We start from the raw sequence: 57,671 nt of genomic DNA, 5'->3' as shown, positions 1-57,671 counted from the left end.
CCGCCCGGCACGCCGCCGCCCGCACGCTCGGGCAGGCCGCGCGGGAACAGCTCTGGGCGAGCCTGGCCGAGTCGCGGGCCGCCACCGGAGCCGACTACCGGCGTCTCGATTCCCGGCTGCACCTGATGATCGGGGAACTGGCCGGTTCCCCCTCGCTCGTGCCGCTCCTCGCCGCGGTGCGGATGCGGGTCAACGAGCTCCTCGACGCCATCCCGCTCCTGGGCCCGAACATCGTGCATTCGGACCGGCAACACGAGGAGATCGTCGCGGCGATCCTGGCCGGACGGCCCGATGCGGCCGCGCAGGCGATGGCCGAGCACCTCGCCGGCACCGCTCTCCTGCTCCGCGGCTTCCTCGAGTAGCGCACAGCGCTGCTCGCTTCCGGACCGAGTGGATGCCGCGGTCGGGCCCCGACACTCGCCGCTCGTGCCGAGAATCGCCGGTGGAACGGCGACGGTCGGTGCAAACGGCGAGTGTCGGCGCAGGCGCCAGGTCAGAGGGCGATGGTGAAGGGCAGGAACGGCAGGAAGGCGAGCCCGAAGACCAGGCCGAGCACCAGCAGCAGGAACACCCCGGCGAGCATCACGGCATTGAGCACGATGCCCCACAGGGCCATCGTGCGGGCGTATGGTTCCCGGCCGAGGGCGAGCATGCCGGTGACGAGCCCGACGATCGGCGCCACGAAGGTCCAGCCGGCGAGGATCGAGACGAGGCCGAGCACGAGGCTCGTCAGCGCGAGCGGGCTCGAGGGCCGGACCGGCGCGGCCGGCGGGTAGTCGTACGCCGCCGGGGCCGGGTACGCAGCGGGCGGGGTCGTCTGGTCGGGATGCAGGGTGGACATTCTGGGCTCTCCTTGGGATGCGGCCGCGGTTCGCGGCTCTCTTCCAGAGTACGAAGCCGGCCAGACGTCGACCATGGGGCTATCCCCCGCATCCGCCCCAACCGATTCGACGGAGATTTTGGGATTCTGACCCGTGAGAGCGCGATCTAAGCGCATTCCGGGCAAGAACTCCGTCGAATTGGTGAGGGGGGTCAGCCGCCGATCAGGGTCTCGATCGGGCCGCGCACGAAGAAGACCAGGAAGCCGGCCGCGACGATCCAGAGCAGCGGGCTGATCTCGCGTGCCTTGCCGGAGAACGAGCGCACGACGACCCAGCTGATGAAGCCGGCGCCGATCCCGTTGGCGATCGAATAGGTCAGCGGCATCACGATGATGGTGAGGAACACGGGGAACACGATGGAGAATTCGCTGAAGTCGATGAACCGGATCTGCGAGACCATCATCGCGCCGACGATCACGAGCGCGGCCGCGGCGACCTCGAGGGGCACGATCTGGGTGAGCGGGGTGAAGAACATCGCGGCGAGGAACAGAAGGCCGGTGATGATGTTCGCGAAGCCGGTGCGGGCTCCCTCGCCGATGCCGGCGCCGGATTCGACGAAGACGGTGTTGGAGGAGCCCGACGTCGCGCCGCCGAGCACGGCGCCGACGCCCTCGACGATCAGGGCCGACTTCAGGCGGGGGAAGTTGCCCTTCTTGTCGGCGAGGCCCGCCTCGGTCGCGAGGCCGGTCATGGTGCCCATCGCGTCGAAGAAGTTCGTGAAGACGAGCGTGAAGACGAGCATGAGTGCCGCGAGGACGCCGATGCGGTCGAAGGCGCCGAAGCTGACGTGGCCGAGCAGGCTCAGGTCGGGCAGGGAGACTACGGTCGTCGGGAGCACCGGCGCGTTGAGGTTCCAGCCGAAGGTGTTGGTGCCCAGCGAGGGCCCGACCTTGAAGATCGCCTCGAGGATGACGGCGACGACCGTGGTCGCAACGATACCGATCAGGATGGCGGCCTTGACCTTGCGGGCGACGAGCACGCCGATCAGGAGCAGGCCGATCACGAACACGGTGGTCGGCAGCGTCACGATCGAGCCGTTGTCGCCGAGCTGCACGGGCGGGCTCGCGGTGCCGCTCGAGCGGACGAATCCGGAGTCGACGAGGCCGATGAACGCGATGAACAGGCCGATGCCGACGGTGATGGCGATCTTGAGCTGGTGCGGAACGGCGTTGAAGATCATCTCGCGGAGCCCGGTCGAGGCCAGGAGCACGATGATCAGTCCGTTGATGAGCACGAGGCCCATCGCCTCCGGCCAGGTGACCTGCCCGACGACGCTGACGGCGAGGTAGGAGTTGATGCCGAGGCCCGCGGCGAAGCCGAACGGCAGGCGGGCGATCACGCCGAAGAGGATCGTCATGACGCCGGCGGTGAGCGCGGTGACCGCGGCAACCTGGGCGTTCGGCAGCCAGCCGCCGACGACGTCGACAGAGGCCTGGTCAGCGCTGAAACCGCCAAGGATGAGGGGGTTGAGGATGACGATGTACGCCATGGTCACGAAGGTGACGAGGCCGCCGCGGACTTCACGGCCCCAGCTGGAACCGCGGGTCGTGATCTCGAAGTACCGGTCGAGACGCGCCTTCAGGCCGGTCGGGAGCGGTGTGGGCGTGTCGGTCTGTGTAACGGGAATGGGGTTCTCCAAGTTGCCGTCTCGGCTGATTTGCAGCTTCCAGCTTACGCTTGTCGCTCTCAGGCCCCTGCCTGTCCCGATCAGACGTGCGGGACGAAGGCTCCCCACGCCAGCCGCCGCTCGGCAAGCGGATCGGACTCGACCCGGTCCACCGCATCGATGATGAGGGTCGCCCGGCGCGCCTCGTCATAGAGCGGCCACGCGGCATCCGGTTCACCCGTCGTCGCGAAGCCGAGCCACCAGCGCTGCATGCGCGCCCCGATCGCCTTGAACTCGCGCCGGCCGCCGATGATCGTCATGCCCCGGCCGAACCAGCCGTCGAGCCGGTCGAAGAGCGGGAACAGTTCGAGGCCGTGGGTCGCGTCAAAGCCCATCCGCCGCACGAGGCGCGGAGCGAAGTCGAAGCGGTAGAAGTGCACGGGTGCGTAGCGGGAGTGGCGCTCGCCGACCTTCACGCTCGGGTACCAGAACGAGAAGTCGCCGCCGAAGTCGAGGGCCGGCCGCAGCGCCGGAATCCCCGGGTACTGCGCGGTGAGGGCCTTCCGCGCCTTCTTCTTCGTGTTGGCGAAGATCGCGCGGATGCGCTTGGGCGTCGACGCGAGGATGTCGATCCGTCCGTTGAAAAGGGAGCCCTCGCGTGCGTTGGTGCCGATGATCAGCGGGATCCGGGCGGCGCGGCCGTCCCGGAATGCGTCGAGCGGGCGTTCGGGCAGGAAGTCACCGTCGATGACGGGCGACAGCGGAATCGTGCCGGGGTACTGGTCGGGTGCCCGCACGGTGAGCTCCATCGTGGCGGCCGCGAGCCGGGCGGGTGACGCGCCGAGCAGCAACGCCCGGGACTGCTCGAGCGGATCCGGGTTCGCGTCCGGTCCGGCATTCTCCGTCGCGCGGGCGATCCCTTCCGGTGTCGCGCGTGCGGCGAGGATACTCACGAAGTCGCGCGCCCACTCCGCCGTGAGCGCAGGCGGGTACACCGCGTTCGGCGGTGCGCTCTGGGCGATCGCGCGCTGGAAGAGGCCGTGGGCGCTCGGCACGGTCATCAGGGTCGTCACGGCGTTGCCCCCTGCCGACTCGCCGAAGAGCGTCACGGCATCCGGGTCACCGCCGAAGAAGCGGATGTTATCCCGCACCCAGGTGAGGGCGGCGGTCTGGTCCCGCAGCCCGAGATTGCTCTCGAACGGGCGCTCCGGCGTCGAGTAGCTGCTGAAGTCGAGGTAGCCGAGCGCGCCGAGACGGTAGTTCAGGCTGACGTAGACGATGCCGCCTCGCCGGACGAGGCCCTCGCCCTGGGTGGGCACCTCGCGCGACGACCCGACGCTGTACGCGCCCCCGTGGATGAACACCATCACCGGGCGGAGCGCGGCCGGGTCGACCGGCGTGTCAGGGGCGATCACGTTGAGATTGAGGCAGTCCTCGCCCTGCGGGATGTCCGGGCGAGCCCCGTTGAACTGGCCCTTGTGGCTTTGCGGCGACACGGGTCCCCAGTCGGTCGCATCGCGGACACCCGGCCATGCCTCCGGCGGCCGCGGGGCTCGGAACCGGAGAGGCCCGACGGGCGCAGCGGCGTAGGGAATACCCCGCCAGGCGCGGACCCCCCGCACCCGGATGCCGCGCACCAGGCCGGTCCCGATCCGGACGGTCAGTGCCGCGTCAAGCGAGTCGTCGTGGGCGGGCTGAACGGTTCGAGTCACGGTCCGATCCTAATTCTTCACTACGATCGGAATACGTCCCACTACGAAACGAGCGACAATGGCACTGCCCTGGACCCTGCACGGCGACGGAAAAACGGTCGGGGTCGGGGACGTGGTCGGGCCGGGTGAGCGCCTGAACTGGCCCCTCACGATCGGTATCGGGGCCCAGCACGTCGTCGCGATGTTCGGCGCGACATTCCTCGTTCCCCTGCTCACCGGTTTCCCGCCGAGCACCACGCTCTTCTTCTCCGGTGTCGGCACCCTGCTCTTCCTGATCCTCACGAAGAACAAGCTCCCCAGCTACCTCGGCAGTTCGTTCGCCTTCATCGCGCCGATCACCGCCGCCGTCGCGACGGCCGGCATGGGGAGCGCCCTGTTCGGCATCCTCGCCGTCGGCGTCCTGCTCGCGGTCATCGGCGTCGTGGTGCAGGTCACCGGCACCGGCTGGATCGACGCGCTGATGCCGCCCGTCGTCTCCGGCGCGATCGTCGCCCTGATCGGGTTCAACCTCGCCCCGGTCGCCAAGGCGAACTTCGTCGTCGCTCCCCTGACCGCCGTGATCACCCTCGCCGCCGTCATCCTCTCCACGGTGCTGTTCCGCGGCATCCTCGGTCGGCTCTCGATCGTGATCGGTGTCGCGGTCGGCTACCTCGCCGCCGTCCTGTCCGGCCAGGTCGACTTCTCCAAGGTCAACGAGGCCGCCTGGATCGGCCTCCCGCCCTTCACGCTGCCGACGAACCCCTTCGAGAACGCCGCCGTGCTCGGCGTCCTCCCCGCATTCCTGCCGGTCGTGCTCGTGCTCGTGGCCGAGAACGTCGGCCACATCCGCGGCGTCGCCCAGATGACGGATGCGAAGGTGAACCGGTTCACCGGCCGCGCCCTGATGGCCGACGGGCTCGCGACGATGCTCGCCGGGTTCAGCGGCGGCTCCGGAACGACGACCTACGGCGAGAACATCGGCGTGATGGCCGCGACCCGGATCTACTCGACCGCCGCGTACTGGGTCGCCGGCCTCGTTGCCGTGCTGCTCGGCCTCTCCCCCAAGATCGGCGCGGTCATCAACACGATCCCCGCCGGTGTGCTCGGCGGAGTCACGACCGCCCTCTACGGCCTGATCGGCATCATCGGCGTCAAGATCTGGCTCGACAACAAGGTCGACTTCAGCCGCCCGGTCAACCAGTTCACCGCCGCGACCGCGCTGATCATCGGCATCGCCGACTACACCTTCACCGCGGGCACCCTGAGCTTCAACGGCATCGCGCTCGGCACGGTCGCCGCGATCGTGATCTACCACGTGATGACCGTGATCGGCCGGCTCCGCCGCACCGACCGCTGACCCGCTGGCCCGCGACGGGTCGTCCGACGCAACGTCGGAGTTTTTCGCAACACGCCGCATCCCCGGGCAGCGGATGCCGCCGGTCGCGAAATCCTCCGACATTGCAGCGCCCTTCAACGCGCAACGCCGCGACCCTTCACGCGGGAGCCTGCGCCCAGCATCCACCGACCGCCGGTCGCCGCGCGGCGCGTCGCCCGACGCAACGTCGGAGTTTTTCGCGACACGCCGCATCCCCGGGCGGCGGATGCCGCCGGTCGCGAAATCCTCCGACGTTGCAGCGCCTGAGCCCCGACCGGGGAGCCGCTCCGAGCACGCGCGACCGGTCACGCGGACCGTGCGTGCGACATCCGGTCAGCGGTGCAGGGCGGGCACGATCAGGTAGACGCCGTAGAGCACGGCCGCGACGCTGACCGAGAAGCAGGCATAGGCCCCGACGAGCGCGAGGCGCTTCTGGAACGCGGTCAGCGGGTTCGCCGTCGCTGATTTGCGCCGCCGCTTGGCCTCTTTCGCGGCCCGCTTGGGCGTGAGCACCGTGATCGCGCCGGTGAAGGACGCCGGATCCACGACGAGGGCCCGGCCGGCGCTGGTCAGCAGCCGGAGTCCGAGCGAGTACAGGCTCACGACGACGGTCGACGCCAGGAGCGAGGCCCCGGCCACGACGAAGAATGCTCCCCAGTCGATCACAGCGATACCTTCTTCCGGTCGCGGCGCGCGATGCGCCGCGGCGTCTTCTTGATCTTGACGACAAGGGCGGCGTCATCGATGTCGTGCAGGTTGTCGTGGGTGATGCGGGTGCGCCGCGACTGCCGGAACAACAGAGCGACGATGACCGAGCCGAGGACCAGGTCGATGACGAGTCCGATCGGCCCGAGCAGCGTGAAGCCGGCGGCGAACGCGCCCATGACCGCGGAGGCGGGCAGGGTCAGCAGCCAGCCGAGTGCGATCTGGCCGGCCATGCCCCAGCGCACGGTCGCCCCGCGGCGGCCGAGGCCGGACCCGATGACGGAGCCGGAGGCGACCTGAGTTGTCGAGAGCGCGAAGCCGAGGTGGCTGGACGCGAGGATGGTCGCGGCCGTGCTGGTCTCGGCGGCGAAGCCCTGGGCGGGCTTGACGTCGGTGAGGCCCCCTGCCCATTGTGAGGATGATCCGCCAGCCGCCGGTGTACGTCCCGATCGCGATCGCGAGCGCGCACGTGCAGATGACCCACCACTGCGGGCCGCTGCCGACGGCCTGGAATCCGCCGGCGATGAGGGTCAGGGTGATCACGCCCATGGTCTTCTGCGCGTCGTTGGTGCCGTGGGCGAGGGCGACGAGCGAGGACGAGAAGATCTGCGCGTAGCGGAAGCCGCCCCGGCCGTCCGCCTTGCCGGCGTCACGACGGGTGATGAAGTAGGCGAGCCGGGTCGCGATGAGCGCGACGACACCGACCGTGACCGGCGCGATCAGTGCGGGCAGGATCACCTTGGCGAAGACGACCCCGAAGTCGACGGACTGAACGCCGATCCCGATGATGGCCGCGCCGATCAGGCCGCCGAAGAGGGCGTGGCTCGAGCTCGAGGGCAGGCCGCGGAGCCAGGTGATCAGGTTCCAGACGATCGCGCCGATGAGGCCGGCGAAGATGATCTGCGGCGTGATCTGGACCCCGCCGTTGCCCTCTCGGATGATGCCGCCCGACACGGTCTTCGCGACCTCGGTGGAGAGGAAGGCGCCGACGAGGTTGAGCACCGCTGCGAGGCCGACGGCGACCTTGGGTCGCATCGCCCCGGTCGCGATCGGCGTCGCCATCGCGTTCGCGGTGTCGTGGAAGCCGTTGGTGAAGTCGAAGACGAGGGAGAGCGCAATGACGAGCGCGACGATCAGGGTGAGATCCACCGGAGGCTTTCTTGTTCGGCTCAACGGGGTGCAGCCGAATCCGCGCTGTTTCCCGGACGCCGGACGAGCAAGCGACCTTACGATCCTGACACTCCCGGGAGGTCAGGTCAATTCAACGGGCGGCAACCCCTGGTTCACCGGACGTTCACCCGCGGGCGACGACCGTCGCGAGGTCGGGCCCGAACGTGAAGGTCTCGCGTACCGGGACCCCCGCGAGAACGCCGGGCAGCCAGTGCCTGGCGTCGTCCCACATCTCGTCGAGGGGCAGCGCCGCGACGTCGAACCACACCGGGTTCAGTTCGTCCGATTCCCGGGGTGTGCCGCTCCAGTCACGGCACACGAAGACAGACGATTCCTGGCTCCACGCCTCCCGGTGCGGGAACAGGTAGGTCAGCACGCCGAGGGCGGTCAGGGCGGATGCCGCGACACGGAGTCCGGACTCCTCCTCGATTTCGCGCACCGCGGCATCCACCGCGGTTTCACCGGGTTCGAGCTTGCCGCCGAGGCCGACGATATTGCCGAGCCCGAGGCCCTTCTTCTTACGGCCGAGGAGAACCTGGGCGACGCCGGCGGGCGATTCGCGGGTGAGGTAGCACACGCACACCTGGGGCAGGGTCATGGTCCCAGCTTAACGGCGGGGTTTGTTAGGCTGCGCCTATGAATTTCGTTCCCGAGTCGGGCACCATCACCATGTTCACGACCAACTGGTGCGGCTATTGCTCCCGGTTGAAGTCCCAGCTCGACAAGGCCGGCGTCGGCTACACCGAGGTCAACGTCGAAGAGGTCGACGGCACGAGCGAACTCGTGATGAGCCTGAACGGCGGCAACCGCACCGTGCCGACCGTGCTGTTCCCGGACGGGTCGAGCGCGACGAACCCCTCGCTCGCGCAGGTGCAGGCCAAACTCGCCTGACCCTCTCCTCCCCGGTTCCACCAGCTGAGGGGTCGCAAATCGACCTTCTCACACGCTGAGGGGTCGCAATTCGACCTTCCCGTGTGCTGCGAAGGTCGATCTGCGACCCCTCAGGGATGCGATCGGGTGATGCTGCCGGCTTTAGCCGAAGAGGACGGCGGCCTCGTCGTAGCGTGCCTGCGGGACGGTCTTCAGGCCGATCGTGGCGTCGGCGATGCTGACGATCTCGATGTCGGTGCCCTTGAGCGAGACCATGGAGCCCCACTGGCCGGCGTGGATCGCGTCGACGGCGGCCATGCCCAGGCGGGTGGCGAGCACGCGGTCGTAGGCCGACGGGGAGCCGCCGCGCTGGGTGTGGCCGAGGACGGTCGCGCGGGTTTCGATGCCGGTGCGCTCTTCGACCATCGGGGCGATCATTTCGCTGATGCCGCCGAGGCGGGGGCGGTTGAACGCGTCGAGGCCCTTGGTGGAGAGTGCTTCCTCCATGCCGGCGAGCTTGAAGCCCTCCGAGACGACGAGGACCGGTGCGCGGCCGCGGTCGCGGACGCTGAGGACCCACTCGCAGATCTGCTCGATGGTCTGGCTCTGCTCGGGGATGAGGATGGCGTGTGCTCCGCCGGCCATTCCGGAGTGCAGGGCGATCCAGCCGACGTGGCGGCCCATGACCTCGACGATCATGCAACGCCCGTGCGACTCGGCGGTGGTGCGGAGGCGGTCGATGGCCTCGGTGGCGATCTCGACGGCGGTGTTGAAGCCGAACGAGTAGTCGGTGGCCTCGAGGTCGTTGTCGATGGTCTTCGGTACGCCGACGATGCGGATGCCTGCGTCGGTGAGGCGGCGGGCCGCGGTCAGCGTGCCCTCGCCACCGATCGCGATAATGGCGTCGATGCCCTCGGCATCCATCATCTTCTGGATGTTAACGGGCCCGCCGTTCTCGCCCTCGAACGGGTTGGTGCGCGAGCTGCCGAGAATGGTGCCGCCCTGGCGGGATAATCCACGCACGCTGTGGCGATCGAGGGTCATGAACTCCCCCTGCACCAGCCCGCGCCAGCCGTTGCGGATGCCGATGAATTCGTCATCGAGAACGCGAACACCTTTAAGGACGGAACCGCGAATAACCGCGTTCAGCCCGGGGCAGTCTCCACCGCTCGTGAGGATACCAATTTTCATCTGTGACTGCTCCTTCATGCTTAAGTACTCATGTCGGCGCTCTCACCAACCCCTAATGATGGTCCCGAATCGGGGCCAGACTCAAATCCGGCCCGGGGAACCCGGGCTACAGCTCCCCGTCGAGCGCCTGGGTGAGCAGGAAGACGAGTGCGCTGGCCTGGATCGAGTCCTCGGACGAGACCTCACCCTCGACGCCGTCGAGCGCGCGGGCCGCGAGACCCTGCTTACTGCCGATCAGTTCGGCGATGCGCGCGTCGATCGTGTGCGCGGCGATGATCCGCCACGCGGTGACCGGTTCCGACTGGCCGATGCGGTGCACCCGGTCGATGGCCTGGGTCTGCTCTGCGGCCGTCCAGCTGAGCTCGGCGAGCACGACGTTCGAGGCGGCCTGCAGATTGACCCCGACGCCGGCGGCGCTGAGCGAGCAGACGACGACGGCGACGCCCGGGTCGTTGTTGAAGGAGTCGATCGCGGCCTGGCGGGCGAGCGCGGTCTGGTCGCCCCTGAGGGAGACGGAACGCATGCCGCGCTTGGCGAAGATCTGTTCCGCGGTGTCCATGACGTCGATGTGCTTGGCGAAGAACACGACCTTGCCGACCGAGTGCGCGAGTTGCACGGCGTAGTCTGCGGCGAGTCCGGCCTTGGCCTGGCCGATCTTGCGCACCATCGTGAACACGTTCTCGCCGGTGGTCTGGCCCTTGGACTCCTCGAGCTCCGCGTGGGCGACCGCGCGGATGAACGCGGCGCGCTCTGCACCGTCGAGGGTCGGCGCCTTGCGGCCGGGATGACGCGCGGACACGAGACCGTGATACCGGGTGACGAGGCGGGCGGCGAGCTCCCGTTCGGCCTGGCGGATCGACCGGCCGAGGTCGTCGTCGAGTTCGACGGGCAGGTCGGCGATGCGCTTGGCGGGCAGGTCCGCCGCAACGTCGACCTTGCGGCGGCGCACGATGCCCATGTCGATGACCGCGGCCCTGGCCTCGGGTAGAAGCCGGCATCCGCCGGGGTGAGGCCGGTGGCCTCGAGGCGCGCCAGGAGTTTCGCGGTCGGCTTGTCGCCGTCGATCCAGCCGAGGAACTGCCAGATGGCGCGGAAGTCGTCGACGTCGTTGATCAGCGGGGTACCGGTCAGGGCCATCAGGAGCGGGTTGCCGCCGGGGGTGCGGCGGCGGATCTGCTCGGCGAGGGCGAGCACATGGCGGGAGCGCTGCGACTGCAGGTTCTTGATGAAGTGAGCCTCGTCGACGACCATGCCCTTGAAGCCGAGGGTGCCGAGCCAGGCCCGGTGCCGGTCGAGCACGTCGTAGTTCACGATGACGACGTCGGCGAAGGCGTCGAGGGTGTCGCCGTCGCCGTGGATGACGGTCGCCCGGCGCTGCGGCGTCCACATCTCGACCTCACGCACCCAGTTCATCTTGACGACGTTGGGCACGATGGCGAGGAGCGGGTACGCGCCGGCGACGGAGGCCGCGAGCAGGCTCTGGGCGGTCTTGCCGAGCCCCGGCTCGTCGGCGAGCAGGTAGCTGCGATGGCCGAGCCGCGCGCTCTCGATGAAGCGGGACTGGTGGCGCATGAGTTCCATGCCGGGCGGGGAGAGCCGGTCGATGACGGGCGCCTCCGGCAGGTCCATGCTCGCGGCCTGGCCGCCTGAGCCGTATTCGAAGGACTTGAAGAGCGGGCCGATGAGTTCCCAGTTGGCGAGGCGGCGACCCGAGATGACGGGGGCTGCCTGGACTGCGCTGAAATCGGGGGCGAGGAAGGGGTTGGCGAGCTGGCGCGCCCGCACGGACTGCGGGACGACCTGATTCTCCGGCTCCTCGGGCTTGACCTCAGGCTCGCGGGTGATGATCAGTTCGTCCGGGCTCAGTTCTGCCCCGGATTCGAGGAGCCAGTCGCGGCGGAAGCGCTGCGCGACGGTCGAGACGCCGGCGTCGGGTTCGAGGAGCGTGATCAGGCTCGTGTCGCGTGCTGCGGTCTTCGCGAGGATCTGGGCGATGCCGTCGAGGCGTTTGAGCAGCTCTGCCCGGTTCGCGTCGGTGAGCTCGCGGTCGCCCTTGACCCTGGCGCGTTCCTCGCGCATCAGGAGCGCGATGACCTGGTACTTCGTGCGGTTCGTGGGCCCGAGCTTGGTGCCCGACTGGGCCTTGGCCTCGACCTCGCGCACCTTGCGCGCGAGGATCGGGATGATCGGGGCGTCGTCGTCCCTGGAGCGTGCGCGCTGCCGGGCGCGGCCTCCGGCCGGGGCATGGTTGTTCGAGCCTGGGGCCTGGCGGGTGTATGCCATTCTTCTCCAACTTCACAGCGGCTGCGGCAGCGTGATCCACGCGCGACGTCGTGCGGCATCCGTGGACACCAGAGCGAGCAATCGTCGAACCGGGCCGAGCCAACGAAACGATTGTGCTGCAGACCGCTTCGGTAATACACCGGGGAGGTCGAGACGACGACCGGGTTTCGACGCACCTGTAGTCTACGCCCGCGCATCCGCCCGACGGCACACCCCACACGGCGCTCAGTGCACGGGAACCTTGACACGCACCCCGACGACGATGAAGAGCAGAGCCGCGAGATACTGGGCGCCCACCCAGCCCTGCCCGTGCAGGCTCGATCACGAAGATCGGGTTCCACAGCACGGCGATGGGGGCGAGGCCGATGAGCCACCACCACGCCGTCCCCTGCACGGCGAAGACGCACAGGATGAGGGCGAGGATGCTGACCGCGTAGCGGATGATGATGAAACTGTCGGCGTCGATCAGGGCAAGACCGGCGAGGAGGGCGATGGCGCCGAGCAGGCCGGGCGCGAGCGCGGACCTGGAGAAGGTGGGTGCGACCGGGGTGCCCATCAGACGCCCCCCCCCCGCCGCCGCCGCCTCCGCCACCGACGGACCCGCCACCGCCGAAACCGGAACTCGAGGAGCTCGACGCGGTGCCCGACCACGCCGCCGTCGTCGAGCTCGCGAAGCCGCTCAGGCTCGCCGCGAAGAATCCGGCGTTGAACGCACCGGTGCCGTAGTACCAGTCCGGCTGGGACCCGCTCTCCGCGTAGTACTGGCCGAGCACGGCCGACCAGTCCTTCTCCTGTCCGAACAGCACGGCGAACGGCAGCAGACGCTCGTAGAGCTTGAGCACCTGCACCGGCTGGCCGGGGTCGACCATCGTTTCCGGGCTCCCCGGCTCCGGGCGGTACGGAGAGCGCAGGGCGCCCTGGGGGCTCTGCAGCACCCGCAACCTGTCAGTTTCGGCGACTCCGATGTACAACCTGACTCCTTCGAGGTAGTCGCGCAGTTCCGCCCCTGCCGCGGTGAGCGGGCGGATGCTCGACGCGAGTGACACGGTCGTGATCGCGCCGAGCAGCCCGGCGAGGAGGACCAGGAACGGCCACGCCCCGCCGATCTCGAGGGCGAGACCGACGACGCCGCCGAGGACGGCGACGAGTCCGCCGAGAACGGAGAGGCCGAGCAGCGCGGAACGCAGGGGCCCGCCCTTGTTCTCTCGGAACCCGGCGGGGATCGCCGCCCGGCGGGTCGCCCGCAGTTCGCCCTGCACGGCTGTGGTGAGGCTGGTGCTCTTCTGTTTGAGGTCTCGCTGGGTACCGGGTTTCAGTCCGGGGAAGAGGTGGCCGAGCACGGAGAGCTCCGCCTTGTCGACGCCCCCGGTGTTGCGCAGTTCGAGCAGGTAGTGCTTGGGCCCGGAGCCTTCGAGCACTCGTACATTGCCGCGCACGGCGAACTGCAGGAACTGGGCGGTCATGGCCTTGGTGCTCGTGCGGGTGACCTCGCCGGCCTGGAGCAGGTTGACGCCCTTCGGCGGCAGGTATTCGGCGATGATCGTCGGCCGGCCGGCGGCGTTGCGCCAGCGGGTCGCCCGCAGGGCGATCGCGAGGGCGGCGCAGACGAGCGCGAGCACGGCACCGGCGAGGCCGATGGCGGGGAACGGGCTCGCGAAGAACGAGTTGTCCCTCGGCACGAAGGTGCCCGGAGTGAAGCCGACGACCAGGGTGAGCCCCTCATGCGCGGCGAGGCTGCCGCTGCTCGCGGTGATCCGGGTTCCGGTCGTCGCCGCCGAGCTCGAATCGGTGCTGATCTCGGAGCAGTCGGCCGAGGACGTCGCCGATCCCTGCAGGCATCGGGCCTGGCCGGTCAGCCGGTCGGTGAGCGCGGGGTCGACCGTGAGCGTTGCGGAGACAGAGCCGAAGGGTTGTGCCCAGCCGGTGCCGTTGACCTCCCAGTAGAACTCCTCGTCCTGGGCGTCCGTCGGGACCAGGGTCACGTCCCGCTGCGTGTAGGTGATCACGTAGGTCTGCGCGCCGTGCACGTAGCCGTCCGCCGCGCTCGTCACGATGAAGAAGTCGCCTGCGTCGCTCTCGCTCGTGTCGCTCGGCCGCGGTGCGCCGTTCTCGTCTGTGACGCTGACCAGGTCGACTCCGGTGGGATGCCCGTCGTAGTGGGTCGGGATCGACCGGCGGATGCCGTGGTTCTGATCGATATCCGGGAACCGGGCGACGATGGTCTCCGTCGTCGTCAACGCGGAGTGCCCGTCCGCTGAGCGGCTGAGCACGAAGTCGGAGTGCATCGAATCGAAGCTGAAGTCGTCGACGCCTCCGGGCACGGAGAGCGCGGGCAGCGCCGGCGAGCCGAGAGGCGCGGCCGCGACGGCCGCCGCGGGGACGGACAGGGTGAGAAGGGCGAACGCGCCCAGGATGGTGACGAACAGGGATCGAGCCAATCGGCGCATGCCCCCACTCTAGCGAGCGGGCTGGGGCGCAGACGTCGCTTCGGCGGTGGCCGTGATGCGGTTGGCCATGCCGCTGAAGATGATCCCGTGGAACGGCAGGATCGAGAACCAGTAGAGTCGGCCGCCGAGGCCGCGTGGGAAGAACACGGCGCGCTGCCGGTAGACGGAGCCGCCGTCGGCGGCCGGTTCGGCGGTCATCTCGAGCCAGGCCAGCCCCGGCACCCGCATCTCGGCCCGGAGCCGGAGGAAGCGGCCGTGCTCGAGGCTCTCCACCCGCCAGAAGTCGAGCACGTCTCCGGTGTGCAGTCGTTCCGCGTCGCGCCGGCCGCGGCGGAGCCCGACGCCGCCGACGAGCTTGTCCGCCCAGCCGCGCACGGCCCAGGCGAGCGGGAAGGAGTACCAGCCGTTGTCGCCGCCGATGCCCTCGATGATGCGCCAGAGTTCGGCGGGCGCAGCGGGGGTGTGCTTCGTGCGAAGGTCGGTGTAGACGAGGTGCCCCGCCCACTCCGGATCGCTCGGCAGCGGGTTGCTGCTCGCCCCCTCGATCGAGGCGTTCCGCCAGCTGGTCTCGACGTCGCCGTCGCGCATCCGCCCGAGTGCGAGCCGCACGGCCGTGCGATAGCCGGTCAGGCCGCCGTCGGGCACGGGGATGTAGCCGTCGATGTCGTGCTCGCCCATCACGCAGTCGTTCTGGAGAGAGGCGATGATCGGCACGGCGAGGTTGCGCGGGATCGGGGTGACGAGGTTGACCCACTGCGAGGCGAGCCACGGGGTCAGCACCGGCAATGAGGCGATCGGGCGCTGGCGGAGGCCGGCCTCGAGGGCGTAGCCGTTCATCATCTGCCCGTAGCGGAGCACATCGGGTCCGCCGATGTCGAAGGTGCGGTTGACGGAGTCGGGCAGGTCCGCCGCCGCGACGAGGTAGTACAGCACGTCGCGCACGGCGATCGGCTGGATCTTGTTCCGCACCCACTTCGGTGCGGGCATGTACGGGAGCACATCGGTCAGGTGCCGGATCATCTCGAAGGACGTCGACCCGCTCCCGATCACGACGCCGGCCTGCAGGGCGGCGGTCGGCACGCCGGAGGCGAGCAGGATCCGCCCGACCTCGGCCCGGGAGCGCAGGTGCCGGGAGAGGGTCTCGGTGTCCGGGTGCAGCCCACCGAGGTAGACGATCCGGGACACGCCGGCCGCAGATGCGGCAGACGCCAGCGTCCGGGCTGCCCGTGCCTCGGCCTGCTCGAAGTCACCCGAACTGCCCATCGCGTGCACGAGGTAGTAGACGACGTCGATCCCGGCGCACGCCGCGTCCACGGCGTCGGCGTCGGAGAGGTCGCCGACCCGGATCTCCACCCGGTCCCGCCAGGGGACGTCGGTGAGCTTCTGCGGCGAGCGAACCAGCACGGTCACCTCGAATCCGGCGTCGAGGAGGAGCGGAACCAGCCGTCCGCCGATGTAACCGGTCGCCCCGGTCACGAGTGCTCGTCTGGCAGTCATGGACACGAGCCTAGGGCGAATGCCCGGGCCGAGGCTGGGAGCCTGCCGGGCCTGTGGATGAATCGCTCGCGCGCGATGGGAATCCGGCAGGATCGGCGCATGACTCTTCGACTCGACCCCCGATATCCGCTCGTCTGGCGCTCGCCGGACACCATCCAGCTCGGCGTCGATCACCCGGTACTCCGGGTGCGTGTGCCCGGCCCCGGCCTCGAACGCGTCATCGATGCGCTCAGGTCCGGGGTGCCCCGCACCGGGGCCGTCATGCTCGGCCGCACGGGCTGCGCGACTCCGGAATCCGTGCTCGACCTGCTCGACGAGCTCCGCCCGGTCCTGCTCGACGACCGCGGGCCGGAACCGCCGCCGCGCCGGCACTGGGTGTCCGTCGACGGGCGCGGCACGACGGCCGCGCGGCTCCGTGCCTTCCTCGACGACCTCGGGCTCGACGCCCACGACCTCGACGCCGACCTCGACCACGATCTCGACCTCGACCTCGACCTCGACGCCAGGGTCAACGGCAGCCGACAGGGCGCCGACGAACACCGCATCGGCACAGGCATCCGTTCCGGCGCGGCGGGCGCGACAGAAGCGGATGCGGCGGAGCCCGGGTCAACGGACCTCGCGGTCATCATCGGCCGGTTCGCGATCGAGCCGGCGCGCTACCGGCGCTGGCTGAACCGGGACGTGCCGCACCTGCCCGTCGTGTTCGGCGATCGCGAGGTGCGGATTGGCCCGCTCGTGGAGCCGGGACGGGGCCCGTGCCTGTTCTGCCTCGAGCAGGCCAGGGTCGACGCCGACCCGGCCTGGCCGGCGATGGCGAGCCAACTGGCCCACCGGCCCGCGCCGACAGAGTCACCGCGTCGCGGGCTCGAGGTCGCCGTCCGGGTTGCGGGGATCGTCCAGGACCGGGTACTGTCCGGCCGGTCGGAGCTCGCGGGCGTCTCGCTCTCGATCGACGCCTCGAACGGTCGGATCACGCGCCGCGGGCACCGGCCGCACGAGCGTTGCGCATGCCGAGCTCTGTCAGGAACCGCGATCGTTCCCGGGGCGCCCGTTGCTGGTGCCCGGACGCGGACCAGCTCAGTGCGAGGCGCCGGCGTGCCCGGGTGATGCCGACGTAGAGCAGCCGGCGTTCCTCGTCGATCTGCTCGAAGGTGCCCGCGTAGCTGATCGGGACGAGCCCCTCTGACAGCCCCACCACGAAGACGGCGTCCCATTCGAGGCCCTTGGCCGAGTGCAGCGTCGCGAGGGTCACCGCAGAGACGGTCGGTTCGTGCTGGCCGGCCTGCCGTTCCATCAGCTCGTCGGTGAACTGCCGGAACGTCGTTCCCGGCGGCGCCTGGTCGACGAGTCCCATCAGCGCGTTGAGCGATTCCCAGCGGTCGCGCACCGCTCCGGCCGCCTCCGGTGCTGTCTGGCTCCAGCCGAGCGAGCGCAGCACGTCGCTGGCCGACTTGAACAGCGGTTCGCCGACGATCGAAACGGATGCCGCACGCAGCTGCATCACGGCCTGCTTGACCTCGGTGAGGTCGAAGAACCGCTTGGATCCACGGATCTGGTAGCTGATCGACAGGTCGCCGAGCGCGGTCTCGAGCGCGGCGGCCTGCACGTTGACCCGGTAGAGCACCGCGATGTTCTCCGGCCGGGTTCCGGATTCGATCAGTTCGAGGATCTGCTGGGCGACTCCGCGCGCCTCGGCGAGGTCGTTCGCGTACTCGTGGACGCTCGGTTCGACGCCAGGGTCCTCCGAGTGCGCGCGCAGGGTGAGTGCACCGGTGCGGCCGCGCATCAGCTGGTTCGCGGTCGTGACGATCGCCGCGGTGGACCGGTAGTTCTGTTCGAGGCGCACGACCGTCGCGTCCTCCCAGCGCTTGGGGAAGTCGAGCAGGTAGTCGCTGCGGGCGCCCGCGAAGGAGTAGATGGTCTGGCTCGCGTCGCCGACCACGCACAGGTCTCTGCGGGGCCCGACCCAGAGGGCGAGCAGGTCGTGTTGCAACGGCGACACGTCCTGGTATTCGTCGACGACGAAGAAGCGGTATTGCTCACGCACCTGCAGGGCGACAGAGGGCTCGGACTCGATCATTCCGGCCATCGCCAGCAGAACGTCTTCGAAGTCGATCTGCTTGCGCTCGTCCTTCAGCCGTTCGTAGCGTTCGTGCATCGCGACGACCTGGTCGGCGTCGAGCCGACCGGGCAGGCTGCGTGCGGTGATGCCGGCGGCGTAGTCCTCGATGGAGAGCCCCGTGGTCTTCCGCCATTCGACCTCGGCGGCGAGGTCGCGCAGGGTCGGAGTGTCGAGCCGGAGCTTCAGTTGCTCGGCCGCGTGGCCGAGCAGCCGGCCCTTCCCGTCGAGGATGCGCGGCGCCTGGCCGCCGACCACGTGCGGCCAGAAGTAGTTGAGCTGGGAGAGCGCCGCGGCGTGGAAGGTGCGTGCTGCGACGCCGCCTGCGCCGAGCTGGCGCAGCCGACCGCGGAGTTCGGCGGCGGCCCGGGAGGTGAAGGTGAGCGCCATCACCCGGTTCGGGGCGTATGCACCCGTCATCACCCCGTAGGCGATCCGGTGGGTGATCGCGCGGGTCTTGCCCGTGCCTGCGCCCGCGAGCATGCACACCGGGCCGACGAGGGCCTCCGCGGCGATGCGCTGCTGGTCGTCGAGGCCGGACAGGAGCGTCTCGGGGGTCATCGCCATCCGGCGACCAGGTCGGGGCCGAAGTCGATCGGCCCGCCGTACCACTGCTCGATGATCGCGCGCGCGATCGAGGAGCGGCCGGGCAGGATGATGCTGTCGCCCGCCGCGGCGAGTTCGGAGCGGCTGAACCAGCGCAGGTCGAGGATCTCCTCGCCGTCCGGCAGGACGCCGGCGGGCTGCTGGCCGTCGGCGAGCCGGGCGGTGAAGCCGAACATGATCGAGGCCGGGAACGGCCACGGCTGGGAGCCGAGGTAGACCGGGTCGGCGACCCGGAGTCCGGACTCCTCGAACATCTCACGGATGACGGCGGCCTCGAGCGACTCCCCCGGTTCGACGAAGCCCGCGAGCAGGGAGAAGCGATTGTCCTCCCACATGGCATTCGAGCCGAGCAGGATGCGATCGTCGGCGTCGGTGATCAGCACGATCACGGCGGGATCGGTGCGCGGAAAGACCTGGCTGCCGTCGACGCGGCACCGGCGGCTCCAGCCACCGCCCTCGACCTCGGTCGCGGCGCCGCAGCGCGGGCAGTGCGCGTGCGAGGCGTGCCAGTTCGCGAGCGCGAGCGCTTCGGTGAAGAGGCCGGCATCGCGGTCGGAGAGCGCGCTCGCGACGGTGCGGAGCGGCACCCAGAGGGACTCGTCCGGTTCGAGGGTTGCGGCCGTGGCGTCGTCGAGGATCGCGGCGACGAGGCGGGTGCCCGCGGGTTCCGCACCCTCATCGGCGAGGGACCGGCCCAGATAAAGCTCGATCGGGGTCTGCGCGACGAGCGCGGACGGGAACAGCCGCAGCCGGGGCCGGCGGGTTCCGTCGCGGGAATCGTGCGCCGCGAGTTCGTGGGTGCCGTCGGAAACGTCCCCCGGTTCCTCGGCGAGGAGCGTGGAACCGCGCCAGAGCGGGAGGACGCGTGTTGCGGCATCCGCCCGGAGTTCGTCGAAGAGCCCGGGCACGGCCCGGGTGAGGTGGTCCCTGTCGACGGCATGGCGGGACAGCGGCAGTCTGGCGGTGAATGTGAACGGCATGAAGACCCCTTCGGACTCTGGCGTGACTGCCGAAGTTGTGTGGAGGCGTGGCGAACGACCACACCGAGGGGAAGTCGACCTAACCTAGTAGGCATGGCCAGATCCCATCTCACTCTAGCCGCGCTCGCCACTTCAGCCGTGCCCGGTCTCGACGTCGTCCAGGCCCGCAGCCACGGCTCCAGCGGGCGCTCGTCCGACGCGCACGGGGCGTACGATTCCGCCGTGCTCCTGGACCGCGACGGACGCTCCCTGATCATCCGGGTGCCGCTCTCCCAGGCCGCGGAGACCGAGCAGTCCGCCGACCTCGTGGCGCTCCGCGCCCTGACCGTCGGCAATCGCAGCCGGCTGCCGTTCGACGTTCCGCAGTTCGTCGGGCAGGCCCCGCTCAGCGGGACGCGCGCCGTCGTCTACGAGTTCCTGCCCGGCGACACCTTCGACGCGGATGCCCTCACCGGCCACGCCGGCGTCTCCGGGTCGATCGGCCGGGCCATCGCCGCCATCCACGGCCTGCCGACCGCGGTCGTGAGCGATGCCGGACTCACGCAACGCAGTGCCCAAGATTGCCGCACCGAGGTCATCGAGCTGATCGGCCGGACCGAGGCGACCGGGTACCTGCCTGCTGCCCTGCTCCGCCGCTGGGAGCTCGCGACCGACGACGACTCCCTCTGGCAGTTCCTGCCCTGTGTCATCCACGGTTCGCTGTCCGCGGAGTCCTTCCTGATCGGCGAGGATTCCGTGGCGGCCGTGCTCGGCTGGGCGGCGCTGAGCGTCGGCGATCCGGCCAGGGACCTGAACTGGCTGCTCGCCTCGCGCGGGGCGGCCGGCGAAGCGGCGATCGCGTCCTACGGCGGCGCGCGCCAGGGCAACGACCCGCGCATCACGCAGCGGGCGATGCTCTACGCCGAGCTCGAGCTCGCGCGCTGGCTGTTGCACGGCACGGACACCCGCAACCAGGGCATTGTCGATGACGCCGTCGCGATGCTCGACGGGCTGGTCGAGAACGTGCACCATGCGACCTCGCACCCGCTGTCCCCCAAGACCGGCCCGATCCTGAACGTGTCAGAGGTCGAGAGCCTGCTCGCCGAGACCCCGTACGCGGCGGTCAGGCGTGCGCCGGCCGCCGCGATGCACACGGATGCCTACACGCTGTCCGACTTCGAGACCGGCGAGTTCGCCGACGAAGCGGACACCACCGGCGCGATCGACGTCGTGGGCGACGGCACCGACACCGACACCGGCACCGGCGACGACTCGCGGGCCGACGTGCTGGACACCACGGCGGACCATGCCGCCACGAGGTCCGCCTCGGAGTAGAGCCGCTCGGGGGCGACCACGGTGTCGTCGGCGACGAAATAGAACACCGCGTCGACGTCGTCCGGGTCGATGCCCTTCCAGCTCGCGTACGCGAGCCGGTAGAGCGCGAGCTGGGTCTGCTTGAGTTCGAGGTCGGCCGCGTTCTTCGGCGCCCGGCCGGTCTTCCAGTCGACGACCTGGTAGCCGGTCTCCGTGCGGTACACCGCGTCGAGCTTGCAGATGAAGACCTGGCCGGCGAGCACGTAGTGGATCTCGATCTCGACCTCCTCCGGCTTGAGGCCGGCCCAGGGCGACCGTTCGAAGGTGGCCTGGAGGCGTTCGAGCCTGGGCCTGCTCGAGCGGCTGGTTCTGGTCGAGGTCGAGGTCGAAGGCATCGGCATCCGTGTCGGTGTCGGCTTCGAAGAGCCCGGCGTCGATCCGGTCGCCGCCAAGGTGGCCACCGGCCCGCTGCTCGACCCAGGAATGGAAGAGGGTGCCGAGCCGGGTGGCCCGGTACGGCCGCTCGGGCATCGGGCGGCGCACCTGCGCGGCGACCCCGGCGGGGTCGTCGACGTAGTCCTTGAACCGCGAGGCGGGGATGCGGGCGGGCAGCGGGGCGACTGCGCCTGCGCCCTGGCGGAGCGCGCGTTCCTCGAGCAGGAGGGTCACGACGTGGGACCAGCGCGTCTCCCGGGCCAGTGATTCCGGATCATTCGCCGCGCCGCGCACCCCGGCAGCGGCGGCTTCGACGACGACGGCCCGGCGAGTGCCGAGCGGATCGAAGGGCCAGGCCGGCGTGAGGCCGTCCTCCGGGGCGGGTTTCTCGGCGGTGGCGCTCTCCCCGGGCAGGGGCTCGATGAGGCCGGCCTCGGCGAGCTCGACGAGGTACCGGCTCGGGGCGCGCACGGTCGAGCCCGTTCCCCAGAACGAACCGGTCAGCAGGAGTTCGTGCCTGGCCCGGGTGGTGGCGACGTAGATCAGCCGGCGTTCCTCGTCGTCGTGCCGGTCGGCGAGCTCCGCCTTGTACGCCTGGAAGGCGAGGTCGTAGGACAGCTGGCTGTCGTGGCCCGTCCAGTCCAGCTGGGGCAGCTCGGCGTGGTCGCCGCGGAAGGGGTATGGCAGCTCGCCGAAACGGATCCAGCCGGTGACCTCCCGGGCGGGGGCCGGCAGGCTTTTGTCGGTGAGGTTCGGGATGGCGACGTAGTCCCACTCGAGGCCCTTGGCGCCGTGGATGGTGAGGAGTTGCACGGTGCCCTGTTCGGCCACCTCGGCGCGCGGCCCCATGTCGTCGGCGAGTTCGGCCCTGCCGAGCCAGCGCAGGAAGCTCGCGGCGGTGCCGAGCTCGTCGCTGGCGAGGAAGTCGGAGATGGTGTCGTGGAAGGCGTAGAGGTTCGCGAGGCCGAGGCTGTTGTTCTCGTTCGCGACGAGTTCGACGTCGAGAAGGAGCTCCTGTTCGACGAGGCGCACGAAGTCGAGCAACGGGAGACCGGCCCGCGACCGCAGCCAGGCCAGCAGCCTGCCCGCGGCGCGGAGCCGCTCCCGGCCGAGGTCGGTGAAGCCGGCGAGCTGGCCGTGGCCGGGCGGCGCCGCTGCGGCGAAGTCGAGGGCGTCGACGAGGGATGCCCCCTCGTCGTCGGCGACGGACGCCCTGAGCTTGTCGGTGAGTTCCCGGCTGACGGCCTTCTGGGCCCAGTCGTGGGCGGCGAGCCACCGCGAGACGGCCGCGAGGTGCTGCAGGTCGCGCGGCCCGACCTGGAATCGGGCGCCGCTCAGCAGCCGGACGAGTTCGCTTCCCGCGGAAGGATCGTGCACGACCCGGAGCACGCTCACGACGTCGGTGACCTCCGGGGTGGAGAGCAGACCGCCGAGGCCGAGGACGTGGGCCCTCACGCCGTTCGCGCGGAGGACCCCGGCGAAGAAGTCCATGTCGCGCCGGGCGCGGAAGAGGATGGCGCCGGACTTGTCGCTGCCGGCGCCGAGGCGTCCGGCGAACCAGCGGGCGACGGCCTGGGCCTCGTCGGTGGCCGTTTCGGCGAGGTGCGCGGTGACTGCGCCGGGGCGGGTGCCGTCCGGCACCTTGAGGGTCTCGACCTGGATGCCGTTCGTCCGGCGGCGCAGGGCCTCACTGAGCGGGGCGACGAGGGTGTTCGCCGCGTCGAGCACCGAGCGGGGGTTCCGCCAGGTGAAGGAGAGCGACATGGAGGGGGTGACCCGGTGCTCGGAGCGGGCGTCCGGGTCGAAGTCGTCGGAGAAGGCCAGCAGGTTTGCGGAGCTCGCACCGCGCCAGCCGTAGATGGACTGGTGCGGGTCACCGACGGCCATCACCGGATGCCGGGCGAAGAGAGTGTGCAGGAGCTCGGTCTGCAGCACGGAGGTGTCCTGGTATTCGTCGAGCAGCACGACCCGGTACTGGTCGCGGTACCCGGCGACCACCCGCGGAACCCGCTGGCTCACCTGCAGGGCGAGGGCGACCTGGTCGGAGAATTCGATCAGGCCGAGCCGGCGCTTCTCCCGGTCGTACTCGCCGGCGAGTTCGGCGAGCACGGGCAGCGGCCCGACCGCGGCGAGCGAGTCGACGACGGAGGAGTACGGGACCTTCTTGCGCGGGTTGCCGTATGGCAGGTCTTCGAGGTAGGCGAAGCCGGCGGCGAGGCCGGCAAGGTCGTGCACGCCGCCGCCGGGAGCTCCCGCCGGGCCGCCCGTCGTGAGGCCGGTCGTTGCCAGGCCGGTCGTGAGGGGAGGCGGGTTCTCGGCGAGCAGGCGGCTGAACCGGAGCACGGCATCCGTCACGGCGTCGAGGCTCTTTCCCCAGGGCACGAGCCTGCGGTCACCGTGCTCGATCACGACGCGGCGGGCGAGCAGCCAGGCGCTCGTCTCGGTGAGCAGCACGGACTCGGGTTCGCGGCCGAGGAGGAGGGCGTTGTCGGTGAAGAGTCGGCTCGCGAAGGAGTTGTACGTCGACACGGTCGGGGTGTTGAACAGGCCGGAGTCGACGAGTTCGCCGGTGGCCTCCGCGCCCGCGGCCGGGGTGGGTGCCGGAAGCAGTCCCTGGGCGTCGAGTTGGGCGATGCGGTCGCCGATGCGCTCGGCGAGTTCGCCGGCCGCCTTGCGGGTGAAGGTGAGCCCGAGGACCTGGTCGGGGCGGGCGAGGCCGTTGGCGAGCAGCCAGAGCACCCGGTTGGCCATGGTCTCCGTCTTGCCGCTGCCGGCTCCGGCCACGACGAGGGTCGGCGCGAGCGGGGCCTCGATCACCGCCTGCTGTTCGGGGGTGGGCGGGAACATGCCGAGCGTGCCGGCGATCTCGAGGGCGCTGACCGGGTTTTTCGGACGATTCGGGTCGTGCGGCACGGGTATTCCGTTCTGGCTCATGAGCTGACCTGCCCGATGATGTGGATGCGGCAGGCCCCGTGCGAGCGCGGGTCGAGGCAATGCGTCGCGAGCTCGGCGACGAAGGTCGCCCCTCCCATGAGCGCCGCGTCGGCGCCCACCCGGGTGCGGAAGGCGAGGAGCCTGTTCTTCGGTGAAGGTGGCCTGGGTGGGGTTGCGGTAATTCTGCTTGACGGTTCCGGAGGAGACGATCACGAGGCGGGCGCCCGCGAGGGGGTCCCGGCGGGGACGCCCTCGATCTGGCCCTCCTGGAAGGCGAGCTGGTAGGCGCCGAGTTGCGGGTGGTCTGCGACGCCCGCGTCGCTCACGGGGTCTCCGCGCCCGGTCTTCAGGTCCACGATGACGGCGCTGCCGTCTGCAAGGCGTTCGACCCGGTCGACGGTGCCGGTGAGCCAGGCGCCGTCGACGTCGAAGCCGAAGCTGCCCTCTGCGCTCAGGAGTTCGCCGCCGTTGTGTTCGAAGTCGAGCAGGTAGGAGGCGAGCCGGTCGGTGAGGTTTCGCGCGTCGGCGCGCTGTACTTCGGACTGCCACTCCGCGTCGAACCGGAGCTCTCCCCCCAACGTTCGTCGACCGCCTGCCACAGTGCATCCGGCTGGCGGTCGGTCGACTCCTCCATCACCGCGTGGATGATCGTGCCGAGGTTCGCCGCCGTATTGGAGCCTGCCGCCGCCGAGCCGGCCGATCGCCCAGTGCAGCGGGCAGGTCTCGACAGCGGCCATCTTCGACGGCGAGACCCGCACCGGGTCGTCTCCGGCAGCCGGGTCGTTGAGGGGCTGCACTGTGCTGGGACCGGCGAGGCCGTACCACTGGCCGGGGTCAGCACCGGGCACGGCTGCCGCGGCGAGCCTCGCGAGGGTCGCCGCGGCATCCGCTGCGCGCCCCGACCCGTCGGGGTGCCCGGACAGGGTGCCCGTCGCGACGCCCCTGGTGAGGTCGCGGCGCAACCGGCCGACGAGCCCGCGGAGCGACACCGGGTAGCGCCCGGCGGGGTCGGCGGCGTCCGCCCCCGCGGGCTCGGTGGGTCGCGGCAGCAGCTTGAGGAACACCGACGGCTCGTTCTCCTCGTTGTCGACGGCCGTGACGAGAAGTTCGCTGCGGGCCCGGCTCGCGGCCTGGGCGAACATGCGCAGTTCGTCGTGCAGAACCTCGGTGCGCGCGTCTCCGCCACGGGGGTCGCGCCCGGAGGCGAGCGCGGCGAGGTCGCCCGCACCGAGCAGCGAGCCGCGGATGCGCAGGTCGGGCCAGACGTTCTGCTGCACGTTGGCGATCACGACGAGGTCGAACTCGCGGCCGATCAACCCGTTCGGTGTCGACACGGTGACGGCGTCGCCGAGGGCGCGCGGGGCGAGGGTGTCCTCTGGGACGTCGGTGTCGACGAGGTGTTCGAGGAAGAGCACCGGCGGGGCCGCCGGCGTGCGTTCGACGTAGCGCTGCGCCGCGGAGAACAGGGCGACGACGGCGTCGAGGTTGTGGTTGGCCTCGTCGGCGATGATGCCGATCCCGGTGGACTGTTCGAGCCATTCCCTGGCGAGGCCGCTGCGCTGCCAGAGGCCCCAGAGCAGTTCTTCGATCGTGGCACCGGCCTCGTATTCGACGGATGCCGCGAGGAGGCTTTCCGCGCAACTCGCCGCGCGGCGGGCGGTGCGGTTGTCGATCGCGGACAACAGCGACGGCGTCGCGAACACGGCGGCGAGCAGCTCGTCGGCGGTGCGGGTGCGCCCGGCACCCGCGGTCGCGGGCGATGCCGGCCGGCCGGGTTCCTGCTCGCCGGGCCCGGGCTGGCCGGACTTTGGCTGACCGAGTTCCTGCTGGCCGAGCTCTTTCGGGCTCAGTTCCCGCTGGCCGGGCTCGTGCTGGCTCAGTTCCTGCTGGCCGAGCTCTTTCGGGCTCAGTTCCTGCTGGCCGGGCTCGTGCTGGCTCAGTTCCTGCTGGCCGGGCTCCTCCTGGCTCAGTTCCTGCTGGCGCAGAGCGGCACGCAGGCGGCGCAGGGTGATCGGGTCGAGGCCGCCGAGGGGGCCGCGCAGGAGTTCAGTCGCCGCTTCGGCGTCGAGCGGGCGGCGGCCGAGGGTGACGTCGAGGGCGAGGATGAATGCGCGCACGGCCCATTCGTCGCGGAGCGCCGTCTGGGCGGAGGGCACCTGGGTGGGCACTTCGAGGGCGGCGAGGCCGCGGGCGAGTGCCGGAATGGCGGAACCGCTCCGCGCGACCACGGCCATGCGGCCCCAGGGCACTCGGTCGAGCACGTGCCGTTCCCGCAGCCTCCCGGCGATGAGAGCGAGCTGGTCGGCGGGGCTCGCGGCGAGGAGGGTCTCGACGGAGGAGACGGATGCCTCGGTGCCGGCCGCGTCGGCGCCGGACTTCGCGGCGCCCGACGCTTCGGCTCCTGGGTCTGCGGTTCCTGAGTCTGCGGTTCCTGCGTCTGCGGCGCCGGACTCGACTGCGGGCTCGCCGTCACGGGGATCGACACTCGCGGCGCGGCGTTGGGTGCCCGCTGAGGCTGTCCCGATCCGGTGGGTGATCTCCCGCACGACGCCGCGGATGCCGGGGCCGTGCCGGTAGACCGTGTCGAGCACGAGGGTCGTGACGAATGGTGCGCCCGGCGCAAGGTAGGCGCCGAGCCTGCCGACGGCATCCGCGTGGGCGCCGTTGAAGGAGCCCGTTGTGATGTCGGGGTCGCCGGCGGCGACGATCGCGACGCCGCGCGCCGCGAACTGGGCGAGCAGGGTGAGGGTGGCCCGGTTCAGTTCCTGGGCGTCGTCGACGACGATGAGGCGAAGGCCGGCGAGGGTGCCCAGGGTCGCGGATCCCGCGGACCCCGGGGCGGCTGCGGCCACGACGGCCGCCGCGAAGCCCGCGAGTTCGGTGGAGTCGTACTGGCCGGGCCGGCTCTGGTCTTTGACCTCGTCGTAGCCGCGGATGAAGTGGGCAGCGGCGACCCATTCCGGGCGATCGTTCTCGGCGCCGAGTACGGCGAGGCGGGTCGGGGTGATCCCGTATTCGACGGCCCGCATCATCAGGTTGCGCAGCTCGGTGCGGAATCCGCGGAGCCGGCGCACGCCCGGATCGAGAGTGGACGGCCAGGCCGGGCCGGAGGAACCAGCCCCGCCGCCGGTGCGGTCGCGCCCGCCGTCGAAGGAACCTCCGGCATCGCGGTCGCGCGCGTCGAGGTCGCCGCCGTCGCCGACAGGCCCGCCGTCGTCGAGGGCGCCCTGCAGCAGTTCGGCGATGATCTGGTCCTGCTCGCCACCGGTCAGCAGCGTCGGTGTCGGACCGCCGGCCGCGGCCTCCGCGCCGCGCACGAGCTGGAACGCGATGGAGTTCGCCGTGCGGGCGAGCGGGCCGTTGGTCGGAACGCCGAGGCGAAGCGCGAGCCGGTCTCGCAGAACGGTGGCGCCCGCGCGCGTCGGCACGAGCAGGAGCACCTCCCCCGGTGCATAGCCACGCCCGAGGACGCGGTCGGCGAGGAGCTCGATCAGGGTCGTCGTCTTGCCGCTGCCCGGCGCGCCGATGATCGCGGCCGAGACCCCGTCTGCCAGGTCGAGGGCCGCCCGCTGGGAGTCGTCGAGGGGGAATGCCGGCGCGGAAACGTCGCGGTCGAGGGTCGGATTTCCGAGGCTGGTCACGTTTTCAAAGCTAGCGGGTTGCGCCGACAGTGAACGTTGTCCGGCTGCCCGCCCGTTCTGTCGTAATCTGGGCGCTTAGGCAACGAAAGGCGCATCTGGTGGATATCCGCATTGGCATCTTCAACTCTCCCCGTGAGATCAGCTTCGAGACGTCGCAGGCCGCGACCGACATCGAGGAAGCGGTAGCCGCCGCCCTCTCCGGTTCGACCGGGTACCTCAAGCTCGCCGACAGCAAGGGCCGGGTGTTCATCGTCCCGACGATCGGCCTCGCCTACGTCGAGCTGGGCTCCGAGGAGTCCCGTCGCGTCGGTTTCGTCGCCTAAACCCGACATGGAACTCCTCTTCGCCGCGCTCGGCGGGGCCGTCCTCGGCCTCGCGGCACGGTACGTGCTGCCGGGGCGCACGAATCACGGCGCCGTGCTGCTCCCCGCGATCGGCACGATCGTCGCCATGGTCGTCTGGGTGGCACTGACGTGGTTCGGCTGGGCGTGGAACGGTGGCTGGATCTGGTGGGCCACCCTCATCATCGCCGGCGGAGCATCCGTCGCTTCGGGCATGACCCTCGCGCGTTCACGCGTCGCCGGAGACTCCCGGATGCTGCACGAGCTGATGCGCACGGGTCACCCGGGCCGCGCCTAGCCTCACGCTCACCGAGCGCCGGTGTTCCGCCGGTGCGCGTGCGGTGCGCCACCCGCGCAGCACCCTCGCTCGAGCACGGGTCCACCTCCGCGTGCTCAGGCGGTGAGGCCGAGGCCGTCCATCCGCCGGGTGTGTGCGGCGATCAGTTCGGTGAAGACCGGCTCGATGCGCTCCTCGGCGGGACCGGCGACGGTGACGACACCGGTCTGGTCCGGCGTGCCGGCGAACGCGAGCGCGGAGCGGGCGACGAGCAGGGTGTCCCCCACGAGCCGACGGCCCCAGAGGGCCAGGTGCGAGGCGAGCGGCGCATCCGTTGCGATCGCTGCCGCGAGCTGGGAGGCGAGGATCTTGGCCCCGGCGTCCTCGCCGAGCAGGTGCGCGACCCGCGGACCCACCTCGCCGGGAAGCCCGTCGGCGAGCCGGATGAAGAAGTCGTCGAGCAGGCCACCGGCGAGGTAGCAGCTCAGCAGCAGCTCGGTCCAGTCCGCGCCCGTGATCTCGGCGCGGAACGCGTCGAGGGCCGGCACGAACGGCGCCATCACGTCGGCAGGTTCCGCTCCACGACGGCGGATCTCGGCGACGAGGCCCTGGTGCTTGGAGAGCGCGCGGCCGGCGGCGGTGCTGAGCGCCTGCTTGGCGGCGAGGTCCGGAGCAATCTGGACGGCGCGGGCGAGGCTCTCGAAGACGCCGAGCTCGAAGTACGCTGACTGGCCCAGGAACGGGAGAAGTTGCGGGGTGAGGTCCTTGATGTCCACTTTCGTGGTCGATGGACGTTCCCCCGGGTGGTGAGCCGGGGGATTATCTCGACGCGCTTGGAGCGCCCATCAAACCAGGAGAACACCAGCCCAGCTTAGGACAGAGCTGCGGCGTCCGCGCGGCCGGACACACGCCCGTCCGCGTGGCTTCGGCTGCTTCCCAGACACCGCCCGGTAAGGTGAGACCAGCCATCGGCATGGATCGGTGGCTGGTGCCCGAGGCAGAAGACGGGCGCATTTCCGTTTCCAGCTAATGACAGGCAAACTTTCGTGACTTTCTCCGAACTCAATATCGACCAGGACCTGGTTGACGCTCTCGCCAGTAAAGGCATCCTCGAGCCGTTCCCGATCCAGCTCCAGACCATCCCGCTCGCGATGAGCGGCCAGGACATCATCGGCCAGGCCAAGACCGGCACCGGCAAGACCCTCGGCTTCGGCCTCCCCCTCATCCAGCGCCTCGGCCTCGACCCCGAGCCCGGCGTGCAGGCGCTCGTGGTCGTCCCGACCCGCGAACTGTGCGTGCAGGTCAGCGAAGACCTCGAGATGGCGTCGCAGAACCGCAACACCAAGATCGTGTCCATCTACGGCGGCAAGGCGTACGAGGGCCAGATCGAGCAGCTCAAGGCCGGCGCCCAGATTGTCGTCGGCACCCCGGGCCGCCTGCTCGACCTCGCGAGCCAGCACCTGCTGAGCCTCTCCAATGTGCGCGAGATGGTCCTCGACGAGGCGGACAAGATGCTCGACCTCGGCTTCCTGTCCGACATCGAGCGGCTCTTCGCCCAGACGCCGTCGACCAGGCACACCATGCTCTTCTCCGCGACGATGCCCGGCCCGATCGTGGCCCTCGCCCGCCGCTTCATGAACCGGCCCATCCACATCCGTGCGCAGGAGCCCGACGAGGGTCTCATGCAGGCCAACATCCAGCACATCGTCTACCGTGCGCACAGCATGGACAAGGACGAGGTCATCGGCCGCATCCTGATGGCGGAGGGCCGCGGCAAGACCGTGATCTTCACCCGCACCAAGCGCGCGGCGGCCAAGCTCGTCGAAGAGCTCGGTGACCGCGGTTTCAACGCGACCGCCGTGCACGGCGACCTCAACCAGGACCAGCGCGAACGCGCCATGGCCTCATTCAAGGCCGGCAAGAAGGACATCCTGATCGCAACGGATGTCGCCGCTCGCGGAATCGACGTCGACGATGTCACCCACGTGATCAACCACACCATCCCCGAGGACGAGAAGGCGTACCTGCACCGCGTCGGGCGCACCGGCCGCGCGGGCAAGACCGGCATCGCGGTCACGTTCGTCGACTGGGACGACATGCACAAGTGGACGCTGATCAACACGGCGCTCGACTTCGGCGTTCCGGTCCCCGTCGAGACGTACTCCTCTTCACCGCACCTGTACTCCGACCTCAACATCCCGGTCGGTTCCAAGGGGCGCCTGCGCGTCTCCCCCGTGCGCGAGCACGCCGCGGGAACCGGACACTCGGACTCCGGCCGCTCCGGCGGCGCCGGGCGCACCGGTGGCGCCGGCCGCTCCGGCGGCTCGGGCCGCGGCGGCGACGGAGCTCGCTCCGATTCGGGCCGCACCGCAGACGCCGGCCGCTCGGGCGCCGCTCGCACCCGTACCCGCGTCAGCCAGTCCACCAACCCCGACGCCCCCGCCGTGACCCCGGCAGCCGGCACCCACGACGGTGGCGGAGCCCAGCACCACGACGGCAACAGCGCACCGCGCCGCCGCAGCCGTTCACGCCGCTCGGCCCCCGCGGCCGGCGGAGCCAACTAACCGCTCCGGCCTCCACCCTCTCCGCTGCCAGAACAGGGCGCGTCCGCTTCGGCGGCCGCGCCCTTCTGCGTGCGGCAACCGGCAACATCTGCGACACCTCACGGGGGGGCTAGGCGAAGATGGGCTCCGAGCCGGTCGCCTGCTTCAGGATGCGGTCGAGCACCTCTGGCGTCGTGGTGTTCTCCCCGAGGCGGTTCGGCTTGCCCTCGCCGTGGTAGTCGCTCGACCCCGTGACGACGAGCCCGTACTTGGTCGCGAGCGAATAGAGCCGCGCCTTCGCCGCCGTCTTGTTCTCGCGGTGCTCGAGTTCGAGACCGAACAGCCCGGCCTCGACGAGGCGGGCGAGCCTGGCCTCCGGGATGACGTCGCCCGCGCCGCGGGTCGCTGGGTGCGCGATGATGGGCACTCCCCCGCGGCGACGACGAGCCCGACGGCGCGCACCAGGTCTGGGGCGTAGTGCGGCTGATAGTAGCCGGACTCCCAGTGCAGGATGCCCGCGAAGGCCTCGCTCCTGGTCAGGGCGAAGCCGCGAGCGACCAGGGCGTCGGCGATGTGCGGGCGGCCCACCGTCGCATCCGGCGTGGTCTGGGCGAGAACGTCGTCCCAGGTCAGTGCGTAGTCCACGCCGATCCGCTCGACCATCTCCTCGGCGCGGACAAGTCGGGCCTGCCGCACCCGTGCAGTCTCCGCGACGATTCCGGCATCCGACGGGTCAAAAAGATATGCCAGCAAGTGCACGCTCGCGGAGGAGACCCGAGTACTGAATTCCATTCCGGGAATGAGCGTGATCCCGGCGCTGCGCGCCGCCTCCGCGGCCTCGTGCCAGCCCGCCGTGGAGTCGTGGTCAGTCAGCGCGACAGTGCCGAGACCAGCGGCCGCAGCGGCCCGCACCAGCTGGGAGGGGGTTTCCGTGCCGTCCGAAACGCTTGAGTGCGCGTGCAGGTCGATGGGACCCTGAAATTGCCGTTCGCCTGCCATGTCCCCATGCTAGTTGCGCCGTGAGCGCGAGCCGCCCGACCCCGCCCGACGGCTCTCGCCGAAGAACCAGCGGGCAATGGGACACGGGCAATGGGACAATGGGTCAATGGCCACTTCCACCGAAACCGCGCCCACCGTCACCGCCAAGCCCCGCCCGAACGAGAACCGTTCGACGACACCGGGGTCGGACGGCTTCAAGTCCTATATCTCGAGCGGCTGGGCCGAGCGCACAGACACGCTCCCACCGGCCCGCGAACAGGCGCCGTTCGCGGCGGCCCGACGCGCCCGCGTGTCGGCGATGTACCCGGGGCAGCGCCTGATCGTGCCGGCCGGGCGCCTCAAGCAGCGCTCGAACGATACCGACTACGCGTTCCGCGCCCACTCCGCCTTCTCGCACCTCACCGGCTGGGGCAGCGACTCCGAGCCAGGGGCCGTTCTCGTGCTCGAGCCGACGTCGACCGGGCACGACGCGACGCTGTACTTCCGTGAGCGCGCCGGACGCGACTCCGACGAGTTCTACGCCAACGCTGACATCGGCGAATTCTGGATCGGCCCGCGCCCCTCCATCGCCCAGGTGGCGAGCGACCTCGGCATCGATGTGCGCGGCATCGCCGACCTCGACTCCGTGCTCAGGGTCGTCGACACCGAGACGCTCGTCATCCGCGAGGCCGACCCGGCCTTCACCGTGGCCGTCGACGAAGGCCGCCTCCGTTTCGCCGCGGACAAGGTGCTCGGCGACAACGCCACGAACACCCCGTTCAGCCTCGAGGTCAACGGTGAGCACGAGGCGGACGACCGGTTCGCCCGCGACCTGTCCGAGCCTGCGCCTCGTGAAAGACTCCTACGAGATCGCCCAGATGCGCCTCGCAATCGCGGCCACCGGACGGGGCTTCGAGGACGTCATTCGCGACCTGCCCCGGTCGAGCTCCCACGAACGCGGGGAACGCCTCGTCGAAGGCGTCTTCAACACCCGCGCGCGTGTCGACGGCAACACCGTCGGCTACGACACGATCGCGGCCTCCGGCCCGCACGCGTGCATCCTGCACTGGACCCGCAACGACGGCCCGCTCAACCCCGGCGACCTGATCCTGCTCGACGCGGGCATCGAGGTCGACAGCTACTACACAGCCGACGTGACCCGCACCCTCCCCGTCGACGGTACCTTCTCCCCCGTGCAGCGCCGCGTGTACGAGGCTGTGCGTGAGGCAGCGGATGCCGCATTCGCCGTCGCAAAGCCGGGCGCGATCTTCCGCGAGGTGCACGCCGCCGCCATGGCGGTCATCGCCCGCCGGACCGCTGAGTGGGGCATGCTTCCCGTCACCGCGGAGGAGGCCCTCAAGCCGGAAAACGGGCAGCACCGCCGGTACATGGTGCACGGGACGAGCCATCACCTCGGCATCGACGTGCACGACTGCGCGCAGGCGCGGCGGGACATGTACCTCGACGGCGTGATCGAGCCCGGCATGATCTTCACGATCGAACCGGGCCTCTACTTCCAGCCGGACGACCTGACCGTGCCGTTCGAATTCCGCGGCATCGGTGTCCGCATCGAAGACGACGTGCTCATCACCGCGACGGGCGCCGAGAACCTGTCCGTCGGCATCCCCCGCACCGCGGACGACGTCGAGTCCTGGATCGCCGCTCTCACCGCCTGACCCGCCCGACTCACCGCGAAAGCGGGTGAATCGTCGTTCTGACGCAGTCAAACCGACGATTCACCCGCTTTCGCGAGCTGTGGCTAGTCGGTGGATGCGGTGGGGGACGCGTCCGGGGCTGCCGGCGGGGCGAACTGGCCGTACGGCGGGATGGGCTGGTCCGGTCGCGCAGCGGGCGCCGCCGGCGCCGCGGGCTCCGCCGGCTCCGGCTGGGCAGGCTCCGGATCGATGTGCCGGACCGCGACCGGCTCCGCGGTGCCGTGCAGGAGGTTGCGCGCCTTGTTCACAAGGGCGGCCTCGACGATGATCTGGTAGCTGCTCGCCATCACCTGCATCGTGGAGGTGAAGTCGCGGCGCCTGCGGTTGAGCGCGTAGCTCACGACGCCGAACAGCATTCCGAAGCCGGCGCCCATCAGCACGGCGGCGAGCACGAACGGCAGGCCGGCCCCGGTCGGCGAGAAGATGAAGAACAGCAGGCCGAAGAAGATCCCGAGCCAGGCACCGGACGCAGCCCCGGCGAGTGCGACACGGCCCCAGGTCAGTTTGCCGGTGACCCGCTCGACGGTCTTGAGGTCGTTGCCGACGATCGAGAGCTGTTTCACAGGGAAATCGGCCTTGGCGAGAGTATCGACGGCGGCCTGCGCCTCGGCATACGTTTCATAGGTCGCGAGCACCTCGCCCTTGGGCAGAACGGGGAACAGGGCGGGACCGCGATTGCCAAAAGGGTTCTGATTGCTCATGCCGCCATTCTTCCACAGCACGCCGAAGGGCCGCAGGTGGCCTACATTTGTAACGTGACTGCCACCAGAGTCTTCGTTGCCCGATTGGCCGGGTGTTCCGTCTTCGACCCCGCGGGCGACCGCGTCGGCAAGGTCCGTGATGTGCTCGTGGTCTATCGAAAAGACGATCCGCCCCTCGCGGTCGGACTCATCGTGGAAATCCCGGGCAAGCGCCGCGTCTTCGTGTCGATGAGCCGGGTCACGAGCATCGGCTCCGGCCAGATCATCACGACCGGACTGATCAACGTGCGCCGCTTCGAACAGCGCGGCGGCGAGGTCCGGGTCATCGCAGAGGCTCCTCGGCCGGGAGGTCATCTTCAACGACGGCTCCGGCGAGGCGACCGTCGAGGACGTCTCGATCGAGGAGACGAAGCAGGGAGCCTGGGAGATCGCCCAGCTCTTCGTCCGCCGCCCCAAGGCGAGCGTCTCACTCTTCGCGAAGGGCGCGACGACGTTCGCGACCTGGAGCGACGTCCGCGAGAAGACCACCGTCGGCCAGGCCCAGTCCGCCGAGCAGCTCATCGCGACCTATTCGGACCTCAAGCCCGCCGACCTCGCCAATACGATGCTCGACCTTCCCCCGAGCGCATGCACGAGGTCGCGAGCGAACTCCCGGACGGCCGCCTCGCCGACGTGCTCGAAGAGATGCCCGAGAGCGAACAGGTCGCCATCCTCACCCGGCTCGGCGACGCCCGTGCGGCCGATGTGCTCGACCACATGCAGCCAGACGACGCAGCCGACCTCATCGCGCAGCTGCCGGAAGAACACGGCGAACAGCTGCTCGACCTGATGGAACCGGAGGAAGCCGACGACGTCCGCTTCCTGCTCACCTACGCGCCGGACACCGCCGGTGGCCTGATGACGACGGAGCCCATCATCGTCTCCGCCGACGCGACCGTCGCAGAAGGCCTCGCCCTTATCCGTCGCCACGACCTCGCGCCAGCGCTCGGCGCGGCGATCTGCGTCACCCTGCCGCCGTACGAGCCGCCGACCGGCCGCTTCCTCGGCATGGTGCACTTCCAGCGGATGCTGCGTTACCCGCCCCACGAGCGCCTCGGCACGCTGCTCGACCAGGGTCTCGATCCCGTCACCGCAGACACCTCCGCCGCGGAGGTCACCCGGATCCTCGCGAGCTACGACCTCGTCTCCGTTCCCGTTGTCGACGACAACCACCGACTCGTCGGGGTGGTGACAATTGACGATGTCCTCGACTACCTGTTGCCCGACGACTGGCGAAGTCACGACGGCAATGACGATGTACGCCGCAGGGCAGCCGCCCGCAGTGAGCTGAAGACGGGCAGCATCCCGCTCCCACACGGACGGAGGACCGGCAATGGCCCGAAGTGATCGCTCGGATCAGCGCCTCGACTCGCCCAAGGGCCTGCGCGTCGCACCCCTCTCCCGCACCCGGAACCGCAACCGCAACCGTGACCGGCCGTCGAGCGACCGCTTCGGCCGGCTGACAGAGGCCATCGCCCGCGGCATGGGCACCCCGTGGTTCCTGCTCGGACTCACACTCTTCGTCCTCTTCTGGATGGGCTGGAACACCCTCGCCCCCGTCGCATGGCGCTTCGACTCCGTCGCGCTCGGCTTCATCGCGCTCACCCTGGTGCTCTCGATGCAGGCCTCATACGCCGCCCCGATGATCCTGCTCGCGCAGAACCGCCAGGACGACCGCGACCGGGTCCAGTTCGAGCAGGACCGGCAGCGCGCCGAACGCAACCTCGCCGACACCGAGTACCTCGCCCGCGAGGTCGTCGCCCTCCGCCTCGGCATGAAGGACCTCGCCTCCCGCGACTTCCTCCGCAGCGAACTCCGCGCCCTCCTCGAGAACCTCGAACAGCGAGAAGACGAGGAGAAGCGCAGCCGCAAACGCTCCCGCAAGGGCGACCGCGACCGGGAAATCGACCACGACCACGATCACGACCGCGAGCCGGGCCAGGACCGGTCAAGTTCCCCCGCGACGGCCCGGTCGACGGGCACCGGCGAGTCCCCAGCGGCACCCGCCGTTTCGGCCGCACCGGCGGCGCCCACCAAGCCCGCCGCATCCGCCGCGTCATCGGCGTCCGCGTCATCGGCGTCCGCCCGAAGCATCGAGGAGCGACCCCCGATTGGCCGCTGACTCGCCCACGGCACCGGGAACGGCCTCCGCCGAGCCCGCCGGGATCGCCGCCCGGGTCGGCGCTGCGCTCGCCCGGGTGATCGACCCGGAGATCCGCAAGCCCATCACCGAGCTCGGCATGGTCGCGGGGGTGCACACCGAGAACGGGCACACCACTGTCGACCTGTTGCTCACGATCGCCGGCTGCCCCGCCGCCCGCAAGATCGAACGCGACGTGCTCGAGACGGCAGAGTCCGTGGCCGGTCCCGGCGCCGTGACCGTTTCGGTCGGCGTGATGACCCGCGAACAGCGCCGAACGATGACCGAGAAGCTCCGCGGCGGCGCGGCCGCGCGCACGACCCAGTTCGGCGCCGGCTCACTCACCCGGGTCTACCTCGTCACGAGCGGCAAGGGCGGCGTCGGCAAGTCGACGATCACCGCGAACCTCGCCGTCGCGCTCGCCGCCCGCGGTCTCAAGGTCGGCGTCGTCGATGCGGATGTCTACGGTTTCTCCATTCCCGGACTGCTCGGCCTCGTCACGCCGGGCATCGACGGCGCGAAGGGGACAGCGGTCAAACCGACCAGGGTCGGCGACATGATCCTGCCGCCGATCAACTACGACGTGAAGGTCATCTCGATCGGCATGTTCGTCGAGGACGGCGGCGTCGCCGTCGCCTGGCGCGGGCCGATGCTGCACCGCACGATCACCCAGTTCCTCACCGAGGTCTACTTCGGGGACCTCGACGTGCTCCTGCTCGACCTGCCGCCCGGCACCGGCGACGTGGCCATCTCGATCGGCCAGCTGCTCCCCCAGGCCGAGGTCATCGTCGTGACGACCCCGCAGCCCGCAGCGGCGGACATCGCCGAACGCAGCGGCGTCGTCGCCCGCCAGACCGGTCAGACCATCTTCGGCGTGATCGAGAACATGTCCGGAGTGCGCCAGCCCGACGGCAGCCTGCTCGAGCTCTTCGGCGCCGGCGGGGGTGCCGAGGTCGCACGGCGGCTCTCGGCCGGCCAGGACGCGCCGGTGCCGCTCCTGGCGAGCGTCCCGCTCAGCGTGCCGCTCCGCACCGGCGGCGACGACGGTCGCCCGGTCGTGCTGAGCGACCCGCTCGACCCGGCCGCCCTCGCGATCGACGCGGTCGCCGAACGGCTCTTCTCCCGTTCCCGCGGCCTCTCCGGCCGCAGCCTCGGCGTCTCCCTCAAATAACGCCGGTCACCGCTTGCGCGCCCGGGCGTGAGGTGTCGCAGATCGAGGTTCCCGCGGCCCGCGAACGTCGATATGCGACACCTCAGCATAGGAAGGACTCTAGGTTTCGAGGTCGGCGAACAGTTCGGGTTGCGGGTCGGCGAACAGTTCGGGCTGCGAGGTCGGCGCGGCCGTACTCGTCGGCGGCTGCGGACGGCGCAGGTGCACGGCCGCCCCGGCGGCGAGGTACACCTCGCGCGGCTTGCCGGCGTCCGACTGCTTGACCGAGGAGATCCAGATCGCCTCCGGGTGCACGTCACGGCCGGCACGCACGTCCTCAGCGGTCCGGAGCTTGGCCACGCGATGGAGCACCCCGCCGAACCAGATCTTCGCGACGATGTCGGCGACGGTGAGCATGACCTGCATGACCACGACGAGCGTCCCACCGGACCCGACGAGCGGCAGCGCGTACACGATCGGGTACAGGACCCAAGAGGACAGCAGCAGGATGGTCGCGGAGCGCAGCAGGGCGGCCGAATCCACCGTGAGCGCGGGCAGGGACCGCCGCACCACGATTGCGAGCAGGGCCGTCGTGGCCAGCCAGAACACTCCGGCAGCGATTCCCCACCCGACGAGCGCGGCGGCATCCGTGCCCCCCGAGGCGACGATCGCGCCCAGATACGCCAGGAACACCATGAAGAAACCGCCGGCCATGGCGATCAGGCGGATGCGCCGGGCCGCGCCGCCGAGGACCACGCACACGGCGAGGAGCTCGATGACGACGAGGGGAACCGCAACCGACCACTCGACGTAGCGCACGCCGAAGGTGAGGAGAGCCAGGCCGTTGGGCACGAATTCCGCGCCTTCACGGGTATACCCGAAGAGCAGGCCGGACAGGAGGACGAGGTAGGACAGGAACATGGCGCTCATGATGCCGAGCCGGGCGATGACGGCGGTACGGTACCGGGCGCCGACCTCTCCGCGCGTCACCCAGGCCCTGAGGAACCCGACGAAGAAGCACAGGGCTCCCATGCCCACGAAGTAGCAGATGAGCTGGTATTGCGCCGGGGAGAGCGCGGCCTCCCACGGTGCGGCCAGGGATCGGACGGACACGGATACCCTTCATCTGCGACGGTGCTGTGCGAAAAGTGAGTGACAGGAACGTGAGTGACTGGAACTGGAGTGACAGGAACGCGGCTCGGGGAACGTGAGTGACAGGAACGCGGCTTCAGTAGCGCGACTTGGGGACCGGGACAACCGGCGGCGGTTCCACCGAGAAGAAGAGGCCGCCCGCGCTGTTCGCGGACACCATCAGCCTCTCGATCCAGTCCCGGTTGATGTTCGGCACTCGACTGACCGAATACCGGTAGTAGAGGATGCTGCTGGCATCGAGCCAGATGCCGCTCCGCCCGCTCTCGGTCTCGTCATCTGTCGACTCCGTCCACGAAAAAATGAAGCCCTCCCGGCGCCTCAGTTTCGTCGTGATGACGATCTGCAGGTGCATGAGCGCGCGATCTTCGAAACTGACTACGATTCCTGGACTGCCGTACAGCAAAGTACCCATGAGATCCCCCTCCGGACGGCTCACTCTAACGGACGAATCCCCTCCGACCTATTATCCGGACTTTTCGGACTGGTCCGGGAATTTTCCGAGGTTGCCGGCGTGGTCGGGCACCGTCCGGTTCAGTTCTCGCGGGGGACGCTCGTAGTCGGCGCCGTGCGGCCGGTGCGGTATCGAGACCCGCGGCGGTTCCCGGTGCTCGTACGGCACGATCGAGAGCAGGTGGTTGATCATGTTGAGCCTGGCCGCGAGCTTGTCCTCGCTTTCGACGACCCACCAGGGTGCCTCGGCGATGTCGGTGTGCACGAACATCTCGTCCTTGGCCTTGGAGTAGTCCACCCACTTCGTGATCGAGAGCAGATCGGTTTCGGAGAGTTTCCAGCGCCGCATCGGGTCCTTGAGCCTCGAGCGGAACCGGGCCTCCTGCTCGTGATCGGAGACGGAGAACCAGTACTTGACGAGGAGGATCCCGTCCTCGACGAGCATCCGCTCGAAGAGAGGCGCCTGGTGCAGGAACCGGCGGTACTCGTCGGGGGTGCAGTATCCCATCACGCGTTCGACTCCGGCCCGGTTGTACCAGGAGCGGTCCATCAGGACGATCTCCCCCGTCGACGGCAGGTGCTCGATGTACCGCTGGAAATACCACTGGCCACGCTCACGGTCTGTCGGCACCGGAAGCGCCACGATCCGGGCGATCCGGGGATTCAGGTACTCGGTGACCCGTTTGATGGCCGAGCCCTTGCCCGCGGCATCGCGGCCCTCGAAGATCACGACGATGCGGGCACCGGACTCGCGCACCCACTCCTGCATGGCGACGAGTTCCGTCTGCAGCCTGCGCAATTCAGCGTTGTATTCGGACTTCCGGATTCCGCCTGGTGTGCGTGTCTTCTTCGCCATCGCCGACCTTTCCTTGTCAGTGATGACAGCCTAGGAGCCAGAACCACCCGGATCGCTCTATCCGGCACGGGCGAGTCTGTCTATCCTGTTCCGAACAGTCGCTTGCGACAGGTTAGGAACGGGATGATGCTGGAACACCGCACCCTCATTTCCTCGGTGCAGCGCGCCCTCAGGGTCGTAGACATCGTCGCGGGCGCCAACCGGCCGATTCCCGTCAAAGCCGTCGCCCAGGCTTCCGGTCTCAGCCTCGGCACCGCGTACAACCTGACCAGGACCCTCGTGCACGAGGGATATCTCGTCGCGGAGCCCGACGGCCTCGTTCTCGGGCTCAGGTTCCCGAGCCTCCGCGGCGTCGACGCCGGCGTTCTTCTCGCCCGGGTGCGCCACACCCTGCGCCAGGTCGCCACGGAGAACGGGTCGACCGCCTACCTCGCCCGCTTCAGCGACGGGACGGTGGGCCTCATCGACATCGTCGACGCCGCAGGCATCCCGAGGGCAGAGCCGTGGACGGGGCTCAGCACGAGTCCGTACGCTTCGGCACTCGGACGCCAGATCCTCGCCCAGCTCAGCCGCGAGCAGCGTACCGAGTTCCTCGCCGCGCACGGCCGTCCGCCGGGTGCCCACGCCGCGCCCGGGGCGGCCGACGCCCGCGGCATCCCCGCCGGGCGCGCGGCTCATGCCTACGCGGCGAACGGCTCGAACACTGCCCAGCTGGCCGTCCCGCCGAGCCGCGCCGACGCGGGCATCTCCGCCGGCACGCACACGGCAACGCGCCGCTCCGGCCGGGTCACGCCTCCCGGCCTCGTGGACGCCCCAGGCGCGCGCCAGGGCACGGTCCACGGCAACGCCTGCCTCGCGGTCCCTGTGCGGGCGCCCGGCGTGATCGCCGCCCTCGGCGTCGCTGTGATCGGAGAGTGGGGCACGGCCGAACTCGGTGCGCTCACGCTGCGTCTGCGTGCATCCGCGAACGCGCTCGCCGCGCAGGCTCGGCACCGAACGGCCCGCGCAGGCCCGTGCCTGAGCTCGCATCCCGTATCGGATGCCACCGTGCCGGATGCCGCTACGTGGCCTCCGAGTCGAACGGAGCGGGTTCCGCCGGCGCGAGGGCGTTCTCCCTCGCCCGCTTCCGCGACAGGTATGCGCCGTTCGGGTTCGGCGAGACCCGGGACACCACGGCGGACTGTTCCTTGAGCGGCTCATCCTCGATGAGGGCCTCGCGGATGATCCGGCGCGGGTCGTACTGCCGGGGGTCGAGTTTCTTCCAGTCGACGTCGTCGAACTCGGGGCCCATCTCGTCGCGCATACGTTCCTTGGCCCCATTGGCCAGGTCCCGGAGCCTGCCGGACGAGGCGCGCCAGTTGGGCCGCGTAGTGGGGCAGCTTCTCAGGCCCGAGCAGGAAGACGGCGACAATCCCGACCAGGAGGAGCTTCTCGAACGTCAAACCAAACATAGGTTGAGGATAACGCGCGGCGGGGCCTCCGCCGACCGACGGAGAGCGCCCGTAGGCTGGACCCATACAAAACTGGAGTTGCACCGTGTCAGACAAAGATTTGAACTGGAAATTTTCCGACGACTCGGTCGTGGAGTCCGAGGCCGTGATTCGGGCGCGCCAGCAGTCGCTTGAGCTCGGGATCGACGCGATCTCCCCCGCGGTCGGGGCACAATCTGCCGTGATCGCCGCGGCGACCGGCGCGCGCAGCATCCTCGAGGTCGGCACGGGCGCCGGAGTCTCCGGCATCTGGCTCCTGTCCGGGGCGCCGGGGGCGACCCTGACCTCCATCGACACCGAGGTCGACCACCAGCAGCATGCCCGTGCGCTGTTCACCGAGGCGAAGATCCCGGCGAACCGGGTACGGCTGATCACGGGCAAGGCAGCGGACGTCCTCCCCCGGATGAACGAGAACTCCTACGACATCGTCTTCATCGACGCCGACCCGCAGTCGGTCATCGAATACGTCGAGCACGGGCTGCGCCTGGCCCGGCCGGGCGGAACCGTGCTCGTCGCCCACGCCCTCTGGCGCGGCCGCGTCGCGAACCCGGCGCAGCGCGACGAAGTCGCCACCGGGTTCCGCACCCTGCTCAGCGAGATCAGCGGCTCGAACGCCGTGATCAGCGCCCTGTCCCCCGTCGGCGACGGCCTGCTGCAGATCACCAAGCTGCGCGCCTAGCCCGGGTACACGGAAGTCCCCGGTACGCAGAAGATCGGCCGTGCAGCAGAGCCGCACGGCCGATCTGTAATTCTCCTCGGCTACGAGGTGGAGACGTGATCTCCGACGCTAGACAACCGGGCGTACTACGCCGGCGAGTGCATCGTGAAGCTCCTTGGCTTCTGCGTCGTTCACAGAGACGACGAGTCGCCCTCCGCCCTCAAGCGGAACACGCACAATGATCAGGCGCCCCTCCTTTACAGCCTCCATTGGCCCGTCTCCGGTCCGTGGCTTCATGGCCGCCATGAACTCCCCTTCCACTCATTCGTCTGAGCTTCCATTATCGACCATCCCGGCCCGAGACGAAAATTCACGAGGTCGGGACCGGTTCTCCGGGAGTCCCCGGCCGTCACAATCGGTCCCGGGAGGCGACGTGCGGACTACGGCGGCGTCCAGTCCTTTCCATCGACGCCCCAGCAGACCAGGAGCCAGCCCCACTGGCCGAGGATGCAGAGCACCACGACCGCGATCCTGTAGCTCAGCCGCTTCGGCTGCGCGATCGCGCCGAGCAGCGGGAACATCGGCATCAGCAGCCGGAAGGTGCTCGACTGCGGGAAGAACACCGCGAAGAGGTAGATACCGTACGCGGCGAGCCAGAACCGCAGGTCCACGCCGAGCCGGCGCACCGCAGGGGCGAACAGAAGCGCCGCGAACCCGATGACGAGCAGGGCCACCACGATGATGCCGAGCGGCGTACCGAGCCACCAGGCCCCGCCCTGGAACCAGGCCGTGAAGGGAACGAGTTCCTGGTAGCCGATGTACGAGGACCGCCAGGCGAGTTCCGTGTCGGTGTACGCGGTCGCCGATCCGGTGGCGATCCAGGCGATGATCGGCCAGGCGAAGCCGCTGAGGGCACTGAAGGCGGTGACGGATGCCGCGGTGAGGCGCTCTGAGGCGGGGAACGGGTCGCTGCGCCGGGTCAGCCAGCGATGCACGATGTGGAAGCCGAGTGCGAGGGCGAAGGCGAGGCCGCTCGGTCGGGTGAGCGCCATCACCGCGATCACCGGGAACAGCAGCACGTAGCGCCGTTCGAGGAGCAGGAGGAGGGCGAGGGTGAGGAAGAACAGGTACATCGATTCGGCGTAGCCGAACTGCAGGATCGGGGTCAGCGGGGCGACACAGAACAGCACCACGGCGAACCGTGCGGTGGCCCGGCCCTGCACCCGCAGCATCAGCCGGTAGAAGAGCAGGGTGGCCCCGAGGCTGAAGGCCAGGGAGACCACCACCGCGGCCGGAGCCCAGGGCGCACCGGTGACGACCATGATGAGCCGGACGACAGCGGGATATCCCGGCATGAACGCCCAGGCGTTCTCGCCGATGTGGCCGGCGCTCGTCACGGGGAGGACGGCCGGGTAGCCGGACACGGCAACGATGTTGTACCAGCGGGCGTCCCAGATGTTGGCGAAGTCGAAGTAGCCGGGACTGGCGCCGGTCCACGGGTTCGCACCCTGAACCCGCGCGAGGATGAGGACGAGCGTCGTCGTCACGATCCGGGAGAGCGCCCAGATGACGACGACGACGGCCCACCACGGGGTCAGCCGGATGCGGGCGCGCCAGCGGGCCGGCAGCATCCGCGTGACCGCCGGAGACGACGCCACCCGGGCGGTGGGCGACGTCTCGCGCACCGAGCGCGGCGGTCTCCCCCTCGGCGGGCGGAGCGGGGCCTCCGCTGCCACGGTCTAGGGCTTCCGGCTCGGGGCCGCGGTCAGCCAGGAGCGCAGGGCGTCCTCGCAGTCCGTGATCTGGTGCACGGCGACACGTTCGTCGTCGGCGTGGGCCTTGAGCGGGTCGCCAGGGCCGAAGTTGACCGCCGGGATGCCGAGGGCGGAGAACCGGGCTACGTCTGTCCAGCCGTACTTGGGGCGCGCCTCCGCCCCGACGAAGGCGAGGAACTCCCGGGCGAGCGTGGCGTCGAGGCCAGGGCGGGCGCCCTCTGCACGGTCGACGACGGTGACCTCGTACCCCGCGAACAGTTCCCGGACGTGCTCGATCGCCTCCGCGGAGCCTGCGGCTCGGGGCGAAACGGTAGTTGATGTGCACCATGCACGCGTCCGGGATGACGTTGCCGGCGATGCCGCCGCTGATCCCGACGGCGTTGAGGCCCTCCCGGTAGACGAGTCCCTCCACCTCGACTGAGCGCGGCTCGTAGCCCGCGAGGATGGCAAGGATCGGCGCGGCCTTGTGGATGGCGTTCTCGCCGACCCAGCTTCGCGCCGAGTGCGCGCGGACCCCGTGGGTGCGCACCTCGATCCGCAGGTTGCCGTTGCACCCTCCCTCGACCTGGCCGTTGCTGGGTTCGCCGAGGATGGCGAAGTCGCCCTCGAAGAGGTCGGGGCGGTTCCGGGCGAGCCGACCGAGGCCGTTGAGATCGTCGGAGACCTCCTCGTGGTCGTACCACATCCAGGTCACGTCGAGACCGGGCTCGGTGAGCTCCGCGGCGAGCTTGAGTTGCACGGCGACCCCCGCCTTCATGTCGACCGTGCCGCGACCCCAGAGGTGTTCGAGGCCGTCGACGGTCTCGAACCGGGTCGGCAGGTTGCCGTTGACAGGGACGGTGTCGAGGTGCCCGGCGATGATGACGCGCTGGGCGCGGCCGAGCTGGGTGCGGGCGACGATCGTGTCCCCGTCGCGGATGACCTCGAGGTGCGCGAGGCCGGACAGGGCCCGTTCGACGGCGTCGGCGAGGGGGGTCTCGTTGCCGGAGACGGACTCGATGTCGCAGATCGCCTGCGTGATCGAGACGGAGGATGCGGCCAGATCGAGCGGTCCGGCACGGCGGGCGCCCGCGGCATCCGGTGCGGGGTTCACGTACGGGTTCACCGGCGGGTTCACGGGCACGGACGCGGGCTGGGGGGTCAAGGTCACCCTACTAATCTAGAGGAATGACCGAGACAGAGTCCCCGCAGTCCACCGTTCCCGCCACCGCCTGGGGCTATGGCCTGGCCACCGTCGCCGAGGACGGCACGGTCCTGGACACCTGGTTCCCCGCTCCCCTGCTCGGCTCGCTGCCCGTCGGCCGCGACCGCTGGATCGTGCCGGCCTCGGTCTCCGAACTCGCCGGGGCAGACCCGCGGCGTGCCGTGCGCCTTGAGACCGTGACGATCGAGATCGACCTCGCCTCCCCGCCGGCGGGCACCTCTGACGCCTACCTGCGCCTGCACCTGCTCTCGCATCTGCTGGTCAGGCCCAACAGCATCAACCTCGACGGCATCTTCGGCCACCTGCCCGTCGTGGTGTGGACGAACGCCGGACCGATGCTGCCCGCAGACTTCGACCGGCTGCGGCCGGCGCTGCAGCGTGCGGGCATCCACGCCGGCGGCGTGGACAAGTTCCCGCCGCTGCTGAACTACGTCACACCGGACCGGGTGCGGATCGCGGATGCGTCCCGGGTGCGTCTCGGCGCCTACCTCTCCCCCGGCACCACGGTCATGCACGAGGGTTTCGTGAACTTCAACGCGGGCACCCTCGGCGTCTCCATGGTCGAAGGGCGCATCTCGCAGGGGGTCGTCGTCGGCAACGGAGCGGACATCGGCGGCGGCGCCTCGATCATGGGCACCCTCTCCGGCGGTGGCACCGAACGCGTCCGCATCGGCGAGCGGGCCCTGCTCGGCGCGAACTCCGGCATCGGCATCTCGATCGGCGACGATTCCGTCGTCGAGGCCGGGCTCTACGTCACGGCGGGCACGAAGGTGTCCCTGCCCGACCGGCCGCGCACCGCGGACGGTCGCATGCAGACGATGAAGGCCGTCGAGCTCTCCGGGGTACCCAACCTGCTCTTCCGCCGCAATTCGATGTCCGGCGCCGTCGAGGTGCTCGCCCGCAGCGGGAACGGCATCGTCCTGAACGACCAGCTGCACGCCTGACCCCGGGTACGACGAAAACGGATGCCCGGCGCGCGATCGCGTGCCGGGCATCCGTCGTTCTGTGAGTGCGCCTAGCGGCGGGGAAGTCCCTGGCCGGGGAACCCGTGTACAACTGCTGCGGACGGCCGATCTTCGTGGTCGGGTCCGCGTTCATCTCACGCCAGTGCGCGACCCAGCCCGGCAGGCGGCCCACGGCGAAGAGGACCGTGAACATGCTGGTCGGGAAGCCCATCGCCTTGTAGATGACGCCGGTGTAGAAGTCGACGTTGGGGTAGAGCTTGCGTTCGCGGAAGTAGTCGTCGTTGAGCGCGATGTGCTCGAGTTCCTTGGCGATGTCGAGGAGGTCGTCCTTGACGCCGAGGGCGGCGAGCACCTCGTCGGCGCTCTCCTTGACAAGGGTCGCGCGCGGGTCGTAGTTCTTGTAGATTCGGTGGCCAAAGCCCATCAGGCGCACGCCCTGTTCCTTGTTCTTGACGCGTTCGACGAACTTCTCGACGCTCTCGCCCGAGGCCCTGATCTCACCGAGCATCTTGAGCACGGCCTCGTTCGCCCCGCCGTGCAGCGGACCGGAGAGGGCGCTGATGCCGGCGGACACCGACGCGAACAGGTTGGCCTCCGTCGAGCCGACGAGGCGCACGGTCGACGTCGAGGCGTTCTGCTCGTGGTCTTCGTGCAGCATCAGCAGGCGCTCGAGCGCCTTGCTCACCACGGGATCGACCTCGTAGGGCTCCGCGAGGGTCCCGAAGATGAGCTTGAGGAAGTTGTCGACGTAGCCGAGGGAGTTGTCCGGATAGAGGAAGGCCTGGCCGACGCTCTTCTTGTGGGCGTATGCCGCCATCACCGGGAGCTTGGCGAGGAGGTGGATCGTGGCCGTCTCGACCTGATCCGGGTCGTTCGGGTCGAGCGAGTCCTGGTAGTACGCGGCCATCGCGGAGACTCCGGAGGCGAGCACGGACATCGGGTGCGCGTTGAACGGCAGCACGTCGAAGAAGCGGCGCATGTCCTCGTGCAGCAGGGTGTGCTTGCGGATGCGCTTGTCGAACGCCTCGAGTTCGCCCGCGCTCGGCAGCTCGCCGTAGATGAGCAGCCACGCGGTCTCGAGGAAGTTGGAGTTCTGGGCGATCTGCTCGATCGGGTAGCCGCGGTAACGCAGGATGCCCTTGCCGCCGTCGATGTAGGTGATCGCCGATCGGGTCGCCGCGGTGTTGACGAAGCCGGAGTCCAGGGTGACGAGCCCGGTCTGCTTGGTCAGTGTCGAGATGTCGATGCCGGAAGGGCCCTCGGTCCCGTGGGCGATCGGGAACTCTGCGATGCCCCCTGGGAAGGCGAGTGTCGCCCCCAGGGGATCGATGGACGGTGTTCGCTGTACGACGTCGCTCACGGCGCCTCCCTGAATATCACTGAGTGTCACTGAATCACTGCCTTACGGACTGAGGGTGGCCGCCATGGCACACCGGTGTGGCTGGAGACGTCCAAGCGGATACAGCCTAATCGGCCCCGCCACCTACTGTTGCATCCGCCAAACTTTCGGCAGTTTAACCGGAGGAGTACTACAAGAATGTTGATGTTACCCGGTCCGGGTACACCGTGGGCAGTTGCTACTCTAGCGACCGGAGCCGAGCGGCCGCTGCGTGGATACGTTCATCCGTCGCCGTGAGCGAGAATCGGACGTGGTGCGGATACCCGTCCCCGTAGAACGATCCCGGCCCGGCGAGGATGCCGAGACCGGCGAGTTCGGCGATCGACTGCCAGCAGTCGACCCCCTTCGTCGCCCACAGGTAGAGGCCGGCCTCACTCCGGTCGATGCGGTACCCGGCGGCCTCGATCGCCGGCAGCAGCACGGCACGCCTGCCCCGGTACCTCTCGCGCTGCGCCGCCACGTGGGCGTCGTCGCCGAGGGCGGCGACCATCGCGGCCTGGAGAGGCTGCGGCAGCATCAGGCCGGCGTGCTTCCGCACGGTGAGCACCCGGGCGAGCACGTCGGCGCAGCCGGCCGCGAAGGCGCCCCGGTAGCCGGCCATGTTCGACTGCTTGCTGAGGGAGTAGATCGCGAGCACGTTGCGGCGGTCGGTGCCGATCACGCGCGGGTCGAGGATGCTGGGAATCGGTTCGGACGCCCAGGGCCCGGCCCAGCCGAGCTCGGCATAACACTCATCGGAGACGATGACGGCCCCGAGCTCCCGCGCCCGTTCGACGGCGGCACGCAGGCTCGGACACCGACAGCACGCGGCCGTCGGGATTGCCCGGGCTGTTCAGCCAGATGAGCCTCGTCGTGGACGGCCACGCGGCCGGGTCGTCGGAGGCGAACGCGTCGCATCCGGCCATCGCGGCGCCGATCGCGTAGGTGGGGTATGCCGCAAGCGGGTGCACGACGGTGTCCCCCTCGCCGAGCCCGAGCATGAAGGGCAGGAGGGCGACGAGCTCTCCTTGGAGCCGATCGTGGGGAGCACGTTGGCGGCCGTCAGCCCGGTGACGCCGCGACGGCGGGCGTACCAGCCGACGATCGCGGCCTGAAGCTCAGGCGTGCCGACGGTCTGCGGGTACGCGTGCGCATCCGTCGCCTCGGCGAGGGCGGTGCGGACGACGTCGGGCGTCGGGTCGACGGGCGACCCGATCGACAGGTCGACGATGCCGTCCGCGTGCGCACGGGCCTGGGCGGCGTACGGCGCCATCTGGTCCCACGGGTAGTCGGGGAGCGGCTTGAGCACGGCTGGTTAGACCTGCGGGGGCAGGACGGCGATGATCGGGTGGTCCTTGTGAATCACGCCGACCTTCGCGGCGCCGCCGGGAGACCCGATGTCATCGAAGAATTCGACGTTGGCCTTGTAGTACTCGGCCCACTGCTCGGGAACATCGTCCTCGTAGTAGATCGCCTCGACGGGGCAGACCGGTTCGCAGGCACCGCAGTCGACGCATTCATCCGGGTGGATGTAGAGGGAACGATCGCCCTCGTAAATGCAGTCGACCGGGCATTCGTCCACGCAGGCGCGGTCTTTCACGTCGACACACGGCAGGGCAATGACATAGGTCACGAGCGGGGAGCTCCCTTCACAAGCTGAACGTCCAGTCTAGGTCAAGCGCCCCCCGTCGGGACTCAGCCCCCTCCCTGTCGCGGCTCAGCCCTCTGTCGGGACTCAGCCCTCTGTCGGGACTCAGGGTGCGGCTCAGGCGCCCCCGCCGGGCTGGGCCCTCCGCTGCGGGAGCCGCGGCCACGCCAGGACGAGCGAGGCGACGAGGGTCGGCAGCACCGTCCAGAGGGTGCCGGTGAGGCCGGCGGGCACGAGCACGGAGCCGCCGGTGCTTTTCAGAGACAGCAGGAAGATCGATCCGACGAGGCCGATCGTGCACGCGAGCACGACCACCCGGTCGTCGAGCACGAGCCGGAGGCCGACGAGCAGGGCGCTCGCGGCCAGGGTCGCGAGCACGAGACCGATGGGCACAGTCACGGGGCCGAGCACGACGGTGGCCTGGTGCGCCACCGTGCCGAGCACCCCGAAGACCACGCCGGCGGCGAGCGCGACGAGGCTCGCGACGGCCCGCAACGCCCCGGTTGCGAAGGCGCCGGCCGGAGCCGGGGACTCCGGTTTCGCGACGTCCGGCGGGGAGCCCTCCTCCGCCGCACTCTCCGGGTCCGCTCCCGGCGGCGTCCGGGCGGCGGATGCCTCGGGGCTGCCGCCGACAGCGGCCGACAGCGCGGCCCGCAGGTAGGTTTCGGTTCCCGTCACCGTCCCGGCCGGGTCCCCCGGGCGGACGGCGGACACGACGCGTCCATCCACGGTCCACCGGTCCGGGTACGCGGAGAGGGCGGCGAGCTTCTGCTCGAGGTGATCACTGACGTCGATCGCGACGATCCGCTGCCCGATCGCCTCGGTGACCCCGCGGCTCACGAAGACCGGCACACGGGAAGAATGGGCGGCATCCGTTGCGGCGACCTGGAGCACCTCGCTGCGCGCGCCGATCACGATCGCCGTCGCCCCGACCTCGTCGAGCACGGCGCGAACGGCTGCGGCCGGGTCTGCTGTCGCGGGCAGGACGCGCCAGTCGCTGACCCCGAGTGCGGAGAGCGCCGCGCGCGAATCGGAGCTCGCGCCCGAGGTGCTGTCGCCGGTGTCACCGGGCGCCCGGGCGCCGAAGAGCACGACGACCTCTGCGTCATCCCCGCGCAGGCGGGCGATGGTGCCGCCGGTGAACCAGACCTCGTCGCCGGGGCGGTCGTGCACGAAGACGACACGTTCTGCACTGCCGGACATGACCATCGATGAGCTCCCCAGGGTCGGATTGGCGGACACCCACCCGAGAATAATAACTGGACATTCCCGGACGACCGCCGGTAGACTCGCTCGAGTAAGGATAGCCTTACCAACCTCGACCGCTCCCGAAGACCAGGAAACCGTGCTCGCAAACTATCTGATCGGCCTCCGTGAGGGCCTCGAAGCCGCACTCATCGTGACGATCCTCGTCGCCTACGTCGTCAAGATCGGGCGGAAAGACGTTCTGCCGCGCATCTGGGCCGGCGTCGGCCTCGCCGTGCTCCTCGCGCTCGGCATCGGCGCCCTGCTCACCTACGGCACCTCCACCCTCTCGTTCGCCGCGCAGGAGACGATCGGCGGTGTGCTCTCCATCGCCGCGACCGGGCTCGTGACCTGGATGGTGTTCTGGATGCTGCGCACCGCACGCACCCTCTCGAGCCAGCTCCGGGGCAGCATCGACAAGTCCCTGCTCGGCACCGGACTCGGGCTGGTCATCGTCGCCTTCATCGCCGTCGGCCGCGAGGGCATCGAAACGGCGCTGTTCCTCTGGGCCGCCGTGCAGGCGACCGGGGAGACCACCCTGCCGCTCCTCGGCGCGGCCCTTGGCATCCTCACGGCAGCGGGGCTCGGCTGGCTGATCTACTCGGGGATGCTGCGGATCAACCTGTCGAAATTCTTCACCTGGACCGGCGGCATCCTCATCATCGTCGCGGCCGGCGTGCTCTCCTACGGCGTGCACGACCTGCAGGAGGCCGGGGTGCTGCCCGGCCTGCACAGCATCGCCTTCGACGTGAGCGCGGCCATCCCGCCGGACAGCTGGTACGGCACCCTGCTCAAGGGAACGCTCAACTTCTCCCCCGCGACGACCTGGCTCGAACTGCTGGTCTGGGTCGCCTACGTCGGCACCACGCTCACGTTCTTTGTCCGGGCGGTCCGCAGCGGCCGCCGCCCCCGCACCACGTCGACGGAGACTCTGCCCGACAAGGTCCTGACCGGGGCCTGACGGGCCGTAGACCCGAAAAATCCCGTCGAACAAAACTCCGTCGAATTCGTTCGGGCGCCTGTTCCACCGACCCGTCGACACCCCGCCCTGCCGCCGACCATCCCGCACCGATGGATGCCCGGGCTCCCGGCATCCGCCCGGCGGCCCGTTCGTCCCTCACGACCATTCGCCAGCCCTAAGGACTCCATGCAGCCCCGCCTCCTTCCCCTCGCCGCCCTCGTCGCGGCGACCGCACTCGCCCTCACCGGCTGCGTCCCGAACGCCTCGGCGCCCGGAGCGACGCACGCCGCCCTGACCGTCGACAGCAGCGCGACGGCCTGCACCGTGTCGGGCTCAACGGCGTCCGCAGGCAACGTGACGTTCACCGTCTCGAACTCCGGGGACCAGGTCACCGAGTTCTACCTCCTCGGCGACGACCAGGCTCCGCATCGTGGGGGAGGCCGAGAACATCGGCCCCGGTCTCAGCCGCACCCTCGTCGTCGACCTGAGCGCCGGCAGCTACTTCACCGCGTGCAAGCCCGGCATGACCGGTACCGGCATCGGCCAGGCCCCGTTCACCGTGACCCCATCCAGCGCAGCGGATGCCGCGACGAACGCCCCGGGCGAGGCCGACCTCGTCGCCCGCATCGACACCGCGAACACCAACTACGCCTCCTACGTGAAGGACCAGATCGGCCAGCTCGTCACCGGGACCGCCGCATTCGCCGCCGCGTACACCGCCGGCGACGACAACACCGCCCGCGGACTCTATGCGGCCACCCGCGCGCACTGGGAACGCGTCGAGACCGTCGCCGAATCCTTCGGCGACTTGGACCCGAAGCTCGACCTGCGCGAGGCCGACCTCGAAGAAGGCCAGGACTGGACCGGCTGGCACGCCATCGAGAAGGACCTCTGGCCCGCCGACGCCGAAGCCGGCTTCGCCGCATACCCGGCCGCCGAGCGCGCCCGCCTGGCCGGACTGCTCGTCGCGGACACGGCGACCCTGAACGAGAAGGTGCAGCCGCTCACCTTCACCCTCGCCCAGCAGACCAACGGCGCGATCGGCCTCCTCGACGAGGTCGCGAGCGGCAAGGTCACCGGCGAGGAGGAGGTCTGGTCGCACACCGACCTCTGGGATTTCCAGGCCAACGTCGACGGCGCCCGGGTGCTCTACGCCGGGGTGCGGGACGTGCTCGTGCAGAAGGACGCCGCTCTCGCCGCGACCCTCGACACCCGCTTCGCCGCCCTGCAGACCCTCCTCGACACCCAGCGCGTCGGCGACGGCTTCGTGCTCTACACCGACCTGTCCACCGGCACCGTCAAGGGCCTCGCCGACCAGGTCAACGCCCTCGCCGAACCCCTCGGCCGGCTGACCGCGGCCCTCGTTCTGTGATGAAGGGTGGCGATTCGCGAAAGCGGAAAAATGGCCCCTTCCCGCGCGCCGAAGGGGCCGAAACTCCGCTCTCGCGGGAGGAAGGGGACGGCCAGGCGGATGCCGGTGCGAACGCGTCGGCGACATTGCCCGCAGTCGGGGCACCAGCGGAGGCCCCGCGCGGCATTTCCCGCCGCGGACTCTTCGGACTCGCCGGGGCCGGCGTTGCCGGTGTCGGACTCGGCATCGCGGCGGACCGTGGAGTCCAGGCCCTCGCAGCAGCGGGCGCCCCGGCCGCGGGCAGCACCGTCTACCCGTTCTACCAGGAGCACCAGGCCGGCATCGTGACGCCCGCCCAGGACCGGCTGCACTTCGCGGCGTTCGACCTCGCGCCAGGCGCCACACGCGCCGACCTGATCTCCCTGCTGCAGGACTGGACCACCGCGGCCGCGGCCCTGACCGCCGGCCACGACATCGGCGATTTCGGTGCGGTCGGCGGGTCGTACGACGCCCCGCCCGAGGACACCGGCGAGGCATTCGGGCTGCCTCCGGCCGGCCTGACGATCACGGTCGGCTTCGGCCCGACGCTCTTTACGACGAGCGCAGGCGTGGACAGGTTCGGCATCGCATCCGCCCGCCCCGACGCCCTCGCCGAGCTGCCGCACTTTCCAGGAGACCAGCTCGATGACGCACGCAGCGGCGGCGACCTCTGCATCCAGGCCTGCGCAGACGACCCCCAGGTCGCGGTGCACGCGATCCGCAACCTGTCCAGGATCGCCTTCGGCCGCGCGGCGATCCGCTGGTCCCAGCTGGGCTTCGGCCGCACCTCGTCGACGAGCACGAGCCAGGCCACCCCGCGCAACCTCTTCGGCTTCAAGGACGGCACCGCCAACGTCAAGGCCGAACAGCCGGCCGTCGTCGACGAACAGGTCTGGGTCGGCGCGGGCGACGGCCCCGCGTGGCTCGCCGGGGGCTCCTACCTCGTCGCCCGGCGGATCCGGATGACGATCGAGACCTGGGATCGCACCGCACTGCGCGAACAGGAGACCGTGTTCGGCCGTACCAAGGGCGACGGTGCCCCGCTCTCCGGCGGCACCGAGTTCACCGAGCCCGACTTCGCCGCCACCGGCAAGGACGGCGCCCCGCTGATCGACAGGGCCTCGCACATGCGCCTCGCGCACCCGGCCCAGAACAACGGCGTTCAGTTGCTGCGGCGCGGCTACAACTTCGTGGACGGCAACGACGACCTCGGCCGGCTCGAGGCCGGGCTGTTCTTCATCAGCTACCAGCGCCGGCCCTCCCAGTTCACGACCGTGCAGCTCGCCCTCGCTCGGCACGACGCCATGAACGAGTACGTGCGGCACGTCGGTTCGGCGCTCTTCGCGGTCCCGCCGGGCGCCGCCCGCGGCAGCTACCTCGGCGCCGCCCTCTTCGCCTGACCGCCGCCGCGTCGAATCCGCCCGCCCGTCCCTGCCGCGACTGTCCGAGTCTCGGAGCAACCCTCGCGGATTCTCAGGGTCATGGAGGAATCGGTAAGGGTAGGCTAACCATCCCCGTGCTATCGTGATCCTGCATCTGTATCCAGACCAGACCGGAGTGCCGTGCTCGCCAATTACCTGATCGGACTCCGTGAGGGTCTCGAGGGTGCCCTCATCGTCACCATCCTCGTCGCCTACCTCGTGAAGATCGCCCGCCGCGACCTGCTCGGCCGGCTGTGGACGGGCGTCGGCCTCGCCGTGCTCCTCGCCCTCACGATCGGCGCCGTGCTCACCTTCGGAACCGCGAGCCTCCCGGAAACCGCCGAACCGGCCATCGCCGGCTCGCTCTCCATCGCCGCGACCGGCCTGGTCACCTGGATGGTCTTCTGGATGCTGCGCACGGCCCGCGACCTGAGCGGTCACCTCCGCGGCACCATCGACCGCTCCCTCGTCGGCACGGGCGTCGGCCTCGTCCTGGTCGCCTTCCTCGCCGTCGGGCGGGAAGGCATCGAGACGGCCCTGTTCATCTGGGCCGCCGTGCAGTCCACCGGCGAGACCACCCTGCCGCTGATCGGGGCGGCGCTCGGCATCCTGACCGCCGTCGGCCTCGGCGCGCTCATCTACTTCGGCATGCTCAAGATCAACCTCGCGCGGTTCTTCACCTGGAGCGGTGCGATCCTGATCGTCGTCGCAGCCGGGGTGCTCTCCTACGGCGTGCACGACCTGCAGGAGTCCGGCATCCTGCCCGGCGAGCACCTCCTCGCCTTCGACGTGAGCGCCGCCATCCCGCCGGAGAGCTGGTACGGCACGCTGCTGAAGGGCACGCTGAACTTCTCGCCGGAAACCACCTGGCTGTCGCTGGTGGCCTGGCTCGTGTATACCGGAACCGTGCTCACCATGTTCCTGATGACCAGCGCCCGCAACCGGGCCGGGCGTTCGATCGTCGCCCCGCGCGTCGACACCCCGGCGATGGCCACCATCGCCCGCTGAACCCTCCGCACCATCGCCAGAGGAGACCCAGATGCCCGAATTCGTCCGGTCGGCAGACGGCACTCGGATCGCGTACGACCGGCTCGGTTCCGGCGACCCGGTCATCGTCATCGGCGGCGCCTTCAACACCCGGTCCTCCCCCTATCCGCTCGTGACCTTGCTCGCAGAAGACGTCACGGTGTTCACCTTCGACCGGCGCGGCAAGGGCGAGAGCCCGGAATCCGCGCCGTACGCGGTCGAACGCGAGATCGAGGACCTGGCCGCCCTCATCGCCGAGGCGGCGGAGCCGCAGCCGGAGTGTACGGCCACTCCTCCGGAGCGATCCTGGCGATCGAGGCCGCCGCGGCCGGACTGCCCATCACCCGACTTGCGGTCTACGAACCGCCGTACACCGCCGACCCGGAGCACCCCACCCCGGCGGACGACCTCGGCCTCCAGGCCGCCCTCGACGCCGGGGACCCCGCTGCCGCCGCAGCACTCTTCCTCCGCATCACCGGAATGGACGACGCGGCCGTGGGCTACATCACGTCAGCACCGTTCTGGCCGGGACTCGTGCACCTCGCCCCCACCCTGCCGCACGAACTCGCCCTGACGGGCGACGGGGTGCCCCCTCGGGAGCGCCTGGCCGCCATCACGGCGCCCACGCTGGCACTCGCCGGCGGCCGAAGCCCGGCCTGGGCGGCCCGTGCGGCCCAGGCGGTGGCCTCCTCCGTCGCCGACGGCAGGGTGCTCACCGTGCCCGGCCAGGATCACGACGTCGACCAGGCCGTGCTGGCCCCGCTGCTCGCCGACTTCTTCCGGGGCCGCTGATTCGTGGGACGCTGACCCCGTCCCACCGATTCCGTGCCGCAGCGGGAACCTTTTCTACCGCCGCGGCGTTGGAACGGGTATGAGAGCAATCGTCTACAGCGAAACCGGCACCCCCGACGTCCTCCGTCTCGTCGAACGCGATCTGCCGCAGCCCGGCCCCGGCGAGGTGCGCGTGCGCATCCTCGTCTCGGGCGTGAACCCCACCGACTGGAAGTCGCGCGCGGGCAGCAAGCCCGGCGAGGCGCTTGCGTTCCCCGAGGTCGTGCCGAACCAGGACGGCGCCGGCATCGTCGACGCCGTCGGCGCCGGCGTCGACCGGCTGCGCGTCGGCGACCGGGTCTGGACGGCGATCGCCGCCTACGGGCTCGCCTCCGGCGGCACCGCGCAGGACTACACCGTGCTCCCGGCCGAGCGGGTGTACCCACTGCCGGACCCGGCGAGCTTCGACCTCGGGGCGACCCTCGGCGTTCCGGCGATGACCGCGCACCGCGCCCTCACCGTCGCGGAGGACGGCCCCCGGCGCCTCTCCCCCGGTGCTCTCACCGGACGGACCGTGCTGGTGGCCGGCGGGGCAGGTGCGGTCGGCCACGCGGCCATCGAACTGGCCCGCTGGGCGGGGGCGACCGTCATCAGCACCGTCAGCGGCGCTGAGAAGGGCGCACTCGCATCCGCCGCCGGCGCGCACCACGTCGTGAACTACCGCGAGACGGATGCCGCCCGCGCCATCCGAGCACTGGCGCCCGACGGTGTCGACCTGGTCGTCGAAGTCGCTCCCGCGCAGAATGCGGCGCTCAACACGGCCGTGATCCGCACCCGCGGCTCGATCGCGGTCTACGCGACCTCGGGAGAGCCGCTCACGCTCGACATCCGCGCCCAGATGACCCTCAACGTGCGGTACCAGTTCCAGCTGCTCTACACGCTCGGCCGGGACCTCCTCGATGCCGCGGCTGCCGACATCGGTGCGGCCATCAGTGACGGCGCCCTCCGTGTCGGCGCCGACTCGGGCCTGCCCCTGCACCGCTTTCCGCTCGAGCGGACGGCCGACGCGCACGCCGCCGTCGAGGCCGGAGTGGTCGGCAAGGTCCTCATCGACGTCGCCCCCTGACGAGTTCGGGGCTCGGCGGTCAGGAGACCGGAGTGACCGTGTAGAGCAGGCCGTCGGAATTGCCGGCAACGACCACGGAGTAGCGGTCGTTCTTCATCGAGACCAGACCGGCGGAGCCGACCGTGGCGGACACGTCGCCGCCGGCCACGAACCCCGCTGCGGTCAGGGACCGGGTTGCCTCGGCGATCGGGTCGGGCGACGTCGCCTTCACGGTGACGGTCCAGCCCGGCTTGTCCCCCTTCTGGACCGCGGCGAACAGGATCTTGCCCTCGACGATCGGCACCTCGGCCGGCCAGCCGGACGGGAGTGCGCCGCCGAGGCTCACGTCTCCATTGGTCGCGCCCTGCACGGCCCCGTTCACGGCGTTCTGAGCCGCGTCGGCGGTGCATCCGGTCAGCAGCGTGCCGCCGAGCAGGGTGAGGGCGATCGTCGCCAGGACTCGGACGTGGAGCAGGGATGTCGTCATCTTCGTCATTTCCTCATTCTCGGGGACCAAAAAAGCGGCGCCGGCGGTGCCACCCTGGTGTACCAGAGCGTAACCGCCGGC

Annotated in this window: 38 protein-coding genes and 14 pseudogenes (1 of these 52 only partly in view); 20 read left to right on the top strand and 32 right to left on the bottom strand. The window is 70.0% G+C overall.

The annotated features are described in order from the left end of the window. Window positions 1-362, top strand: partial view of a FadR/GntR family transcriptional regulator gene (locus tag KIV56_RS17025; protein WP_281534351.1) — the 3' portion only. It extends 484 nt beyond the left edge of the window; 362 of the gene's 846 nt are visible here — the last part of the coding sequence; the start codon falls outside the window, past its left edge; it ends in the stop codon at window positions 360-362. Between the two features lie 131 nt (window positions 363-493). Here KIV56_RS17025 and KIV56_RS17020 read toward each other — a convergent pair whose 3' ends face one another. The 3 genes from KIV56_RS17020 to KIV56_RS17010 form a co-directional block, all read right to left on the bottom strand. Further along, window positions 494-841: a hypothetical protein gene (locus tag KIV56_RS17020; RefSeq protein ID WP_281534350.1), complete on the bottom strand. Its 348-nt coding sequence runs from the start codon at window positions 839-841 to the stop codon at window positions 494-496. 191 nt (window positions 842-1,032) lie between these two features. Beyond that, window positions 1,033-2,520, bottom strand: coding sequence for an NCS2 family permease (locus KIV56_RS17015; RefSeq protein ID WP_432432567.1), 1,488 nt, complete (start codon window positions 2,518-2,520; stop codon window positions 1,033-1,035). Between the two features lie 68 nt (window positions 2,521-2,588). Beyond that, the gene (locus KIV56_RS17010) at window positions 2,589-4,199 is read right to left on the bottom strand and encodes a carboxylesterase/lipase family protein (protein WP_281534349.1); all 1,611 of its coding nucleotides are present in this window, start codon (window positions 4,197-4,199) and stop codon (window positions 2,589-2,591) included. Window positions 4,200-4,257: 58 nt separating this feature from the next. Here KIV56_RS17010 and KIV56_RS17005 point away from each other — a divergent pair, with 58 nt between their 5' ends. Beyond that, window positions 4,258-5,535 carry a uracil-xanthine permease family protein gene (locus KIV56_RS17005; RefSeq protein ID WP_281534348.1) on the top strand — a complete coding sequence of 426 codons (1,278 nt, stop codon included), beginning with the start codon at window positions 4,258-4,260 and terminating at the stop codon, window positions 5,533-5,535. A gap of 351 nt (window positions 5,536-5,886) precedes the next feature. Here the strand turns inward: KIV56_RS17005 and KIV56_RS17000 are convergent, their stop codons facing one another. From KIV56_RS17000 to KIV56_RS16990, 3 genes and pseudogenes are all read right to left on the bottom strand, one after another. Next, window positions 5,887-6,219 carry a peptidase gene (locus KIV56_RS17000; protein WP_281534347.1) on the bottom strand — a complete coding sequence of 111 codons (333 nt, stop codon included), beginning with the start codon at window positions 6,217-6,219 and terminating at the stop codon, window positions 5,887-5,889. Then, window positions 6,216-7,407: pseudogene (locus KIV56_RS16995) on the bottom strand (inorganic phosphate transporter). Before KIV56_RS16995 ends, KIV56_RS17000 begins: the two are co-directional and overlap by 4 nt. A gap of 145 nt (window positions 7,408-7,552) precedes the next feature. Next, on the bottom strand, window positions 7,553-8,026 hold the full coding sequence (locus KIV56_RS16990; protein ID WP_281534346.1) for an 8-oxo-dGTP diphosphatase: 474 nt from the start codon (window positions 8,024-8,026) through the stop codon (window positions 7,553-7,555). Between the two features lie 38 nt (window positions 8,027-8,064). On the opposite strand from KIV56_RS16990, the gene KIV56_RS16985 reads away from it, so the two are divergent. Beyond that, entirely contained in the window at window positions 8,065-8,319 is a 255-nt protein-coding gene (locus KIV56_RS16985) for a mycoredoxin (protein WP_134449563.1), read from the top strand. 141 nt (window positions 8,320-8,460) lie between these two features. On the opposite strand, the gene KIV56_RS16980 is transcribed toward KIV56_RS16985, so the two are convergent. The 7 genes and pseudogenes from KIV56_RS16980 to nudC form a co-directional block, all read right to left on the bottom strand. Then, the gene (locus KIV56_RS16980) at window positions 8,461-9,489 is read right to left on the bottom strand and encodes a 6-phosphofructokinase (protein ID WP_134449562.1); all 1,029 of its coding nucleotides are present in this window, start codon (window positions 9,487-9,489) and stop codon (window positions 8,461-8,463) included. A 106-nt stretch (window positions 9,490-9,595) separates the two neighbouring features. Beyond that, a pseudogene (locus KIV56_RS16975) lies at window positions 9,596-11,772 on the bottom strand (DEAD/DEAH box helicase). A 376-nt stretch (window positions 11,773-12,148) separates the two neighbouring features. Next, window positions 12,149-12,328: pseudogene (locus tag KIV56_RS20000) on the bottom strand (DUF6804 family protein); the annotation flags it as partial. A 376-nt stretch (window positions 12,329-12,704) separates the two neighbouring features. Then, window positions 12,705-14,057 (bottom strand): annotated as a pseudogene (locus tag KIV56_RS19995) (DUF2207 domain-containing protein); the annotation flags it as partial. Between the two features lie 171 nt (window positions 14,058-14,228). After that, window positions 14,229-15,716: an SDR family oxidoreductase gene (locus tag KIV56_RS16965; RefSeq protein ID WP_281534344.1), complete on the bottom strand. Its 1,488-nt coding sequence runs from the start codon at window positions 15,714-15,716 to the stop codon at window positions 14,229-14,231. 970 nt (window positions 15,717-16,686) lie between these two features. Further along, window positions 16,687-18,396, bottom strand: coding sequence for an ATP-dependent helicase (locus KIV56_RS16960; RefSeq protein ID WP_416173027.1), 1,710 nt, complete (start codon window positions 18,394-18,396; stop codon window positions 16,687-16,689). After that, window positions 18,393-19,421 (bottom strand): NAD(+) diphosphatase, encoded by a 1,029-nt coding sequence (nudC, locus tag KIV56_RS16955; protein WP_281534342.1) that lies wholly within the window; start codon window positions 19,419-19,421, stop codon window positions 18,393-18,395. Before nudC ends, KIV56_RS16960 begins: the two co-directional genes overlap by 4 nt. A 93-nt stretch (window positions 19,422-19,514) precedes the next feature. On the opposite strand from nudC, the gene KIV56_RS16950 reads away from it, so the two are divergent. Next, window positions 19,515-20,735 carry a phosphotransferase gene (locus KIV56_RS16950; protein ID WP_281534341.1) on the top strand — a complete coding sequence of 407 codons (1,221 nt, stop codon included), beginning with the start codon at window positions 19,515-19,517 and terminating at the stop codon, window positions 20,733-20,735. 8 nt (window positions 20,736-20,743) lie between these two features. On the opposite strand, the pseudogene KIV56_RS16945 reads toward KIV56_RS16950, so the two are convergent. The 3 genes and pseudogenes from KIV56_RS16945 to KIV56_RS16935 all read right to left on the bottom strand — a co-directional run. After that, window positions 20,744-21,109, bottom strand: a pseudogene (locus tag KIV56_RS16945) (PD-(D/E)XK nuclease family protein); the annotation flags it as partial. Between the two features lie 598 nt (window positions 21,110-21,707). Beyond that, window positions 21,708-23,996: pseudogene (locus KIV56_RS16940) on the bottom strand (ATP-dependent helicase); the annotation flags it as partial. 296 nt (window positions 23,997-24,292) lie between these two features. Continuing rightward, entirely contained in the window at window positions 24,293-27,724 is a 3,432-nt protein-coding gene (locus KIV56_RS16935) for a PD-(D/E)XK nuclease family protein (RefSeq protein WP_281534340.1), read from the bottom strand. A gap of 98 nt (window positions 27,725-27,822) precedes the next feature. Here KIV56_RS16935 and KIV56_RS16930 point away from each other — a divergent pair, with 98 nt between their 5' ends. Further along, on the top strand, window positions 27,823-28,047 hold the full coding sequence (locus KIV56_RS16930) for a DUF3107 domain-containing protein (protein WP_281534339.1): 225 nt from the start codon (window positions 27,823-27,825) through the stop codon (window positions 28,045-28,047). A gap of 7 nt (window positions 28,048-28,054) precedes the next feature. Next, window positions 28,055-28,363, top strand: coding sequence for a hypothetical protein (locus KIV56_RS16925; protein WP_281534338.1), 309 nt, complete (start codon window positions 28,055-28,057; stop codon window positions 28,361-28,363). 95 nt (window positions 28,364-28,458) lie between these two features. Here the strand turns inward: KIV56_RS16925 and KIV56_RS16920 are convergent, their stop codons facing one another. Next, window positions 28,459-29,118: a ferritin-like fold-containing protein gene (locus KIV56_RS16920; protein ID WP_281534337.1), complete on the bottom strand. Its 660-nt coding sequence runs from the start codon at window positions 29,116-29,118 to the stop codon at window positions 28,459-28,461. Window positions 29,119-29,388: 270 nt separating this feature from the next. Here KIV56_RS16920 and KIV56_RS16915 point away from each other — a divergent pair, with 270 nt between their 5' ends. Then, window positions 29,389-30,906 carry a DEAD/DEAH box helicase gene (locus KIV56_RS16915; RefSeq protein WP_281534336.1) on the top strand — a complete coding sequence of 506 codons (1,518 nt, stop codon included), beginning with the start codon at window positions 29,389-29,391 and terminating at the stop codon, window positions 30,904-30,906. A 109-nt stretch (window positions 30,907-31,015) separates the two neighbouring features. On the opposite strand, the pseudogene KIV56_RS16910 reads toward KIV56_RS16915, so the two are convergent. Then, window positions 31,016-31,884, bottom strand: a pseudogene (locus KIV56_RS16910) (PHP domain-containing protein). A 106-nt stretch (window positions 31,885-31,990) separates the two neighbouring features. Here KIV56_RS16910 and KIV56_RS16905 point away from each other — a divergent pair. Further along, window positions 31,991-33,539 (top strand): annotated as a pseudogene (locus tag KIV56_RS16905) (aminopeptidase P family protein). An 83-nt stretch (window positions 33,540-33,622) separates the two neighbouring features. Here the strand turns inward: KIV56_RS16905 and KIV56_RS16900 are convergent. After that, window positions 33,623-34,279 (bottom strand): general stress protein, encoded by a 657-nt coding sequence (locus KIV56_RS16900; protein WP_281534335.1) that lies wholly within the window; start codon window positions 34,277-34,279, stop codon window positions 33,623-33,625. Between the two features lie 54 nt (window positions 34,280-34,333). Between KIV56_RS16900 and KIV56_RS16895 the strand changes: the two are divergent. The 3 genes and pseudogenes from KIV56_RS16895 (at window position 34,334) to KIV56_RS16885 (ending at window position 37,629) form a co-directional block, all read left to right on the top strand. Then, a pseudogene (locus KIV56_RS16895) lies at window positions 34,334-35,665 on the top strand (magnesium transporter MgtE N-terminal domain-containing protein). Continuing rightward, window positions 35,652-36,176 (top strand): annotated as a pseudogene (locus KIV56_RS19990) (DUF1003 domain-containing protein); the annotation flags it as partial. The pseudogenes KIV56_RS16895 and KIV56_RS19990, both read left to right, overlap by 14 nt. A gap of 307 nt (window positions 36,177-36,483) precedes the next feature. Then, on the top strand, window positions 36,484-37,629 hold the full coding sequence (locus KIV56_RS16885) for an Mrp/NBP35 family ATP-binding protein (RefSeq protein ID WP_281536199.1): 1,146 nt from the start codon (window positions 36,484-36,486) through the stop codon (window positions 37,627-37,629). A 99-nt stretch (window positions 37,630-37,728) separates the two neighbouring features. Here KIV56_RS16885 and KIV56_RS16880 read toward each other — a convergent pair whose 3' ends face one another. The 3 genes from KIV56_RS16880 to ppk2 all read right to left on the bottom strand — a co-directional run bounded on the left by KIV56_RS16880 (window position 37,729) and on the right by ppk2 (window position 40,066). Then, window positions 37,729-38,721: a bacteriorhodopsin gene (locus tag KIV56_RS16880; protein WP_281534333.1), complete on the bottom strand. Its 993-nt coding sequence runs from the start codon at window positions 38,719-38,721 to the stop codon at window positions 37,729-37,731. 115 nt (window positions 38,722-38,836) lie between these two features. Further along, complete coding sequence (locus KIV56_RS16875; protein WP_281534332.1) at window positions 38,837-39,112, bottom strand: ATP-dependent DNA ligase; 276 nt, start codon at window positions 39,110-39,112, stop codon at window positions 38,837-38,839. Between the two features lie 111 nt (window positions 39,113-39,223). Beyond that, the gene (gene ppk2 / locus KIV56_RS16870; protein WP_281534331.1) at window positions 39,224-40,066 is read right to left on the bottom strand and encodes a polyphosphate kinase 2; all 843 of its coding nucleotides are present in this window, start codon (window positions 40,064-40,066) and stop codon (window positions 39,224-39,226) included. A gap of 123 nt (window positions 40,067-40,189) precedes the next feature. Between ppk2 and KIV56_RS16865 the strand changes: the two genes are divergently transcribed. Further along, the gene (locus KIV56_RS16865; protein WP_281534330.1) at window positions 40,190-41,257 is read left to right on the top strand and encodes a helix-turn-helix domain-containing protein; all 1,068 of its coding nucleotides are present in this window, start codon (window positions 40,190-40,192) and stop codon (window positions 41,255-41,257) included. Here the strand turns inward: KIV56_RS16865 and KIV56_RS16860 are convergent. Then, window positions 41,255-41,517 (bottom strand): annotated as a pseudogene (locus KIV56_RS16860) (Sec-independent protein translocase TatB); the annotation flags it as partial. The gene KIV56_RS16865 and the pseudogene KIV56_RS16860 overlap by 3 nt on opposite strands. Window positions 41,518-41,602: 85 nt before the next feature. Between KIV56_RS16860 and KIV56_RS16855 the strand changes: the two are divergent. After that, window positions 41,603-42,235 carry an O-methyltransferase gene (locus tag KIV56_RS16855; protein ID WP_281534329.1) on the top strand — a complete coding sequence of 211 codons (633 nt, stop codon included), beginning with the start codon at window positions 41,603-41,605 and terminating at the stop codon, window positions 42,233-42,235. Between the two features lie 108 nt (window positions 42,236-42,343). On the opposite strand, the gene KIV56_RS16850 is transcribed toward KIV56_RS16855, so the two are convergent. From KIV56_RS16850 to dapE, 3 genes and pseudogenes are all read right to left on the bottom strand, one after another. Beyond that, window positions 42,344-42,520: a DUF3117 domain-containing protein gene (locus tag KIV56_RS16850; RefSeq protein WP_134535550.1), complete on the bottom strand. Its 177-nt coding sequence runs from the start codon at window positions 42,518-42,520 to the stop codon at window positions 42,344-42,346. A gap of 134 nt (window positions 42,521-42,654) precedes the next feature. Beyond that, the gene (locus KIV56_RS16845; RefSeq protein ID WP_281534328.1) at window positions 42,655-43,899 is read right to left on the bottom strand and encodes a hypothetical protein; all 1,245 of its coding nucleotides are present in this window, start codon (window positions 43,897-43,899) and stop codon (window positions 42,655-42,657) included. Between the two features lie 54 nt (window positions 43,900-43,953). Further along, a pseudogene (gene dapE / locus KIV56_RS16840) lies at window positions 43,954-45,082 on the bottom strand (succinyl-diaminopimelate desuccinylase). 74 nt (window positions 45,083-45,156) lie between these two features. Between dapE and dapD the strand changes: the two are divergent. Continuing rightward, a complete protein-coding gene (dapD, locus tag KIV56_RS16835) occupies window positions 45,157-46,137 on the top strand; it encodes a 2,3,4,5-tetrahydropyridine-2,6-dicarboxylate N-succinyltransferase (protein ID WP_281534327.1) in 981 nt (326 codons plus the stop codon). 79 nt (window positions 46,138-46,216) lie between these two features. On the opposite strand, the pseudogene KIV56_RS16830 reads toward dapD, so the two are convergent. The 5 genes and pseudogenes from KIV56_RS16830 to KIV56_RS16810 form a co-directional block, all read right to left on the bottom strand. Next, window positions 46,217-47,488: pseudogene (locus KIV56_RS16830) on the bottom strand (citrate synthase); the annotation flags it as partial. Window positions 47,489-47,735: 247 nt separating this feature from the next. Next, the gene (locus KIV56_RS16825; protein ID WP_281536198.1) at window positions 47,736-48,377 is read right to left on the bottom strand and encodes an aminotransferase class I/II-fold pyridoxal phosphate-dependent enzyme; all 642 of its coding nucleotides are present in this window, start codon (window positions 48,375-48,377) and stop codon (window positions 47,736-47,738) included. 12 nt (window positions 48,378-48,389) lie between these two features. Beyond that, on the bottom strand, window positions 48,390-48,845 hold the full coding sequence (locus tag KIV56_RS16820; protein WP_281534326.1) for a hypothetical protein: 456 nt from the start codon (window positions 48,843-48,845) through the stop codon (window positions 48,390-48,392). A gap of 6 nt (window positions 48,846-48,851) precedes the next feature. Next, complete coding sequence (gene fdxA, locus KIV56_RS16815; protein WP_104099174.1) at window positions 48,852-49,169, bottom strand: ferredoxin; 318 nt, start codon at window positions 49,167-49,169, stop codon at window positions 48,852-48,854. Between the two features lie 132 nt (window positions 49,170-49,301). Then, the gene (locus tag KIV56_RS16810; protein ID WP_281534325.1) at window positions 49,302-50,387 is read right to left on the bottom strand and encodes a PIG-L deacetylase family protein; all 1,086 of its coding nucleotides are present in this window, start codon (window positions 50,385-50,387) and stop codon (window positions 49,302-49,304) included. A 142-nt stretch (window positions 50,388-50,529) separates the two neighbouring features. Here KIV56_RS16810 and efeU (KIV56_RS16805) point away from each other — a divergent pair, with 142 nt between their 5' ends. From efeU (KIV56_RS16805) to KIV56_RS16780, 6 genes and pseudogenes are all read left to right on the top strand, one after another. Next, complete coding sequence (gene efeU, locus KIV56_RS16805) at window positions 50,530-51,390, top strand: iron uptake transporter permease EfeU (protein WP_281534324.1); 861 nt, start codon at window positions 50,530-50,532, stop codon at window positions 51,388-51,390. 186 nt (window positions 51,391-51,576) lie between these two features. After that, window positions 51,577-52,762 (top strand): annotated as a pseudogene (gene efeO / locus KIV56_RS16800) (iron uptake system protein EfeO). Between the two features lie 125 nt (window positions 52,763-52,887). After that, window positions 52,888-54,180, top strand: a complete 1,293-nt coding sequence (gene efeB / locus KIV56_RS16795) for an iron uptake transporter deferrochelatase/peroxidase subunit (protein ID WP_281534323.1) — start codon at window positions 52,888-52,890, stop codon at window positions 54,178-54,180. A 162-nt stretch (window positions 54,181-54,342) separates the two neighbouring features. Next, window positions 54,343-55,209 (top strand): iron uptake transporter permease EfeU, encoded by an 867-nt coding sequence (gene efeU / locus KIV56_RS16790; RefSeq protein ID WP_281534322.1) that lies wholly within the window; start codon window positions 54,343-54,345, stop codon window positions 55,207-55,209. Between the two features lie 297 nt (window positions 55,210-55,506). Then, a complete protein-coding gene (locus KIV56_RS16785) occupies window positions 55,507-56,019 on the top strand; it encodes a hypothetical protein (RefSeq protein WP_281534321.1) in 513 nt (170 codons plus the stop codon). 79 nt (window positions 56,020-56,098) lie between these two features. Next, window positions 56,099-57,124, top strand: coding sequence for an NADPH:quinone reductase (locus tag KIV56_RS16780; RefSeq protein WP_281534320.1), 1,026 nt, complete (start codon window positions 56,099-56,101; stop codon window positions 57,122-57,124). A 19-nt stretch (window positions 57,125-57,143) separates the two neighbouring features. Here KIV56_RS16780 and KIV56_RS16775 read toward each other — a convergent pair whose 3' ends face one another. After that, window positions 57,144-57,599: a hypothetical protein gene (locus KIV56_RS16775; protein ID WP_281534319.1), complete on the bottom strand. Its 456-nt coding sequence runs from the start codon at window positions 57,597-57,599 to the stop codon at window positions 57,144-57,146. Window positions 57,600-57,671: the final 72 nt, after the last annotated feature.

This window comes from Cryobacterium breve (assembly GCF_027594785.1).
In the GTDB taxonomy this organism is placed as follows: domain Bacteria; phylum Actinomycetota; class Actinomycetes; order Actinomycetales; family Microbacteriaceae; genus Cryobacterium; species Cryobacterium breve_A.
This window is presented reverse-complemented; position numbering and strand designations above follow the sequence as displayed.

Excerpts from the sequence above, each read along its gene's own strand:
- KIV56_RS17020 (WP_281534350.1), bottom strand. The coding sequence starts at position 841 with ATGTCCACCCTGCATCCCGACCAGACGACCCCGCCCGCTGCGTACCCG.
- KIV56_RS17005 (WP_281534348.1), top strand. The coding sequence starts at position 4,258 with ATGGCACTGCCCTGGACCCTGCACGGCGACGGAAAAACGGTCGGGGTC.
- KIV56_RS16990 (WP_281534346.1), bottom strand. The coding sequence starts at position 8,026 with ATGACCCTGCCCCAGGTGTGCGTGTGCTACCTCACCCGCGAATCGCCC.
- KIV56_RS16985 (WP_134449563.1), top strand. The coding sequence starts at position 8,065 with ATGAATTTCGTTCCCGAGTCGGGCACCATCACCATGTTCACGACCAAC.
- KIV56_RS16980 (WP_134449562.1), bottom strand. The coding sequence starts at position 9,489 with ATGAAAATTGGTATCCTCACGAGCGGTGGAGACTGCCCCGGGCTGAAC.
- KIV56_RS16965 (WP_281534344.1), bottom strand. The coding sequence starts at position 15,716 with ATGACTGCCAGACGAGCACTCGTGACCGGGGCGACCGGTTACATCGGC.
- KIV56_RS16960 (WP_416173027.1), bottom strand. The coding sequence starts at position 18,396 with ATGACCCCCGAGACGCTCCTGTCCGGCCTCGACGACCAGCAGCGCATC.
- nudC (WP_281534342.1), bottom strand. The coding sequence starts at position 19,421 with ATGCCGTTCACATTCACCGCCAGACTGCCGCTGTCCCGCCATGCCGTC.
- KIV56_RS16950 (WP_281534341.1), top strand. The coding sequence starts at position 19,515 with ATGGCCAGATCCCATCTCACTCTAGCCGCGCTCGCCACTTCAGCCGTG.
- KIV56_RS16925 (WP_281534338.1), top strand. The coding sequence starts at position 28,055 with ATGGAACTCCTCTTCGCCGCGCTCGGCGGGGCCGTCCTCGGCCTCGCG.
- KIV56_RS16900 (WP_281534335.1), bottom strand. The coding sequence starts at position 34,279 with ATGAGCAATCAGAACCCTTTTGGCAATCGCGGTCCCGCCCTGTTCCCC.
- KIV56_RS16875 (WP_281534332.1), bottom strand. The coding sequence starts at position 39,112 with ATGCACCTGCAGATCGTCATCACGACGAAACTGAGGCGCCGGGAGGGC.
- ppk2 (WP_281534331.1), bottom strand. The coding sequence starts at position 40,066 with ATGGCGAAGAAGACACGCACACCAGGCGGAATCCGGAAGTCCGAATAC.
- KIV56_RS16865 (WP_281534330.1), top strand. The coding sequence starts at position 40,190 with ATGATGCTGGAACACCGCACCCTCATTTCCTCGGTGCAGCGCGCCCTC.
- KIV56_RS16850 (WP_134535550.1), bottom strand. The coding sequence starts at position 42,520 with ATGGCGGCCATGAAGCCACGGACCGGAGACGGGCCAATGGAGGCTGTA.
- dapD (WP_281534327.1), top strand. The coding sequence starts at position 45,157 with ATGACCGAGACAGAGTCCCCGCAGTCCACCGTTCCCGCCACCGCCTGG.
- KIV56_RS16810 (WP_281534325.1), bottom strand. The coding sequence starts at position 50,387 with ATGTCCGGCAGTGCAGAACGTGTCGTCTTCGTGCACGACCGCCCCGGC.
- KIV56_RS16780 (WP_281534320.1), top strand. The coding sequence starts at position 56,099 with ATGAGAGCAATCGTCTACAGCGAAACCGGCACCCCCGACGTCCTCCGT.
- KIV56_RS16775 (WP_281534319.1), bottom strand. The coding sequence starts at position 57,599 with ATGACGAAGATGACGACATCCCTGCTCCACGTCCGAGTCCTGGCGACG.